At 33.7% G+C, this 57,671-nt stretch carries 53 protein-coding genes and 1 pseudogene (2 of these 54 running past the window's edge); 31 read left to right on the forward strand and 23 right to left on the reverse strand.

Translation table 11 applies throughout. From position 1 onward, the window contains the following. The 10 genes from RM519_RS09410 to RM519_RS09455 form a co-directional block, all read right to left on the reverse strand. A protein-coding gene (locus RM519_RS09410) for a DUF3604 domain-containing protein (RefSeq protein WP_311593479.1) crosses the window boundary here: on the reverse strand, positions 1-1,667 show its 5' portion. 271 nt of this gene lie to the left of the window's left edge; the window shows 1,667 of its 1,938 coding nt (coding positions 1-1,667); its start codon is at positions 1,665-1,667; the stop codon falls past the left edge of the window. 59 nt (positions 1,668-1,726) lie between these two features. After that, positions 1,727-3,637 carry a DUF3604 domain-containing protein gene (locus RM519_RS09415; protein WP_311593480.1) on the reverse strand — a complete coding sequence of 637 codons (1,911 nt, stop codon included), beginning with the start codon at positions 3,635-3,637 and terminating at the stop codon, positions 1,727-1,729. Between the two features lie 50 nt (positions 3,638-3,687). Next, complete coding sequence (locus RM519_RS09420; protein WP_311593481.1) at positions 3,688-4,590, reverse strand: metallophosphoesterase; 903 nt, start codon at positions 4,588-4,590, stop codon at positions 3,688-3,690. 496 nt (positions 4,591-5,086) lie between these two features. Continuing rightward, complete coding sequence (locus tag RM519_RS09425) at positions 5,087-5,656, reverse strand: DinB family protein (protein WP_311593482.1); 570 nt, start codon at positions 5,654-5,656, stop codon at positions 5,087-5,089. A gap of 180 nt (positions 5,657-5,836) precedes the next feature. Further along, positions 5,837-8,233 (reverse strand): glycoside hydrolase family 31 protein, encoded by a 2,397-nt coding sequence (locus RM519_RS09430; RefSeq protein ID WP_311593483.1) that lies wholly within the window; start codon positions 8,231-8,233, stop codon positions 5,837-5,839. A gap of 133 nt (positions 8,234-8,366) precedes the next feature. After that, entirely contained in the window at positions 8,367-10,271 is a 1,905-nt protein-coding gene (gene glgB / locus RM519_RS09435; RefSeq protein ID WP_311593485.1) for a 1,4-alpha-glucan branching protein GlgB, read from the reverse strand. Between the two features lie 3 nt (positions 10,272-10,274). Continuing rightward, entirely contained in the window at positions 10,275-11,537 is a 1,263-nt protein-coding gene (locus tag RM519_RS09440; RefSeq protein ID WP_311593486.1) for a glucose-1-phosphate adenylyltransferase, read from the reverse strand. Between the two features lie 3 nt (positions 11,538-11,540). Next, positions 11,541-12,947, reverse strand: coding sequence for a glycogen synthase (locus tag RM519_RS09445; RefSeq protein WP_311593487.1), 1,407 nt, complete (start codon positions 12,945-12,947; stop codon positions 11,541-11,543). A gap of 143 nt (positions 12,948-13,090) precedes the next feature. After that, positions 13,091-14,887: a translation elongation factor 4 gene (gene lepA / locus RM519_RS09450; protein WP_311593488.1), complete on the reverse strand. Its 1,797-nt coding sequence runs from the start codon at positions 14,885-14,887 to the stop codon at positions 13,091-13,093. A 90-nt stretch (positions 14,888-14,977) separates the two neighbouring features. Further along, positions 14,978-16,069: a TolB family protein gene (locus RM519_RS09455; protein WP_311593489.1), complete on the reverse strand. Its 1,092-nt coding sequence runs from the start codon at positions 16,067-16,069 to the stop codon at positions 14,978-14,980. A gap of 80 nt (positions 16,070-16,149) precedes the next feature. On the opposite strand from RM519_RS09455, the gene RM519_RS09460 reads away from it, so the two are divergent. From RM519_RS09460 to RM519_RS09470, 3 genes are all read left to right on the forward strand, one after another. Then, positions 16,150-17,376, forward strand: a complete 1,227-nt coding sequence (locus RM519_RS09460) for a M28 family peptidase (RefSeq protein ID WP_311593490.1) — start codon at positions 16,150-16,152, stop codon at positions 17,374-17,376. Positions 17,377-17,378: 2 nt separating this feature from the next. Next, entirely contained in the window at positions 17,379-18,359 is a 981-nt protein-coding gene (gene dusB, locus RM519_RS09465) for a tRNA dihydrouridine synthase DusB (RefSeq protein ID WP_311593491.1), read from the forward strand. A 111-nt stretch (positions 18,360-18,470) separates the two neighbouring features. Next, complete coding sequence (locus RM519_RS09470; protein WP_311593492.1) at positions 18,471-19,094, forward strand: SdiA-regulated domain-containing protein; 624 nt, start codon at positions 18,471-18,473, stop codon at positions 19,092-19,094. Between the two features lie 2 nt (positions 19,095-19,096). Here RM519_RS09470 and RM519_RS09475 read toward each other — a convergent pair whose 3' ends face one another. Continuing rightward, complete coding sequence (locus tag RM519_RS09475) at positions 19,097-20,299, reverse strand: ABC transporter permease (RefSeq protein WP_311593493.1); 1,203 nt, start codon at positions 20,297-20,299, stop codon at positions 19,097-19,099. A 2-nt stretch (positions 20,300-20,301) separates the two neighbouring features. Then, entirely contained in the window at positions 20,302-20,694 is a 393-nt protein-coding gene (rbfA, locus tag RM519_RS09480; RefSeq protein ID WP_311593495.1) for a 30S ribosome-binding factor RbfA, read from the reverse strand. A 44-nt stretch (positions 20,695-20,738) separates the two neighbouring features. On the opposite strand from rbfA, the gene mce reads away from it, so the two are divergent. From mce to truB, 5 genes are all read left to right on the forward strand, one after another. After that, the gene (gene mce, locus RM519_RS09485; protein WP_311593496.1) at positions 20,739-21,143 is read left to right on the forward strand and encodes a methylmalonyl-CoA epimerase; all 405 of its coding nucleotides are present in this window, start codon (positions 20,739-20,741) and stop codon (positions 21,141-21,143) included. A 101-nt stretch (positions 21,144-21,244) separates the two neighbouring features. Then, positions 21,245-22,123, forward strand: coding sequence for a cell division protein FtsX (locus tag RM519_RS09490; RefSeq protein ID WP_311593497.1), 879 nt, complete (start codon positions 21,245-21,247; stop codon positions 22,121-22,123). Between the two features lie 18 nt (positions 22,124-22,141). Further along, a complete protein-coding gene (locus tag RM519_RS09495) occupies positions 22,142-22,393 on the forward strand; it encodes a DUF3098 domain-containing protein (RefSeq protein ID WP_311593498.1) in 252 nt (83 codons plus the stop codon). After that, entirely contained in the window at positions 22,393-23,187 is a 795-nt protein-coding gene (locus RM519_RS09500) for an undecaprenyl-diphosphate phosphatase (RefSeq protein ID WP_311593499.1), read from the forward strand. The genes RM519_RS09495 and RM519_RS09500 overlap by 1 nt, the downstream gene beginning before the upstream one ends. A gap of 1 nt (position 23,188) precedes the next feature. After that, positions 23,189-23,878 (forward strand): tRNA pseudouridine(55) synthase TruB, encoded by a 690-nt coding sequence (gene truB, locus RM519_RS09505; protein ID WP_311593500.1) that lies wholly within the window; start codon positions 23,189-23,191, stop codon positions 23,876-23,878. On the opposite strand, the gene RM519_RS09510 is transcribed toward truB, so the two are convergent. Beyond that, positions 23,875-24,357 (reverse strand): ABC transporter ATPase, encoded by a 483-nt coding sequence (locus RM519_RS09510; protein WP_311593501.1) that lies wholly within the window; start codon positions 24,355-24,357, stop codon positions 23,875-23,877. The genes truB and RM519_RS09510 overlap by 4 nt on opposite strands. Before the next feature lie 97 nt (positions 24,358-24,454). On the opposite strand from RM519_RS09510, the gene RM519_RS09515 reads away from it, so the two are divergent. From RM519_RS09515 to RM519_RS09555, 9 genes are all read left to right on the forward strand, one after another. Further along, a complete protein-coding gene (locus RM519_RS09515; protein WP_311593502.1) occupies positions 24,455-24,958 on the forward strand; it encodes a hypothetical protein in 504 nt (167 codons plus the stop codon). A 147-nt stretch (positions 24,959-25,105) separates the two neighbouring features. Beyond that, positions 25,106-27,193, forward strand: a complete 2,088-nt coding sequence (locus tag RM519_RS09520) for a M13 family metallopeptidase (RefSeq protein WP_311593503.1) — start codon at positions 25,106-25,108, stop codon at positions 27,191-27,193. A gap of 95 nt (positions 27,194-27,288) precedes the next feature. After that, a complete protein-coding gene (locus RM519_RS09525) occupies positions 27,289-28,155 on the forward strand; it encodes a cupin-like domain-containing protein (protein WP_311593504.1) in 867 nt (288 codons plus the stop codon). A gap of 86 nt (positions 28,156-28,241) precedes the next feature. After that, positions 28,242-29,390 carry a lactonase family protein gene (locus tag RM519_RS09530; protein WP_311593505.1) on the forward strand — a complete coding sequence of 383 codons (1,149 nt, stop codon included), beginning with the start codon at positions 28,242-28,244 and terminating at the stop codon, positions 29,388-29,390. Between the two features lie 2 nt (positions 29,391-29,392). Continuing rightward, a complete protein-coding gene (locus RM519_RS09535; RefSeq protein ID WP_311593506.1) occupies positions 29,393-30,436 on the forward strand; it encodes an aldose epimerase family protein in 1,044 nt (347 codons plus the stop codon). Positions 30,437-30,720: 284 nt separating this feature from the next. Further along, the gene (locus tag RM519_RS09540) at positions 30,721-31,539 is read left to right on the forward strand and encodes a prephenate dehydratase (RefSeq protein WP_311593507.1); all 819 of its coding nucleotides are present in this window, start codon (positions 30,721-30,723) and stop codon (positions 31,537-31,539) included. Further along, entirely contained in the window at positions 31,539-32,681 is a 1,143-nt protein-coding gene (locus RM519_RS09545) for a pyridoxal phosphate-dependent aminotransferase (RefSeq protein ID WP_311593508.1), read from the forward strand. Before RM519_RS09540 ends, RM519_RS09545 begins: the two co-directional genes overlap by 1 nt. Position 32,682: 1 nt before the next feature. After that, positions 32,683-33,531 (forward strand): prephenate dehydrogenase, encoded by an 849-nt coding sequence (locus RM519_RS09550; protein ID WP_311593510.1) that lies wholly within the window; start codon positions 32,683-32,685, stop codon positions 33,529-33,531. 58 nt (positions 33,532-33,589) lie between these two features. Then, a complete protein-coding gene (locus RM519_RS09555) occupies positions 33,590-34,672 on the forward strand; it encodes a chorismate mutase (protein WP_311593511.1) in 1,083 nt (360 codons plus the stop codon). A 155-nt stretch (positions 34,673-34,827) separates the two neighbouring features. Here the strand turns inward: RM519_RS09555 and RM519_RS09560 are convergent, their stop codons facing one another. Further along, positions 34,828-35,283, reverse strand: a complete 456-nt coding sequence (locus RM519_RS09560; protein ID WP_311593512.1) for a hypothetical protein — start codon at positions 35,281-35,283, stop codon at positions 34,828-34,830. A gap of 91 nt (positions 35,284-35,374) precedes the next feature. On the opposite strand from RM519_RS09560, the gene rsgA reads away from it, so the two are divergent. From rsgA to RM519_RS09615, 11 genes are all read left to right on the forward strand, one after another. Next, complete coding sequence (gene rsgA, locus RM519_RS09565; RefSeq protein ID WP_311593513.1) at positions 35,375-36,319, forward strand: ribosome small subunit-dependent GTPase A; 945 nt, start codon at positions 35,375-35,377, stop codon at positions 36,317-36,319. After that, a complete protein-coding gene (dtd, locus tag RM519_RS09570; protein ID WP_311593514.1) occupies positions 36,316-36,768 on the forward strand; it encodes a D-aminoacyl-tRNA deacylase in 453 nt (150 codons plus the stop codon). The genes rsgA and dtd overlap by 4 nt, the downstream gene beginning before the upstream one ends. Positions 36,769-36,801: 33 nt before the next feature. Further along, complete coding sequence (locus RM519_RS09575; protein WP_311593515.1) at positions 36,802-37,380, forward strand: YceI family protein; 579 nt, start codon at positions 36,802-36,804, stop codon at positions 37,378-37,380. Positions 37,381-37,473: 93 nt separating this feature from the next. Then, a complete protein-coding gene (locus RM519_RS09580; protein WP_311593516.1) occupies positions 37,474-38,112 on the forward strand; it encodes a YceI family protein in 639 nt (212 codons plus the stop codon). Positions 38,113-38,242: 130 nt separating this feature from the next. Further along, on the forward strand, positions 38,243-38,887 hold the full coding sequence (locus RM519_RS09585; RefSeq protein WP_311593517.1) for a YceI family protein: 645 nt from the start codon (positions 38,243-38,245) through the stop codon (positions 38,885-38,887). Between the two features lie 102 nt (positions 38,888-38,989). Further along, positions 38,990-40,468: a Na+/H+ antiporter NhaC gene (nhaC, locus tag RM519_RS09590; RefSeq protein ID WP_311593518.1), complete on the forward strand. Its 1,479-nt coding sequence runs from the start codon at positions 38,990-38,992 to the stop codon at positions 40,466-40,468. A gap of 130 nt (positions 40,469-40,598) precedes the next feature. Then, the gene (locus RM519_RS09595; protein ID WP_311593519.1) at positions 40,599-40,889 is read left to right on the forward strand and encodes a hypothetical protein; all 291 of its coding nucleotides are present in this window, start codon (positions 40,599-40,601) and stop codon (positions 40,887-40,889) included. Between the two features lie 141 nt (positions 40,890-41,030). Next, positions 41,031-41,729 carry a hypothetical protein gene (locus tag RM519_RS09600; protein WP_311593520.1) on the forward strand — a complete coding sequence of 233 codons (699 nt, stop codon included), beginning with the start codon at positions 41,031-41,033 and terminating at the stop codon, positions 41,727-41,729. Positions 41,730-41,763: 34 nt separating this feature from the next. Beyond that, complete coding sequence (locus RM519_RS09605; protein WP_311593521.1) at positions 41,764-42,189, forward strand: hypothetical protein; 426 nt, start codon at positions 41,764-41,766, stop codon at positions 42,187-42,189. A gap of 118 nt (positions 42,190-42,307) precedes the next feature. After that, positions 42,308-42,727, forward strand: coding sequence for a VOC family protein (locus RM519_RS09610; protein ID WP_311593522.1), 420 nt, complete (start codon positions 42,308-42,310; stop codon positions 42,725-42,727). Positions 42,728-42,794: 67 nt separating this feature from the next. Then, positions 42,795-44,519: a M28 family peptidase gene (locus tag RM519_RS09615; protein WP_311593523.1), complete on the forward strand. Its 1,725-nt coding sequence runs from the start codon at positions 42,795-42,797 to the stop codon at positions 44,517-44,519. 7 nt (positions 44,520-44,526) lie between these two features. Here the strand turns inward: RM519_RS09615 and RM519_RS09620 are convergent, their stop codons facing one another. Next, positions 44,527-46,083: an NAD(P)/FAD-dependent oxidoreductase gene (locus tag RM519_RS09620; RefSeq protein WP_311593524.1), complete on the reverse strand. Its 1,557-nt coding sequence runs from the start codon at positions 46,081-46,083 to the stop codon at positions 44,527-44,529. A gap of 39 nt (positions 46,084-46,122) precedes the next feature. Further along, positions 46,123-48,087 (reverse strand): putative porin, encoded by a 1,965-nt coding sequence (locus RM519_RS09625; protein ID WP_311593525.1) that lies wholly within the window; start codon positions 48,085-48,087, stop codon positions 46,123-46,125. A gap of 100 nt (positions 48,088-48,187) precedes the next feature. Between RM519_RS09625 and rnhB the strand changes: the two genes are divergently transcribed. Next, on the forward strand, positions 48,188-48,784 hold the full coding sequence (gene rnhB, locus RM519_RS09630; protein WP_311593526.1) for a ribonuclease HII: 597 nt from the start codon (positions 48,188-48,190) through the stop codon (positions 48,782-48,784). A gap of 74 nt (positions 48,785-48,858) precedes the next feature. After that, on the forward strand, positions 48,859-49,911 hold the full coding sequence (locus RM519_RS09635; RefSeq protein ID WP_311593527.1) for a nucleoid-associated protein: 1,053 nt from the start codon (positions 48,859-48,861) through the stop codon (positions 49,909-49,911). 5 nt (positions 49,912-49,916) lie between these two features. Here the strand turns inward: RM519_RS09635 and RM519_RS09640 are convergent, their stop codons facing one another. The 3 genes from RM519_RS09640 to RM519_RS09650 form a co-directional block, all read right to left on the reverse strand. Further along, on the reverse strand, positions 49,917-50,387 hold the full coding sequence (locus tag RM519_RS09640; RefSeq protein ID WP_311593528.1) for a cupin domain-containing protein: 471 nt from the start codon (positions 50,385-50,387) through the stop codon (positions 49,917-49,919). A 64-nt stretch (positions 50,388-50,451) separates the two neighbouring features. Next, entirely contained in the window at positions 50,452-51,144 is a 693-nt protein-coding gene (gene lipB, locus RM519_RS09645) for a lipoyl(octanoyl) transferase LipB (protein ID WP_311593529.1), read from the reverse strand. Next, the gene (locus RM519_RS09650) at positions 51,144-51,302 is read right to left on the reverse strand and encodes a YqaE/Pmp3 family membrane protein (protein WP_311593530.1); all 159 of its coding nucleotides are present in this window, start codon (positions 51,300-51,302) and stop codon (positions 51,144-51,146) included. Before RM519_RS09650 ends, lipB begins: the two co-directional genes overlap by 1 nt. A 179-nt stretch (positions 51,303-51,481) precedes the next feature. Between RM519_RS09650 and RM519_RS09655 the strand changes: the two are divergent. Further along, positions 51,482-52,135: pseudogene (locus RM519_RS09655) on the forward strand (ATP-binding cassette domain-containing protein); the annotation flags it as partial. A gap of 116 nt (positions 52,136-52,251) precedes the next feature. Here RM519_RS09655 and RM519_RS09660 read toward each other — a convergent pair. The 4 genes in view from RM519_RS09660 to dnaE are tightly spaced (at most 22 nt apart) and all read right to left on the reverse strand, a layout consistent with a single transcriptional unit that may run on beyond the window. Further along, positions 52,252-52,998 carry a head GIN domain-containing protein gene (locus RM519_RS09660; RefSeq protein WP_311593531.1) on the reverse strand — a complete coding sequence of 249 codons (747 nt, stop codon included), beginning with the start codon at positions 52,996-52,998 and terminating at the stop codon, positions 52,252-52,254. Between the two features lie 22 nt (positions 52,999-53,020). Continuing rightward, the gene (locus RM519_RS09665) at positions 53,021-54,115 is read right to left on the reverse strand and encodes an acyloxyacyl hydrolase (protein ID WP_311593532.1); all 1,095 of its coding nucleotides are present in this window, start codon (positions 54,113-54,115) and stop codon (positions 53,021-53,023) included. 6 nt (positions 54,116-54,121) lie between these two features. Beyond that, positions 54,122-55,240, reverse strand: a complete 1,119-nt coding sequence (locus RM519_RS09670; RefSeq protein WP_311593534.1) for an acyloxyacyl hydrolase — start codon at positions 55,238-55,240, stop codon at positions 54,122-54,124. Positions 55,241-55,256: 16 nt separating this feature from the next. Continuing rightward, positions 55,257-57,671, reverse strand: the 3' portion of a protein-coding gene (gene dnaE / locus RM519_RS09675; RefSeq protein WP_311593536.1) for a DNA polymerase III subunit alpha. 1,947 nt of this gene lie beyond the right edge of the window; only the last 2,415 of its 4,362 coding nucleotides appear in the window; its start codon lies off the right edge, out of view; the stop codon is at positions 55,257-55,259.

The raw sequence follows: 57,671 nt of genomic DNA on the forward strand, positions 1-57,671 counted from the left end.
CCGTCTTCACCAATTTTTCTGCCATCCGATACAGCCAAATCATAAATTCGCTCTTGTCGTTTACCTTCGGAATCAATCCATCCTTTTATCATCTGTAGACGATCTAAGTTTGCCCCATCGACATCTTTAGATGTTTTGACTAAAAATATCGGTGCTTTTCCGTCAGGTGCATTTGAAATATCACCACCCATAGGAACTCCTTTACTGTAACCTTTTTCTATATAGTCTTTACTTGATAAGTCGTCATTTGTAAAATCCCATCCACCGAACATTCTAACAATGATTCTTGTTCCGGTGGTTGCGTAGGTTTCTTTGTTTTGCATGGCGTCATAAATACCTTCACGTGTGTTTTCTCGAGCCCAAACGGCCGCTAATCCTGCTCCAATAGTCTCATACGAATAACTTGATAAACTATCGTCACCACTTAAAGATCCAATCAAAACATGTTCCCATCTATCCGCTTCTGGTTCTAAATGTGAAGCTTTTCCGAAAAAATTTTCTTCTCTGGTGGTTGCAAGTGACGTATGTGCATCGGTACTTCCAATCATACCAAATTTATAAGGATTCGTTCCTAATTTTTCTTCAAGTTGTAATCCTATTTGTAATGCAGATCTGGCGTATTCCATTGGTAGCATCCAATCTTCTTTTGGATTCAGGCCAGCAATATCCGACTTATCCCAATTGCCGTAATTTGAAAACTCGTCGTTTGGAGACATAAAAGGATGTGCTTCACCATCTCCTTTTATTTGTGTTACTTCGTATAGTGGTTCAAGTCTTGCTCTTGTTTCGACGTAATTTTTGTCAATTGGCATGCCATTCAATCGTTTTTCTTCAGGAAACATGACACCATTAGATAAATTACCATTGTGTGCAATAGCTAGGATAGATCCCCCTGTATTTTTTTCGTATTCATCCATATAATTCCAAAGATCTTCTGGGTCAACTGAATCAAACGCACTAAATGGAAGAACTTTACTTGCTTTATCTGCATCATCTTTAAAAACCACAACTCTATGTAAATTGCCAGGCGTTTCTCTAGTTGCAATTGAAGTCCACTCAAATCCTATCATTGCCGTAAATACGCCTGGTTCATTGTATTGATCGGCAAAATTTAATTCTCTTTTCCAAGCAGTCTCCATCATTTCGGGGCTATCAATACTATCTGTATTCATAGCAACAGTTGCCACCCACTTTTGAAACGCATCATGGCCTTTTCCTTCTTTTACTAAATCGTGTAATGCCTTTCCAAATGGGTATTTCATTAATATTGGGTCTGATTCGGAAATCATTGGCGCCAAACCTAAGTTTTCTGCGTGATCTGAAATAACAAGAAAATCTAAAGGTCGAATTAGTTTAATAGGAAATCCGTGAGATGCTACTACTTCTTCTCCTTTAGCCACTCTGTAGGCTTCCTCTGGACCCAATCTATTACCAATCATTCCAGCATCTGTGGAATACGAAGTATGTAAATGCGTATCTCCCCAAAGCGGTTTGTCATAATTTTTTGGTAAAGGTTCTGCTTTGAATTCGCCCACATAAGGTGAATAATTTTCACCATTTATAGTTCGTGGTTCCTCAGAATGATGACCATCATCGCTATGTTTAGGTTCTGTTTTACATCCTAAAACTAGCAGAGAGCAGCAAATTAGTATAAGTAAATTTTTCATAAGATTAAAGGTTAAAGATTAAAAAAAGGGTAGCAATTAATATTGCTACCCTTCAAATTTTATTTAGGTGTGTACCATATTGGCGAACTGTAGGCTCGCTCAGTAGAGGTTAACTTAGCCTTATCGCTAAATTCTGCTCCATATTTTACTTTATCATATAAAGTCCAACGCGGTGTTGGAATTTCAATAACTCTAACATAATAGAAAGATTCTTGAGCAGCATTAAAATCGGGGTCAGTCCATACCGTGCTTAATTCAGCAGACCCAATACTGTTATCCCAAGTGGCGTTTTCAAGATTTACAGAATTTCCAACCGATGGTACTTTTCCATTGGCATCAACTTTTCTATCACCACTCCATGTAACATCGTATACTTTTTCGCCCATAGAACCATCAGCATTTACCCAACCTTTTACAACTTGAATTCTATCTAAACTTCCAGATTCTGGATCCATCATAGAATGAACCATAAACGAAGGGGCTTTGCTTGATGCATTTCCTAAATCACCTCCCATGGCAACTCCTTTATCGTATCCTGCTTGTACATAATTATCATTCATATCAGCATCAGAAAAATCCCATCCGCCGAAGAAACGTAGTTTAATTCTAGAACCCGTTGTTGCATACGTTTCTTTCTTCACCATGGCATCGTAAATATCTTCACGTGTATTTGACTTTGCCCAAACAGCAGCGTATCCAGAGGCTACTGTTTCGTAGGCTTTAATGATTGAATTATCTTTACTTGCAAATTTTTCTGGAACAACAGACGTGACAAAATCATGCTCTGCTCTTTCAGCATTAGGCTCTACATTCGAGGCTTTTCCAAAGAAATTATTTTCATCTGCAGTTGCTAAAGACGTATGGGAATCAGTGCTTCCAATAAAACCAAATTTAAACGGGTTTACGCCTAAATTACGTTGGTGCTTCAACCCTAACTTTAAGGCAGAACGTCCATATTCATATTGTAACATTTCATTTGTTTTAGGCTCACTCAAATCTAAGTTTCCTTTGTCCCAATTTTCATAGTCTGCAAATTCATCATTTGGTGATAAGAATGGATGTGCTTCCCCATCTCCTTTAATTTGCGTAATCTCATATAATGGCTCTCTAAGAATACGTTCTTTAGCATAAGAAGCACTCAACGGTTCACCACTAATAGTTGTTTCGGCGAACATCATTCCATTACTTAAGTTTCCGTTATGCGCGATAGCCAATACGTTACCTCCTTTTTCCGCTTCATATTTTGCCATATACTTCCATAAATCTTCTGGGTCAGTACTATCTCCAGCAGTATAAGGTAAAAAATCTCGTACTTTATCTCCATTATCTCTATAAACTACAACTCTGTGTAAATTATTACCTTTCATCAAAGAAGTCCATTCATATCCTAATAAAGCTGTAAATTTTCCTGGTTCATTGTATTTTTCACCAGCATCAACAACTTTAGACCAAAGAGGGGTCATTATTTCAGGATCATTGGTTGAGAAGGAAAAATTATCTTGGCTAAAATTTTGAATTATATCGAGAGCTAATTCTCCTGTTTTTCCTGCATCATACAACTTTTTCCACCTTGGTCCCTCTGGGGTTTTCATAAGCCATTCTACATTATCTTGTATAGCAGAAAAAAGACCCATACCATCTGTATGATCAGCAACTACCAAAAAGTCAAGTGGTCTAGATAATTTTGCTTTTTGCCCACTACTTGCCATCACTTCTTCACCACGAGCAAAACGGTAGGCTTCATCCATTCCAATGCGGTTACCAAATGCTCCGGCATCCATAGAAAGGTTTGTGTGTAGGTGGGTATCTCCCCAATAGACATCATTTAATGGATTTTGTTTTACTGCAACACCATTACTGGTAATAGAATTAGAAGTGTCAGATTTTTCAGGTTTGTTAGTAGTGTCTTTACATCCCACAAAGGATAGTAGTATTGCACAAAGTACACTAAAGGAAAATAGATTTTTCATGATAGTTTTATTAGGTTCAATTTTTTTAGTGTATCAAATATACGAAAAGATTAGTTGATTTTTAAAGACCGATTAATTTCTCTACCAAATCCTTTAATTAAGATGCTGTCTTTTGTAAATGTAGCAGTTGCAAAAGCAGATTCATTTTCTGTATCTACCATGCCTTTAAAAGTGATGTAATGAATACCATCTTTTTCTAAGTAACTGCCTGCATGATTGTGACCGTTCATAAACACCTTTACATTAGGATAATTTTTAGTGAGTTGGTTGAATTCATTTACATTCCAAAAATTATGATTATCGATTGGGTTCGCAGGAAAGTGGCAATAGAAACCAACATTTTGATTGTTATTTTTAGAAAGTTCTAATTCCGATTTCACCCATTTTATTTGTTCTGAACTTAAACCACCATTATAAAACATAGCATAAGGCAAAGAGTCTTTTTCTTTTACTAGAAGCATATTATCAGCTTCTTTTTGCTTAGAGACTTCCGATCCGTACGTACTTAAATCTGTACCATCTAAAACAATGAATTTCCAATTTCCAACTTCAAAACTATAGTATCGTTTTTTTAGACCCATTTTTTCAGCAATAAATGGCTTTAAACTATCGGCTACATCAAAATCGTGGTTTCCTAAAACGTGATATGATTTTGATTTTAATAGATTCCAAGTAGGTAGTATGCTATCAAAACTTTTGAACTCTTTATCGATAAAATCACCCAGATGAATAGTGTATTCTAAATCATGTTTATTTAATTCCTCAACAGCCTGTCTTAATCTTTCTGGAGATTTTTTAAAATAGCGATCCCATTTTATTTCACAATCGCAATATTGGCAGTCAGAAACGATTCCGATTGAAAATTCTTTAGAGGATGAAGGATTTTGAATATTGCAATTCGTTAACAATAAAACTAGTAGGAAAAAGATTGTTATGTGTTTTACAGTTTTCATTTGGTTTTTTGGTAAAAATGGACTCACAAAGTTAAAAAATATGTTAAAAAGTAGGTAGTACTTATCGAAAACGTTTTCGTATGGTGTAATTTATACACAATAAGTTTGGTGGTTTAAAATGTCATTGTATATTTGCAGCTGTAGGAGTTAAATCCTACTTTCTTTTTCATAGCAATTTTCCCATCTAATTTATTAGGTGGTTTTTTTTTTACGATTAATTGTGTTTATTATATAGGTTTTATAGGGTATTAAAAATGACACAAATTTGATACTATTATTTTTCATTTGACAGAATAGTATTAATCTGAGTTAAAATAGTATTATAATTTTAATAGTCAGTTTGTATCTTTGTTACGTAGGATTTATCCTACATTCTTTTTCATAGCAATTTTCCCACTTAAGTAATTGAGTGGGTTTTTTTATCCAATTTTCAACAGCTTTAAAAACAGAATAGAACTGTGATAAGGCCAGATTCTTTTTTTATTTTAAGTAAAAATTAAAACGCTCTGTAATCAGGAGCCTTATGTCCTTTTGCTCTTAAATATACAATTGCTTGCCCTCTATGATGCGTGACATGATCTCTTATAAATAGGAATCCTTCTATTTTAGTAAATTCAGGTTTTTCAGGTAAAAAGAATACTGAAAACTTCTCATGTAGTTGTTCATGACTCATTCCTTCCAAAGATGAAATCATTGAGTTGAACGACATGTTTAGCATTTTAATAGTTTGTTCTTTTGAGGCTCCAATAGAGGCTTCAGTCATTTCACTTTGTGGTAATTCTTCACCTAAAATTAATTTTTTGTGGATAAACATACTAGACATTGCAATATGTGCCATTTGCTCTCCAAATGTCTTTACTGAATCTGCTGTTTTAAAGGTGTAGTCTTTAGCAGGCATTGCTTCTGCTACTTCAATAGTGTACGTCTTGGCATTTTTTAGGATAGATACAACAGAAGCTTTAAAGTCAAAGGGCCCCTTTGTTGGCGTATCATTTTCTGAAGCACGTAAATTGGTTACACCGAAACCAATTGCCATAAAGGCAAATAATAGTATAGTTTTTTTCATGGTTAGTAAGTTTAGTTTTACCAGAAAATATTTTCTGATAATATCAATGGTCGTAATAAAATCAAGAACTAACAGAATATGGAATGATTAAATAAAACATACTTACTATAAGATTGAAAAAAAAACACCTTAAAGCAATGCTGCTTTAAGGTGTTTTTATAATTAGTAAATTTTAAAAATCTATCCTTTAATTTGTAGGTTAGTGAACTCTTTTGAAACCACTAAAGAGTTGTTTTTAAACTGTACATCTTTTAATTCAACATACTCATTGTCTACTTTTATAGTTTTAACTTTAAACGGAAGACCAATTAAGTTAATCTTAAACGTATCATAAGAAGTAATAAATTTTCCTCTTTTATGAATTCTAACGATCAATTTGTTTTTTGTTCCGGCTAGATTAAATTTCTTTAAACTATAACGACGTTTCTTATAATCATAGCCGTCGTTTGCATCTTCATATAATTCGGAATCTTCTTTGCCATCTTTATGATAAACATCTAAAGTAAGTTGATCAATGTTCTTTTCACCAACATATTGTTGAATCGGGTACTTAGGAATGATCGCTCCAGCCTTAATAAAGATTGGCATGCTATCTAAATCAGCATCAACCCATGTTTCAATACCACCTGTCATGATTTCTTTTGTCCAGAAATTGTACCAAATACCTTTAGGAATATACATTCTTCTTCCTTTTGCGTTTGGCTCATTAATTGGGCAAATTAAAATTTGCTCACCGCAAATAAATTCATCGGTTCTATAATGTGTTTGATGATCTTCTTGATCGAATAGAACCAACGATTTTAACATTGGAACTTTATTTTGTGAATATTGATAGAACGATGTATATAAATAAGGTAATAATTGATATCTAATTTCAATAAACTTACGTACTACATTTGTGATTTCGTCATCAAATGCCCATGGTTCTTGATCTCCATGATCACCAGATGAATGTGTTCTACAGAATGGGTGAAACGCACCTAATTGGATCCAACGTGCATACAATTCGCCATTAGGTTGTTCTGCAAATCCACCGATATCCGATCCGGCAAATGAGAATCCAGATAAAGCCAAGCGCTGTGCTTGTATATTTGCTATTTGTAAATGCTCCCATGTGGCAACATTATCTCCCATCCAGGTAGAAGTGTAACGCTGAGTACCCGCATAGGCAGATCTTGTAATCACAAACGGACGTTTAGGGTAATTATACCTCTTTAAACCATGATAGGTTGCACGTGCCATTTGCATTCCGTAAATATTGTGCGCTTTTTGATGGCTACATGGATTGCCGTCATAATCATGTCGTACATCATTTGGAAAAGTTTTTCCAGGAACGTCCATTACGGCAGGTTCATTCATGTCATTCCAAACACCTTTTACGCCAATATCTTCTATTAATTCTTTAAACAAACCAGCCCACCATTCTCTTACTTCTGGACGGGTAAAATCTGGAAAATAACATTCTCCAGGCCAAACTTTTCCTTTCATATAAGGTCCATCTGCACGCTTACAGAAGTAATCCTTATCCAATCCTTCTTTAAAGACACTGTATTCGTTATCAATTTTAATACCCGGATCAATAATAACGACAGTTTTAAATCCGTCATCTGCTAATTCCTTAACCATTCTTTTTGGATCTGGAAAGTGATCTTTGCTCCATGTAAAGCATCTAAAACCTTCCATATAATCAATGTCTAGATAAATGGCGTCACACGGTATTTTTAAATCTCTAAATTTTTGAGTGATTTCTTTTACATTGGATTCTGGATAATAACTCCATTTACATTGATGATATCCTAAAGCCCATAAAGGTGGTAACTCTGGTGTTCCAGTTAAATCTGTGTAGGCCGTTACAACATCTTGCATTTTTGGGCCATAGAAGAAATAGTAGTTCATTTCTCCACCTTGTGCCCAAAAACTTGTAACATTTCTACGTTCATGACAGAAATCGAAATAGGTTCTAAACGTGTTGTCGAAAAATATGCCGTATGCTTTGTTATGGTGAATTCCTGTGTAAAAAGGAATGGCTTTGTAAATAGGATCAGTGTCTTTACCGAAAGCATACGAATCCGTTGCCCAGTTTTCAAAACGTCTACCTTTAAGGTTGAGGTGTTGAGGTTTGTCTCCAAGCCCATAATAGCTTTCACCATTTTGAGCGGTTTTACTCATTTTAACAATATCACCTCCCAATTCGTAACTTTCTTCCCAATGAAACCCTAATTCATCTTCGCAAATTACGGAACCATCCTTGACATCATAAATAGACTTTCTTAAGTCAGATTTAAATATATTACAGATGAGTTTAGCAGTAGTAATAATGTATTTTTCTTCATCTTCTTCAATTTCTAAATGATTATAGCCCCTGGTAGATTCATCATCAATTGCATAAGAAAAATCATTGTCAAATTTACCTACTGTTGTATATCTAAATCTAAGTATACTATCTCGTAAAACGGTTAATTCCAGAATTACATTATTAGCAGTGCTGAAATGAAGTACATCAACTTCTTTAGAGTAGGATTTTATGTTAGTTGGGAATAGGTTTCCCTTGTATTCTAATTGTGTATTTAAAATCATAAATTGTCATTTTATGCAAGTTGTAAACTTACTGAAATTTAATAGTTTGAGATGTGAAAATTCGTCAAAAAGGACCTCTTTTTTTTGACGAAATCGCAACGAAAACGTTCTAGAATTTGAAATTAAGTTAAAGTTATTTTGCGTATTGAAATACAACAACGGCTAGGGGAGGGATTGTAATTTCTGCGCTAAATTTTTGATTGTTCCAAGGTGTTTTAATAGTTGTGATTAATTTTGAATTTCCCTGTCCGCTTCCACCGAATGCCTTTTCATCCGAATTAAATAGTTCTTTCAACTTTCCTTTTAATGGAACTCCAATTTTGTATTTTTCATGTAGGTTCGGAGTAAAGTTACAAACTACAATCACGTCACTTTTTATACCTTTTCTGATATACGAAATAACAGAATTCTCGGCATCGTCATAAGCAACCCATTCAAAGCCATCTTGCTCGAATGCTTTTTCAAATAAAGCAGGCGTACTTCTGTAAAATGAATTGAGCGATTTAAAATAATGTAAGGTGTTTTTATGAGAATCGTGTTCTAATAAATCCCAGTCTAAACTCTGCTGAAAATTCCATTCAGAATATTGCCCAAATTCACTACCCATGAATAATAGGTTTGCTCCAGGATGGGTAAACATATACCCATAGAGCAATCTAAGATTTGCAAAGCGTTGCCATTCATCACCCGGCATTCTATCTAAAATTGATCCTTTTCCATAAACTACCTCATCATGAGAAAGTGGCAACATGAAATTTTCAGTAAATGCATACGTTAAACTGAAAGAAATATCATTTTGATGGTATTTTCTATGAATTGGATCTTTCTTAAAATAATTCAAGGTATCATGCATCCAACCCATCATCCATTTCATTCCAAAACCTAACCCACTTTGATAAGTTGGTCTTGATACATTTGGAAAGGCTGTTGATTCTTCAGCAATAGTTTGTACATCGGGAAAAGATTGGTATACTTCAGAATTTAATTCTTGAAGTAGGGAAATCACGTCTAAGTTTTCTCTTCCTCCAAATTCGTTTGGTTCCCATTCACCATCTTCTCTAGAATAATCCAAGAAAAGCATTGATGCAACGGCATCTACTCTTAGACCATCTGCGTGGTATTGTTCTAGCCAAAATATGGCATTGGAAATTAGAAATGAACGAACTTCATTACGTTCATAATTAAAGATTAAACTTTTCCAATCTTGATGGTAGCCTTTTCTTTTATCCGGGTGCTCGTACAAATGAGTTCCGTCGAAATTTCCTAATCCATGTGCATCTTCTGGAAAGTGTGATGGCACCCAATCTAAAATAATTCCGATGTCATTTTGATGTAATTTATCTACGAGGTATTTAAATTCCTCTGGATAACCAAAACGGGATGTTGGTGCGAAATATCCTGTTATTTGATAACCCCAAGAAGGATCATACGGAAATTCCATTATAGGCATTAACTCTACATGTGTAAAGTTCATTTCTTTAACATAGTTCACCAATTCATCTGCCAATTCGAAATAAGACATAAATCTGTCTTCCTCAACTTTTCGTTTCCAAGAACCTAAATGAACTTCATAAACAGAATATGGAGCATCCAAAGCATTGTGCTTTTTTCGCTTTTTCATCCATTTAGAGTCCTTCCATTTATATGTATCGTCCCAAACAATGGATGCCGTTTTAGGTGGATGCTCACATCTACGAGCATAAGGGTCCGCTTTTTCAGTAACAATACTATTGTTGGTAGATTCAATCTTGTATTTGTATACGTTCCCTTTGCCAACATGTGGAATAAAGCCTTCCCAAATACCAGATGAATCCCAGCGGACATTCAATTGGTGCTCCTCATCGTTCCAGAAATTAAAATCTCCAATAACGGAAACGGATTTTGCACTTGGAGCCCAAATAGCAAAATAAGTACCTTGAATTCCGTTTAACTTAATAGGGTGCGAGCCAAATTTTTTGTAGAGCCTAAAGTGTTTTCCAGCTTTAAAAAGGTTGATGTCAAAATCGGTAAAAAAACTATGTGAAATTACTTCTGCCATCTTTTAAATTACAGTACCGTTAGGAATGGTAACAGCTTTTTTAAGCACTACAATTCCGTCTTTAACTACGTGCGTATCTGTTTCTACATCTTCTAGGTGATCACCTCCATTTATTCTAACATCGTCTCCAATACAGCAGTTCATATCAATGATGGCATTTTTGATAAAGCAACGTTTTCCGATTCCAATTGGAATGGAATTTGGATCATTTATTTCATCTAGGTTTTGATAAAAATCACTACCCATCATATACGTATTAATAATGGTTGATTCATCTCCAATACGTGAACGAATCCCAATTACTGAATGGTCTATTTTTGCTGCACTAACAATACAACCCTCCGCAATTACTGTTTTATTTAAACTTGTTCCAGAAATTTTTGTTGTTGGAAGCATTCGGGCTCTAGTGTAAATTCGTTTTGATTTGTCATATAAATCAAATTTTGGAATATCATCGGTTAAGCCAAGATTTGCCTCAAAAAAGGAATCTATATTTCCGATATCTGTCCAATATCCTTCATATTGATAACTCAATGTTTTGTGGTTGTTTATTGCTTGTGGAATAATTTCTTTTCCAAAATCAATCGTGTCTGGATTGCTCATTAATTCAATTAGCAATTCACGATTGAAAATATAAATTCCCATCGACGCCAAATAATTTCTTCCTTCACCTTTCATTTCATCACTTACTTCAGATGTCCAATCTGGTAATAATGAAGCATCAGGTTTTTCAATAAATGAAGTAATTTGATTCTTGTCATCTGATTTTAATATTCCAAATGAAGTAGCATCCTTAGCGTTTACTGGAATGGTTGCAATAGATATTTTTGCCTTTGCTTTTTTATGAGCTTTCACCATTTCGTTAAAATCCATTTGGTATAATTGATCGCCAGATAGAATAAGTGCATAATCAAAATCGTGTCGTAAAAAATGATGCATACTTTGTCTTACGGCATCAGCAGTTCCTTGGAACCACCCTTTATTATCAGGAGTTTGTTCGGCTGCCAACACGTCAACAAAGGCAGAACTAAAAAAACTAAACGAATAGGTGTTTTTAATGTGTCTGTTCAAAGATGCAGAATTAAACTGCGTTAAAACATACATCCGTTTGATGTCAGAATTGATACAGTTTGAAATAGGAATATCTACCAATCGATATTTTCCAGCAATTGGTACAGCTGGTTTAGAACGAGCATGGGTTAATGGATAGAGTCTTGAACCTTGTCCGCCTCCTAAAATAATCGATAATACTTTGTCTCCTGCCATGTTTTATTTTTTTAAAGATTGATATAGTTTTAAATATGCTTCTGCTGAGGCATCCCAAGAATGATCTATCCCCATAATATATTTTCTGTTTTTTGTAAACTCTTTAGAATCTTCGAAGAGTTTAGTTGCTCTATTCATTGTTGATACAATTTGATCTATGTCAACATCGTCATGTGTAAATCCAAAACCATCATTTTCAACATCAATTATTGTGTCTTTTAGACCTCCAATTTTCCGAACTATTGGTATTAAGCCATAACGTAAAGAGTATAACTGATTCAAACCGCAGGGTTCTACTCTCGACGGCATTAATAAAAAATCGGCTCCAGCATAAATAATATGTGATAACTTTTCATCATACCCAATATAGGCATTATAAGACCCTTTATGTTTTACTTTTAAGAGGTTTAATTCTTCTTCAATTTCATCATGCCCTGAACCCAATAAAAGTACTGAAATATTTTTATTTTCCAAGGCTTTATCAAAGACACTTGGTAATAATTCGGCGCCCTTTTCGCCAACCAATCTTCCTATAAATGCAAACAATGGTTTTTTTGGGTCTAGATTAAACTCGTTACATAACCAAGTTTTGTTCCCTTTTCTTCCAGATACTACGGTTGTCTTTTTAAAGTTCTTTACAATATAAGAATCTGTTTCTGGATTCCAAACGTCCGTGTCAATACCATTTAAAATACCACTGCATTTTGCGCTTTCACTTGCTAGTAAACTCTCCAAACCATTTGCATTCTCTTTCAATTCTTCCATATAACTCGGTGAGACCGTAGTGACAGCCCAAGCACATTTTATGGCCGCTGCAAGAGGGTTTATGGATTCACCCCAATCTAGCAACCCGACGTTATCAAAATTAAAATCTGGAATCGTCCCTACTTTATCATGAGAGAACCAACCTTGGTATTGCGCATTGTGAATAGTTAAAATCACTGGTATAGCATTTAAAGATTCATACTTGTATGATTCTTGTAACATAAAAGGTGTTAATCCTGTATGATGATCGTGGCAATGAAAAATGGTTGGTTTTTCATTCCAAGTTAAAATCCAATCTAAAATGGCTATTTGAAAAGCCAAGAATCGATTTGCATCATCGAAAGAATACACATAATCAACTGTTAATAAATTTGGAATTTTAACGAAGTATATGTTAAATCCTAAAGAGTTGTTGTCTAGAGTTAGTATTTCAAAATTGCATTGTTCTTCTCCTAATTTTAAGGTAGAGTTAAATACTGATGAAAAAGCGTGTTCCTGTGTGAATTTGTTGTCATAAAATGGCATGATAACTTCAGATGTTACATTTTCAGAACTTTGATATTTAGGCAAAGCCCCAACAACATCTGCTAAACCTCCAACTTTTGCAACAGGGTAACATTCCGCACTTAAATGAATAATTTTCATCGTTTAATTTTAGTTTTAAAAATACGACTATTAGTAAAAAGAAAAGGGTGTTTTTTATTAAAAAACACCCTTTAGTATTAAGATATTGTAAATTTATTCTTTTCTGAACCGTATAAAATTCAATAAAACTTACGAAAACGTTATTAATCGTTCAATTTTAAAACGGCCATAAACGCTTGTTGTGGAATTTCTACGTTCCCAACTTGACGCATACGTTTCTTTCCTTTCTTCTGTTTTTCTAATAATTTACGTTTACGAGAAATATCACCTCCATAACATTTTGCCGTTACATCTTTACGCAAGGCTTTTACCGTTTCTCTAGAAATAATTTTTGAGCCAATGGCAGATTGAATGGGAATATCGAACTGCTGACGTGGAATTAATTCTTTTAATTTTTCACACATTTTACGCCCAATATGCTGTGCGTTGTCTGTATGAATTAAAGCAGAAAGTGCATCTACCGGTTGCCCGTTTAATAAGATATCTAGTCGAACTAATTTAGAAACACGCATTCCGATTGGTGAATAATCAAAAGATGCATATCCTTTAGAAACAGTTTTTAATCTGTCGTAAAAATCAAATACAATTTCTGCTAAAGGCATGTCAAAAGTCAATTCAACTCTTTCAGGTGTTAAATAGGTTTGATTGGTAATCATACCTCTTTTTTCAATACACAACGACATTACATTACCAACAAAATCGGCTTTTGTAATAATTGAAGCTTTTATATAGGGTTCTTCAATTCTATTAATTGTTGAAGGGTCAGGTAAATCTGATGGATTGTTTAAGACAAATGCATCATCAGGTTTTCTGTTTGTAAAAGCGTGATAAGAAACGTTAGGCACCGTAGTAATCACAGTCATATTAAATTCACGTTCTAAACGCTCTTGGATAATCTCCATATGTAACATTCCTAAGAATCCACAACGGAAACCGAAACCTAAGGCTGCAGAACTCTCTGGTTGGAATACTAACGAAGCATCATTCAATTGCAATTTTTCCATTGAGTTTCTTAACTCTTCGTAATCTTCAGTATCTACTGGGTAAATACCAGCAAATACCATCGGTTTTACATCTTCGAAACCTTCAACAATATTTGTTGTAGGTTTTACAGCGTCGGTAATAGTATCACCTACTTTTACTTCCTTGGCAGTTTTAATACCAGTAATTAAGTACCCAACATCACCAGTCTTTACAGATTTTTTTACAACCTGTTCCAATTTTAAGGTTCCTACTTCATCAGCAAAATATTCTTGATCTGTAGCGACAAATTTTATCTTTTGCCCTTTTTTAATTTCTCCATTAAAAACTCTAAAATACGTTTCAATTCCTCTAAATGTATTGTAAACAGAGTCAAAAATCAAGGCTTGCAATGGTGCTTCTGGATCTCCTTTTGGAGCAGGAACACGTTCAATAATAGCCTGTAAAATATTATCTACACCAAATCCAGTTTTACCACTGGCATGAATTACTTCTTCAGGGTCGCAACCTAACAATTCAACGATGTCATCGGTAACTTCTTCTGGATTGGCACTTGGTAAATCTACTTTATTAAGAACGGGAATAATCTCTAAATCATTCTCTAATGCTAAATATAAATTAGAGATAGTCTGGGCTTGAATACTCTGTGCAGCATCTACAATTAGTAAGGCACCTTCACAAGCAGCAATAGATCTCGAAACTTCATAGGAGAAATCTACGTGACCAGGAGTGTCAATTAGATTCAACACATACTCTTGTCCTTCAAACGTGTATTCCATTTGAATAGCGTGCGACTTAATGGTAATTCCACGTTCACGCTCCAAGTCCATACTATCTAACAGTTGGTCTTGTTTTTCACGTTCAGTTACGGCTCCAGTATGGTCTAAAAGTCTATCCGCAAGAGTACTTTTTCCGTGGTCAATATGTGCAATTATGCAAAAATTTCTAATGTGCTTCATTTTCGTAATCCTTCTTTCAGGGTGCAAATATACGCTATTCAATGGTTTTATATAGGCTAAAACCAACAACTATAAACTGTCAACTAGCAATTAATCAACCCACTCTGCCATAAACAAGTTTGTATCGTGCCCACCTCCATTATTTCTATTCGATGAAAATAAAATTCTTGTTCCATCATTAGAGAAAACAGGGAAAGCATTGAACGATCCTCCATGGGTTACCTTCTCTAAGTTTTTACCATCGATATCGATCATGTATAGGTCGAATGGAAATCCACCAGCATTTTCAAAGTTTGATGAAAAGATAATCTTGTCGCCTTTAGGTAAGAAAAAAGGACTCCAGTTTGCGTTTCCTAAATGCGTTAACTGCTTTAAATCAGATCCATCTGCATTACAGATGTACAATTCCATTTCTGTTGGTTGTACCAATCCATCAGCTAATAAACCTTTATATTCTGCAATTTCTTCTTCTGTTTTTGGTCTCGACGAGCGGAAGATAATTTTAGTTCCATCAGGTGAGAAAAATGCCCCGCCATCATATCCATATTCAAAAGTGATTTGTTTTACATCACTTCCGTCAATATTCATAGTATATAAATCGATGTCTCCATTACGAGTTGAAGTGAATACGATTTTGTCACCTTTTGGCGATACTGTAGGTTCAGCGTCATAGCCTTTTTCATTGGTTAACTGCTTTAATACATTTCCTTGCTGATCTGCTAAATAGATATCATACGTATCATAAATAGGCCAAATGTATTTTCCGTTTTTACGCAATACGGCTTCAGGACATTCGTGGTGTCCTTCATGCGTAGATGAATATATGATATTGCCATCAGGTAAGAAATAAGAGCAGGTAGTTCTACCTTTTCCAGTACTTACCATTGGCGGAATTTTATCTTCAAAGGTCTCTCCAACATTCATTAAAAACATTTGATCACATTCTACACCCCATTCTTTATTGTTCGATTGAAAAATAATTTGTTTATCATCAAAACTCCAATAAGCCTCAGCATTGTCACCGCCAAATGTTATTTGTTGAATGTCTTTAAAATGCTTTTCTCCTTTAAAATATAAGGAGTCCGTTGTAGTGGCACCGCTCATTGCATCTTTGGTCCCTTTTTTTGAATTGTTGCAAGAAATGGCAACTATAGAGATTAATACCAATAAAATTCGTTTCATTTGAATGTGTATTTTTGTGTTAATAAATATCCAATTTAGAATAGATATAATTAGTTTTGCAAAAATAATCCGATAATACTATGAAACAATATTTTATACTGATAATTTTAATTGCATTGGGAGCATGTACTACTGAAAAATTTGACAATCGCATGCAAGAAGATGTCCTTTTTCTTGCAGATGACAAATTAGAAGGTAGGCAAACAGGAAGTGAAGGAGAGCAATTAGCAGCTGATTATATTATAGAAAGATTCAAGAAGATTGGGTTAGATCCAAAAGGGACTGAGGGTTATTTTCAGGCGTTTACATTTAAGCCAAAAAAGGATCCGCATTCGCAAGCATCGTTTTCAGAAAAAAAATCTGATAGCACAATTACAGGAAAAAACGTAATCGGATATATCGATAATGGCGCAGAAAACACCATTATTATTGGTGCACATTATGATCATTTAGGTTTTGGAGAAGATGGTGGTTCATTGCATGCAGGTGAAAAAGCAATTCACAATGGTGCGGATGACAATGCAAGTGGTGTTTCTGTAATGATGAATTTGGCAGCAAAGTTGAAAAAATCTGAAATCAAGGGTAACAACTATTTATTCATGGCATTTTCTGGAGAAGAAATGGGCTTATTAGGATCAAATTATTTTGTGAAGAACGGTACTATAGATATTTCTAAAACTAACTACATGATTAACATGGATATGGTTGGAAGAATGAAGCAAGATAGTACGTTGGCTATTTATGGAACAGGTACTTCTCCTTTATGGGGTCAAATAATTCATTCATTAAATTCGAACTTTAAAATAGTTGAAGAAAAATCTGGAGTAGGACCATCAGATCACACTTCATTTTATTTAAATGATATTCCTGTATTGCACTTTTTTACAGGGCAGCACGAGAATTATCACAAGCCTTCTGATGACGCCGAATTGCTAAACTATGAAGGGATGTATGCTATTTCTGATTATATTTTTAGCATTATTGAAGAGTTGGATGACAATGGGAAATTAAAGTTTGCAAAAACAAAAGACGCTAAAAAAGACAGTCCAAGATTTAAGGTAACATTAGGAGTGATGCCTGATTATTTATATGATGGAAAAGGAATGCGAATTGATGGTGTTACTGAAGACAGGCCAGCACATAAAGCCGGAATTTTAAAAGGAGATGTTGTCGTAAAAATGGGCGATATTGAAATTGCTGATATGATGGGGTATATGACCGGATTATCTAAATTTAAAAAAGGAGACTCAACAACTGTTATTATGTTGAGAGACGGAAAAGAAATTACAACAGAAGTTACGTTTTAAGGATGGTTAAAATAGGAGATATAGAATTGCCAGATTTCCCACTATTGCTGGCACCCATGGAAGATGTAAGTGACCCTCCGTTCAGAGCTTTATGCAAAGAACAAGGGGCAGATGTGGTATACACCGAATTTATTTCGTCTGAAGGATTAATTCGTGATGCAGCAAAGAGTGTTAAGAAATTGGATATATACGAAAAAGAACGTCCAGTTGGAATTCAAATTTTTGGCGCCAATTTAGATTCGATGCTGCGTACCGTGGAAATTGTAGAAAAATCGAAACCAGATATTATAGATATCAATTTTGGATGTCCGGTTAAAAAAGTGGTTTCTAAAGGAGCCGGTGCGGGAATTTTAAAAGATATTGATTTAATGGTAAAATTAACGGATGCTATGGTTAAGCATACCGATTTACCAATAACCGTTAAAACACGTTTAGGTTGGGATCATGACTCTATTAAAATTGTAGAGGTTGCGGAACGATTACAAGATGTTGGTTGTAAATCTATAGCAATTCATGGTAGAACGCGTGCTCAAATGTATAAGGGCGATGCAAATTGGAAACCGATTGCAGAGGTAAAAAATAATCAACGTATGCATATTCCTGTATTTGGAAATGGTGATATTTCTTCTCCAGAGCGCGCTATGGAAATGCGTGATGATTATGGTTTAGATGGAGCTATGATTGGTAGAGCAACTATTGGGAATCCTTGGTTTTTTAAGCAAGTAAAGCATTATTTTGAAACTGGAGAGCATTTACCTGAAATTACAATTTCAGAACGAGTTGCCATGGCAAAGCGTCATTTAGAAATGGAGATTGCTTGGAAAGAAGTTGAGATAGTAGGTGTAATGGAAACAAGAAGGCACTATACAAATTACTTTAAAGGAATTCCAAATTTTAAACCTTATAGATTACGAATGGTTACTTCAGATTCTGCACAAGAAGTTTATGATGTGCTAGATGAGGTTGAGCAGAAATTTGGTTAAATTTAAAAGGTGAAAAGTTTATTTATTTTTTGGTTAATTATAGTGAGTGTTATGTTTTGTTCACCCTCTTTCTACTCACAAACATCTCTAAAGAAAATAAACTCTTTTAAGTTGGATATTAAAGAGCCTTCAGGAATAGCGGTGTACAACGATCATTTGTATATTGTTTGCGATCACAGCGGAACTATTTATAAAACAACTTTATCGGGAGAAATTAAAAAAAAAATAAAAACTGATTATCTAGATTTAGAAGGGATTACAATTCATCCTAAAACCGGAAATATTTTTATAGTTAGTGAATCTAAACGACTTTTAATTGAGCTAAATTCTAAAGGTGATTTGATTTGTAAAACAAAGGTGAAAGGAAAACAGAAACATAAGAACGGTGGTTTGGAAGGTCTTTGTTTTGACGTATCAACTGGATTTTTATATGCTGTTAATGAAAAGTCTCCAAAAAAATTATTGAAATTAACACAGCAAGGAGAACTTGAAGAAACGTTTAAGTTAGATGTTTCAAAAGATGTGTCAGGAATTGGTGTCGATGAAAAGGCGAAAAGTTTATGGCTAATTAGTGATGAATCTAAAGCCATCATAAATATTTCAAAAAGAGGTGTATTTCTCAAGAAATATTTAATTCCTGTTGAAAAAGGGGAAGGGATTGCTATGTATGATGGAAAATTTTATGTGGTGAGCGATAACACGCAAGAATTATTTGTTTTAGAACTCACTAATTAGAATTATTCAATCACTTTCTTAGTAATTCTACTACTTGCAATTTTCGCAGCTACATAACCTAGGATAGTTATTGTAATAAAAACTACAATTACATTGGTGAATTTGAATTCAACTGGAAATGCTAAAGAAGGTGTAATCATAAACCAACCATACGTTTGTTGCCCTAAAATTAGAAGAATTGCTATTGTTAAGCCAATCAGTAATCCAAAAAAGGACAATAGAAATCCTTGAAGTACAAATATTTTGCGAATCTCTTTAACTGATGCTCCGAGATTATATAATGTCTTAAGGTTTGATTTTTTATCAAAAATCATCATAATTAATGCGCCAATTACATTGAATAAAGCAATGACCAAAATTAAGGTGAATATTAAATAAGACGCTAAATTTTCTGTGTTTAGCATTTTATAAAAAGTAGCATTTAATTGTTCTCTATTCTTAATTTCAAAATCCGAACCTAATTTAGATGCTACCGAAGCAATTATAGAGGCTCTATCTTTTAAGTTTGAAACTTTTACCTCGATGGCAGAGACTTGATTTGGAGTATAGCCCAATAATCTTTTTGCTAATTGAATTGGAATATAAACGAATTTTCTATCCAGTTCTTCAGTCAATGCAAATATGCCTATGGGTTGCACTTTTATACTGCTAATATCGGATTGCGCACTGCTTATATACCCTAGTCCAGGTTTTGGCACATAAATAGTTAATGGTTGTAAATAGTCATTAATTCCCATTGAAAGTTTATTGGAAATTCCATTTCCAACAATGGCTTGATTAGAACCATCAAAATCTAGCCATCGACCTACTACAATGGCTGTGTCAATATTGTTAATTTGTATGAAATTTTCTTCGATCCCTTTTATATAGGCAACTTCTGTCTTTCCTTTAAACTCAAAAAATGCACGCTCTTCTACAACCTGAGTTAAATGCTCAATTCCTTCAGTTGCAGCTAAAATGTTAAGAATGTTAGAATCAAATTCAAATGACTTTCCTTTTGTCGCAGTTATCTTAAAATCGGGATCAGATGTTTGTAAAAAACCTACGCTAAAAGCCTTTAATCCGGAAAAGCCAGAAAGGACTACAAAAAGCGCTATGGTACCAATTATAACACCAAGGGCAGCTATAATTGTAATGATATTGATGGTGTTGTTACTGCTCTTTGAAAACAGATAGCGTTTTGCAATGTACAGCGGAAAATTCAATATTATGATTTTTTGCGTTTGTCTAAAATTTCGGGATTTTCAATTGGATTGTCTTCCTTTCCTTTTAGTGCATTGTCAATTCCGTCTATATAATCTAAAGAGTCATCGCCGTAAAAAGCAAGTTGTGGCATTCTTCTTAATTGATTTCTTGTTCTACGTGCCATTTCATGTCGAATTGCAGCAGTGTTAGAAACAATTCCTTTTAATAATTCATCTCTTTTATCAGAAGGGAAAACGCTTAAAAAAATCTTTGCTTCACCTAAATCGCTCGTTACTCTTACTTTCGTAACCGATATTAATACCCCCTTCATTCCATCGCGTGCAGCACTTTGTAAAACATCTACCATGTCTTTTTGCAATACACCTGCAATTTTTTTCTGTCTGTTTGTTTCCATACGGCAAAAGTACGGTATATTTGAAAAAGGATAAGAAAATTACCATGAAAAAAATAGAGCATATAGGTATTGCTGTCAAGGACTTGGAAGTTTCTAATAACTTGTTTGGAAAACTTTTTGGAAAACCACATTACAAAATTGAAGAGGTGGAGAGCGAAGGAGTTCGAACTTCTTTTTTTGATATTGGGCCTAATAAAATAGAATTGCTCGAAGCAACAAATCCAGAAAGTCCTATTGCAAAGTTTTTGGAGCGTAAAGGAGAAGGGGTTCATCATATTGCGTATGCTGTAGATGATATTATAGCTGAAATTAAGCGATTAAAAGAAGAAGGATTTACAGTTTTAAATGAAACTCCAAAAAAAGGAGCAGATAACAAGTTGGTGGCATTTTTACATCCAAAAACAACCAATGGAGTTTTGGTTGAATTATGTCAAGAAATAGAAAGTTAAATTGTTCAAAACAATGATTTTGAGAAAATATCGTTATTACATCTGAAAACTTTTATCTTCACAAGATAGATTAGTATCTTGCACCGAATTCAAAATTAACTATGTCCAAATCATTTGAAAAATACCAAAACCGACGCTTAAGATCTTCCTATTTATCTGTTATTGTAAGTGTTGGACTTGTGCTTTTTTTGATGGGTCTTTTAGGGTTGATGATTGTGAAGACTAAAACAATTTCCGATCATTTTAAAGAGCAAGTGGCAATGACTGTTTTTTTAAATGATGATGTAAAGCAAAAGGATATTGAAAAAATGCGCACCTCTTATGAAAAAGAGGAATATGTAAAATCGGTAGTTTATATTTCTAAAGAATTTGCCGCCGAGCAATACAGTAAGGATATTGGAGAAGATTTTATAGAATATTTAGGAGCAAATCCACTTAAAAATGCAATTGATATTTATATTAAATCGGATTTTGTTACTCCTGAAAAAATGAATGAAATTGAAGTTGGATTGATTAAAAATAAAAATGTTTTTGAGGTTTCTTATGATAAACCTTTGATAGATTTACTAACTAAAAATATACAACGCATTAGTTTTTGGGTACTCATTTTTAGTGGTGTATTTACATTAATTGCGGTAGTGTTAATTAACAGTGCAATTCGTTTATCCGTTTATTCAAAACGATTTACAATTAAGACAATGCAAATGGTTGGAGCAACCAAAGGGTTTATTAGAAGGCCCTTTATTTGGAAAGGAGTTCAATTAGGAATAATAGGTTCATTTGTAGCAATTTTAGGAATAATTACAGTCATTTATTATTTGAACAAAAATATTCCAGAAATTCAATTGTTAGCAGATAAGCAATTACTAGTTATGCTTTTTGGAGTTGTTATGTTAATTGGAATTGTAATTACATTTTTAAGTACTTATTTTGCAACACAGCGATTTCTTAATTTAAGAACTGAAGAGTTGTATTATTAAATTATAAAAGAAGGACACATGGGGTCAAAAAAGAATAAAGATAAAGCCAAGTCAACATTTCTCTTCGGGAAAAAGAATTACAAAATTATGCTCCTAGGTTTAGGCGTAATTGCGTTAGGGTTTGCCTTAATGGCTGGTGGAGGGTCTGACGATCCAAATGTTTTTAATGAAGAGATTTATAATTTTCAGCGAATTCGATTGGCACCGACTTTAATCTTAATTGGTTTCGCCATAGAAGTATATGCCATTCTAGCCAAGTCTGATAGTTAATGAATTTTATTGAAGCAATTATCCTTGGAATTATTCAAGGACTTACAGAGTTTTTACCGGTATCGTCAAGTGGACATATTGAAATATTTGAAGCCATTTTGGGTGATAATTCTCTGCCAGAAGAAAGTTTAACATTTACAGTTATTTTACATTTTGCAACTGCGTTAAGTACTGTTGTAGTATTTAGAAAAGAAGTTGTTGAAATATTTAAAGGATTATTTCAATTTAAATGGAATGAAGAAACGCAATTTTCTTTTAAAATAATTGCCTCTATGATTCCAGCGGCATTTATTGGTTTTTATTTTGAAGATGAACTTGAGACATTGTTTGGAGAGCAAATTTTACTAGTTGGATTTATGTTATTGATTACAGCAATGTTATTGTTGTTTGCTGATAAAGCCAAGAATACAGATAAGAAAGTTAGTTTTGGTAGTGCAATTGTAATCGGTTTTGCGCAAGCTATTGCAATGTTGCCCGGTATTTCAAGATCTGGAGCAACCATATCGGCGGCAGTGCTGTTGGGAATAGATAGGACAAAAGCGGCGCGTTTTTCGTTTTTAATGGTGGTACCATTAATTATAGGTAAAGTGTGTAAAGATATTTTAGGAGGTGAAATCAGTATTGAAAGTTCACAGTTTGGAATTTATGTTGCCGGATTTTTAGCAGCCTTTATTTCTGGACTATTTGCTTGTACTTGGATGATTTCATTAGTGAAAAGAAGTAAACTTTCTTATTTTGCGTTGTATTGTGCAATTGTTGGAATGATTGCTATTGCGGTTACTTTGATGAATTAGTATGACTCTTGAAGATTACAAAAACGGACAAGTTTTATTAATTGACAAACCTCTGAATTGGACTTCATTTCAAGTGGTGAATAAATTACGTTGGGAAATCCGTCAAAAATATAAGATCAAAAAAATAAAAGTTGGCCATGCCGGAACATTAGATCCACTGGCCACGGGATTACTTATTCTTTGTACGGGTAAGTTTACGAAGAGAATTGAAACTTTTCAAGCCCAAGAAAAAGAGTATACCGGTACAATTACTGTTGGAGGTAGCACACCTAGTTATGATCTAGAAACAGAAATTGATAAACAGTTTCCAACAGACCATATTTCGGAAAAATTGATTCACAATACAACGAAACAATTTTTGGGTCAGATAGATCAAAAGCCACCAATATTTTCAGCATTGAAAAAAGATGGTAAAAAACTTTATGAAATTGCGAGGGCAGGTGAAACCACAGAAATTAAATCTAGAAAAATCACCATTTCAGAATTTGAAATCACCAATATTAACCTTCCAAATATTGAGTTTAGAGTAGTTTGTAGTAAAGGAACTTATATTCGTTCTTTAGCCTATGATTTTGGTTTGGCATTAAATTCAGGGGCGCATTTATCGGCATTGCGAAGAACAAAAATTGGCACGTATGCTGTTGATGATTCTGAAACTGTTGATGAGTTTATTGAGAAAATAAGGGCTTAAAGAAACCTATTGTGCCAACTCTCAGTTATTCGAATTTCCCAATTATCTTCAAATTCTTCTTTAGTATTTATAAGGTTGTTAAAAACAATGGTCTTTGCAGAAATAGATTTGTTTTTGATCAATTTTTGAAAAGATTTTAAATCTTTGTACTGCACAAATTCTCCTTGTTTAAAACAAACATTTAGTTTATCTAAAAGTTCAATTTTGTAAGTTCCTTGTAGGTCTATAATCAAGCCAACAGAGGAATCTATCGCTTCAATTGATAATGGATTTTCCTTGTCATTCGCTCCAATAATTATAAAGCGGTCATAACGCATAAGAAACGAAGCCTCAATAGGTTTGCCTTTGTTGGTCCAACCTTTTAAAAAGAGGGTTATCTTTTCTACAATCTCAGGCAACTCTTCGGGGTAAAATTTTCGATCCGATTGGTAGATCCAAATTTTAGAAGAGTCAGGCAGTTTATCAAATTCGACTAGCATAGAATTTATTGAGATTTAATCCGTTACAAAAATAGAGAATAGCAAATGATTTTGTTGTTTTAATAATTGGTATTTTTACCGACCTATTTTAATATGAATGAAAAATAAAATATTCCTTTGTGTTTGTATTTCAATGCTTCTATTTTCTTGTAAAAAGAAAGAAGAAGCCGGTGTTACAAATGATGAGGTAGAGGTGATAGAACAAGATTTAATTGTAAGTAATATTGGGGTGCAACTATCTAAAGATGCCGCCAAAGAGTTGGAATCTTGGGGCGAATATCAAATGGCAAAATCTATATTGGACAGCTATACATCTACTACCAAGGGTAGAGCATTAGAAAATGCTAAAAATCTATCTGACCTTGTAAGAGGAATGAAAGATTCTGAATATCCAGAAATAATAAATAGAGACGATGTAATTATACGAATAAGCGTTCTTTTAAATCACGCACTTCGTTTACATGATATGAGAACAATTTCGTCTATATCAGATGAAGAAGTTGAGACTGAAATAGGTAAATTATTGGCCGCATATTCTTCTTTAAACGATAAGATTAACGCAGTGTTCCAAATTGAGCAGTACGAGCAAAAATATCAATAGAAATAGTCTCTATAAATTCTGTTTTTAATACTAAATCGTTGTTTTAAATCACGTATTTTATCCTTTTCTTAAGGAAATGTTAATTTTACTATTAACTTTTTAATTTCTACTATATTAGCGGGCATAAATAACAAAACCATAAATTTTATGAAAATTAATAGAGCAAAGTCAATGTTGTTCGTCGCAACTATTGGCTTAGGAGTTTCATTAAACTCATGCAAAAAAGAAGCTACTGAACCTGTAATTCCGGGTATTGATGTTGCCGCCATGGATAAAACGGCAAGTCCAAATGACAATTTTTACAATTATGTTAACGGAGGCTGGGATGCCAACAATGAAATTCCTGCGGACAGATCTAGTTGGGGAAGTTTTCATGAATTATTAAAAAAGACTGATGGAGACGCACTTGCAATTTTAAAAGAAGCCATTGAAAATCAAGAGTCGAATTTAAAAGATGTGCAAACATCAACGGTTACTTCAGATCAGCAAAAAGCAATTAATTATTATGAAACCATTATGGATACGGTTTCTAGGGATGCACAAGGGGTTGACCCTTTAAAGCCATATTTAGCAAAAATTGATGCTATAAAAAATGTAAATGATTTACAGAAGTTATTAATTGAGTTAGAGCCTTATGGAGGAATTGGCTTCATAGGAGTTGGAGTAGGTTCTCATCCTGAAAACAGCGATTTAAATACCGCATTTTTGGGTGCTGCGGGTCTTGGTTTATCAAGAGACTATTACATAGATGAAGACGATGATACCAAAGCAAAAATGGTAAAGTATGAAGCACATGTTGCTCGTATGTTACAATTTATTGGTGAGTCGGAAGAGGAGGCTAAAAAAAATGCAAAAAGAGTTGTTGAATTTGAAAGAAGTTTAGCCGTTCCAAGAATGAATAAAGTTGATCGAAGAGATGCTCGTAAGAGAAATAATCCTAGGTCTGTTCAAGATTTAAATAAAATGGCGTCGTCTATTGATTGGGCATCTTATTTTGAAGGAGTTGGAATGAGTAATATTGATACTATTATTGTTTCTGACCCTAACTATATCATCGCGATGGATAAAATTTTAAAACAGAAGAATGTCTCTGATTGGAAAAATTACTTGCGTTGGTCTACTATTGATAAGTCTGCAGGAAATTTATCTACTGAGATTGATAAAGCAAATTGGGAGTTTTATTCAAAGGAGTTAAGAGGTGCTAAAGTAATGCGAAATAGAGAAGAGAGAGCTTTAAATGCGTTAAATGGATCTATAGGTGAGGCATTAGGTAAGTTATATGTGGAGAAAAAATTTCCACCTGAGGCTAAAGAAAAAGCAAAGAAAATGATCGACAATATCATGTTGGCATTTGAAAATAGAATTGAGAATTTAGAGTGGATGACACCTGACACTAAGAAAAAAGCAATTGAAAAATTGCGAAAAATGAATGTGAAAATTGCTTATCCTGACGAATGGAAAGATTATTCTGCATTAGTTATGGAAGGGAAAAATGAAGGTGGTTCATACTTTAGTAATAGTAAAAACTTGGCTAAATGGAGTCATTTAGAGGCAATGGCAAAACTTGGAAAACCTGTTGATAAAAGTGAGTGGATGATGCCTCCTCAAATGGTGAACGCTTATTTTATGCCACCTTATAATGAAATTGTTTTTCCAGCCGCAATATTGCAACCTCCATTCTACAATTATCAGGCCGATGAGGCAGTAAATTATGGTGGAATAGGAGCTGTAATTGGTCATGAAATTTCGCACTCATTTGATGATTCAGGTTCTAGATATGACGGAGATGGTAATTTGAAGAATTGGTGGACAGATGAAGATTTAGAGAATTTTACAAAATTAGGAAAAGAATTATCTGCTCAATATGATGCTGCAGAAGTATTGCCTGGAGTTAATATTAATGGAGCATTTACCTTAGGCGAGAATATTGGAGATTTAGGTGGAATAAACGCTGCTTATGATGGATTACAATTATACTTTGCGGAAAATGGAAGACCTGACGATATTGATGGGTTTACAGCAGAGCAACGTTTCTTCATGTCTTGGGGAACTATTTGGAGAACTAAAACAAGAGAAGATGCTTTAAGAAATCAGATAAAAAATGATACACACTCTCCAGGAAAGCAAAGAGCTGTAATGCCATTGCAAAATGTTGATGAGTTTTATGAAGCATTCAATATTAAAGATGGTGATGCTATGTATTTAAAGCCTGAAGATAGAGTTAAAATTTGGTAATATTTACCTATTATAATTATAGAAGCGTTCATCTTTGATGAACGCTTTTTTTATTCAAAAAAATAAGTATTTTTACTCTTGTAATTGCAACCAACATGAAACTGAACTTACAGGAAATTGATCGTGTAAAAATGATTTCTAAAGAGGATTTTATTCAGAATTATTTTAAGCCTCAAAAGCCATTGGTCATAGAAAATTTGGTTGGTGATTGGCCTGCAATGCAAAGATGGAGTTTGGAGTATATGAAAGAGATAGCGGGTGATAAAGTCGTACCCTTATATGATGATAGACCTGTAGATTATAAGGATGGATTTAATGAACCACATGCTATCATGAAAATGAGTGAGTATGTAGATTTGTTAAAAAAAGAACCAACAAAATTTAGAATATTTCTTTGGAATATTTTAAAAGAAATCCCTTCATTACAAAAAGATTTTTCATACCCGGATATTGGATTAAAATTGATGAAAAAATTACCAATGTTGTTTTTTGGAGGGAGAGATTCTTTTACATTTATGCATTATGATATTGATTTAGCAGACATTTTACATTTTCATTTTGAAGGTGAAAAGCAATGTATTCTATTTTCACAATCAGAGAATAAGTATTTGTATAAGATCCCACATTCTTTAATTACAAGAGAGGATATAGATTTTGCAAACCCCGATTTTGAAAAATGGCCTGCACTTAAAAAGGCTAAGGGGTATACCGCCAAATTGGAACATGGAAACATGCTTTATATGCCCGAAGGATATTGGCATTACATGCGTTATATGACGCCAGGTTTTTCAATGAGTTTAAGGGCCATTGCTAGAAAACCTAGAAATTTAGGAAAGGCAGTTTACAATGTATTTGTTATGCGCAACATAGATAATGTTATGCGTAGTATAAAGGGGCAAAAATGGATTGATTGGAAAAATGAACAAGCAATTATTAGAACTAATAAGGTAAATAACTTATAGTTCTTTTAGGTTATTAGTAAAAATGGTTTGGTGTTCAAAAAGCTATGAACTATTTTTAGCATCTTAACCTAACCAATCATTTCATAATGTATTTAAATCATTCAAAACTTATAGTAGGAATTGTTATTCTTTCAATTATAAGTTGTACCTCTAATAAAAAAGAAAAGAAGCAAGAAGAAACATTGGAAAAGAAGCAAGAAAGTTACACTATGTTAGTAGGTACTTATACTTCAGAGAGTAGTGAAGGAATTTATAAAGTTCAATTCAATCCGAACACTGCGGAATTAAGTGAGGCATCTTTAGTGGCCTCATCTGAAAACCCATCATTTTTAACACAGAGTAAGGATGGAAAGTTTGTATATGCAGTTAATGAAAATGACCCAGGAACACTTTCAACCTTTCAATGGAATAAAGAGAAAACACAACTAGAATTACAAAGTAAATTTTCTGATGGAGGAAAACATCCATGTTTTGTGGGAATAAATCCAAGTCAGGACCAAGTTGCTATTGCCAATTACTCTTCTGGAAATGTCTCTGTTTATTCTATAAAAGATGGTGTTGTGAGTGAGAAGCCACAAACTAAAAATCATTCGGGTAGTAGTATAATTAAACCAAATCAAGATGCTCCGCATGCACATAGTTCAAAATATAGTAAAGACGGAAAATTTTTATTTGTTGCAGATTTAGGGATTGATAAAGTCATGGGCTATGCAGTTTCGGAAAAAGGGGAGTTACAAGATCAATTTATAGCCTTAGAAATGGATGCTGGAGATGGTCCAAGGCATTTTATTTTCCATCCAACAGATGATATAGTCTATATCATAAGTGAGTTTTCGAATACAATTACGGTAGCAAATCTAAATGCAGAAACCGGTAAAATGACGAAAATAGATAAGGTTTCAACCTTGCCTGATGATTTTAAAGATGCTAGTTATTGTGCCGATATTCAAATATCATCAGATGGTAAATTTGTATATGGATCTAATCGTGGCCATAATTCTATAGCTGTTTTTGAGGTAAAGAATGACGGTAAATTGAACTTGATTCAAACCGAGTCTGTTCAGGGAGATTGGCCGAGAAATTTTACACTTGCCCCAAACGATACGCATGTGATTGTGGCAAATCAAAAATCGGATAATATTGCCGTATTTAAAAGAGATGCAAATAGCGGTTTTATAAATTATACAGGAAATGAGTTAAAAATGTCCATGCCTGTTTGCTTAAAATTCGACTAAATATGACAATTACAGTTGAAGATTTTGGAGAATTGAATGACCATAAAATTGAGTTGTTTACGCTAACCAACGCTAACAATATTGAAGTTAAAATCACTAATTATGGAGGAATAATAACTTCCATAAAAACACCTAATAAGGATGGTGAATTTGGAAATATTGTGTTAGGATTTGACTCATTTGAAGAGTATATTTCAGAACAATATTTAAATTCCTACCCCTATTTTGGCGCTATAATAGGAAGAGTAGGGAATAGAACAGCAAAGGGATCTTTTGAAATTGATGGTGTAAAACATCAAGTTTCATTAAATAAAGGAACTTTTCAATTACATGGTGGTCATGAAGGCTTTGATAAAAAAGTTTGGAATACTGAACTTATAGAAAACAAAAATGAAGTTGGTGTTCGTTTAAGTTATTTAAGTGTTGACGGAGAAGAAGGTTATCCAGGTAATTTGAATGTCATAGTAGAATACACCTTAAATGACCAAAATGAATTAAAGGTGCAATATTTTGCAGAGACTGATAAAACGACATCGGTAAATTTAACGCAACATACTTATTTTAATTTAGGTGATGAAACTACAATTGAAAATCATTATTTGCAATTAAACAGTTCGGAAGTAATGGAAGTAGATTCAGATATTTTGCCGACCGGGAACTTGCTTCCTATTGAAAATACATTGTTCGATTTTAGGAAAGGAAAACGAATTGGAGATGATATACATAAATTAGAACATGGTTATGATCATACGTACAACCTACATAATCATAAGGAAGAATTAATTAAAATTGCCGAATTGTCAGAGAAAAAGCAGGGCCGTACAATGGAGGTGTATTCTACCGAGGTGAGTACACAAATTTATACAGGATTTTGGAACCCTGAGTTACAAGTTAATGGAACTAAAAAACTTGGAAAGTTTTCAGGCGTAGCCATAGAAACGCAACATTTTCCGGATGCCATCAATCAGCCAAATTTTAAAACAACTGTTTTAAAACCAGATGAGAAATATGAGCAAACAACTATTTTTAAATTCTCTTCGATTTAATGATTTCGAAATTGTTAAAAGAGATAAGATTATTTCATCAACTCAATATTAAAAACGCATCAAATAGTATTAATTTGTATTTCTTTAGGTAAAGTGTTGGAAATTTGATTTTTATTTTTAGATTTGCTGCTCAATTAGAAACAATGAAAGTAACACGCACTTGGTTTTTTAACTTCTTCTATTTTTATTTTTACAATAAGAAGTAGAGGCGCTGTGTGTTTATAATATAAAATTTAAATATTAAAGTCTCGAAATAAACATCGGGACTTTTTTTTTGATACAACATGAAAGTAGCAATACAAGGTATAAAAGGGTCATTCCATCACATCGTAGCTAAGAGTTATTTCTCTGAAGAAATTGAATTGGTCGAGTGCATGACATTTTCTGAAATGCCTAAACTTTTGGTTAGTGGAAAAGTAGATGCTTTAATAATGGCTATCGAAAATTCTATTGCAGCATCAATTCTACCAAATTATGCTTTAATAGATCAATATCAATTAAATATTATTGGTGAATACCATTTAAATATTGCGCAAAATTTGATGTGCCTAAAAGGGCAAAATATTGAGGATATAAAAGAAGTATATTCTCACCCTATGGCTTTATTGCAGTGTGCTAAATTCTTTGAAAATTATCCTCATATCAAATTAATTGAAGATAAGGATACCGCTGAGGTAGCAAGGAGAATTCATGAGAATAAATTAAGTGGAGTAGGAGCAATTGCAAGTTCATTGGCTGCTAACATTTATGATTTGGAAATAATAGGAGAAGGGATACAGACTATTAAAAATAACGCGACTCGTTTTTTTGTGTTGGATAGAAATGAAGAGGTTCGTTTTGAGGAAGGCAATAAGGCCTCTATCAGATTTACAGCGTCTCACGAAGCTGGAAGTCTAGGAGGTATTTTAACGGCTTTTGGAAATAATAATGTCAGTTTGTCTAAAATACAATCGATGCCAGTAATAGAAACTCCATGGAGATATGCATTTTTTGCTGATTTGATTTTTGATAAATATGAAGACTATGAAAACAGTTTAAATGATATTGCTCCATTGGTGCAATCCATAAAAATAATTGGAGAATATAAAAAAAGTAAAAGGTAATGATCACCAAAGCAAATAGATTACAAAATGTAAAAGAATACTATTTCTCAACAAAGTTGAGAGAGGTTGCTGGTTTGGTGAACCAAGGGAAACCGATTATAAATATCGCTATCGGAAATCCAGATTTGTCCCCATCAGAAGAAGTGCTGGATGCAATCAAGAGTTCTTTAAGTCATGAGAAAGCACATGGGTATCAAAGTTACCAAGGATTACCATTGTTAAGAGGGGCTGTAAGTAAGTTTTATCAAAAAAACTATAATGTTGCTTTGGATTCTAGTTCCGAAGTCCTGCCTTTAATGGGGTCGAAAGAAGGAATTATGCATATTTCCATGGCTTTTTTAAATAAAGGAGATAAAGTATTAATTCCGAATCCAGGATACCCTACATATACTTCTGTCACTAATTTATTAGGAGCAGAACCAATCTTTTACGATTTAAAAGGAGTAACGAATTGGCAGCCAGATTTTGAAGCTTTAGAAAAAGAAGATTTAGAAGGTGTAAAAATTATGTGGTTAAATTATCCGCACATGCCTACGGGTGCTCCGGCAACTACAGAATTATATAAAAAGTTTGTTGACTTTGCTGTAAAACATAATATTTTATTAGTAAATGACAATCCATATAGTTTTATTTTAAATGACAATCCACTTAGTATTCTTGGAGTTGATGGGGCGAAAGAAGTGGCTCTAGAATTAAACTCTTTGAGTAAAACATTTAACATGGCTGGTTGGCGTGTTGGAATGTTATTGGGAAATCCGGAATTGATAAAAACTGTATTACAAGTAAAAAGCAATATGGATTCTGGAATGTTTTTCGGAATTCAACAAGGGGCTATAGTAGCGTTAAACTCATCAGATGATTGGTATGATAAAATTAATTCCATTTATTCAGAACGTAGAAAGATAGTTTGGGCAATTTTAGATAAATTGAATTGCAGTTATGATAAAAACAGTGGCGGGATGTTTGTTTGGGCAAAATTGCCAGAAGGAATTTCGACCAATGAATGTGTAGATGATTTATTGTACAATAAAAACATTTTTATAACACCGGGGAATATATTTGGATCAAATGGAGAAGGATATATCCGTTTGTCTTTGTGTGTAAATGAAAATCAATTAACCCAAGCCTTAGAAAGATTATAAGATGAAAAATGTAGCAGTTATAGGTTTAGGATTAATCGGAGGGTCTTTGGCAGTTGATATTAAAAAGGCATTCGATTGTACAATTGTTGGAATTGATGCAAGTGAAGTAAATGCGAAAAGAGCTTTAGAGATTGGGTTTATAGATGAAATAGGGACTTTGAAAAATGTAAAGCAGGTCGATGTAGTTGTGATAGCGACCCCCGTAAATACGATCGGATCTATTTCTAATGAAGTATTAGATTTAATTGGTGATGATACCTTGGTTTTTGATGCTGGATCTGTAAAAGGGAGTATCTGTTCTTCAATTGCAAAGCATAAAAACAGGAAAAACTATTTGGCAGCGCATCCGATTGCAGGGACCGAATATTCTGGCCCAAATGCGGCCATTTCTGATTTGTTCAGAGGGAAGGTAAATATCATTTGTGAATTGGAAAAAACAGATCGTAAAATTGCCAACAAGGCATTTGAAATATTTGATGCTTTGGGAATGGAATATAAGTATATGAGTGCCGTAGAACACGACAGACATATTGCATATGTTTCGCATTTATCACACGTAAGTTCGTTTATGTTGGGTAAAACTGTATTGGAGATTGAAAAAGACGAGCAGAATATTTTTGATATGGCAGGAAGTGGATTTGAATCTACGGTACGTTTAGCAAAAAGTGCTGCGAGCACTTGGACTCCGATATTTACAGAAAACAAAAAGAACTTGTTAAGTTCGTTAGAGCAATACATTAAAAACTTAAACGAGTTTAAAACATATATTGAAGAAGAGAATACGAATGAATTGAATCGAATTATGACAGAGACAAATCATTTAAGAGAAATATTAAACAATAAAATTTAGTCATAACATTAAATAAAAGGTCGAATGAATTTCGACGCAAACAAGTAAAATTAGAACAATGGAAAACAAAAAAGAAATGAGAACATGGTTGGATGCATTAAACTTGGATCATCCACTCGTCGTAGCAGGGCCATGTAGTGCGGAAACTGAAGAACAAGTATTAAGAATCGCTCACGAGCTAAAAGACACGGATGTGAATTATTTTCGTGCAGGGATTTGGAAACCAAGAACTAGACCTGGAAATTTTGAGGGTGTAGGAGCACTTGGATTAAAATGGTTGCAAAAGGTAAAGGCAGAGACAGGTATGAAAACTGCTACTGAGGTTGCCAATGCTGCCCATGTAAAATTGGCTTTAGAGCACGATATTGATTTATTGTGGATTGGAGCGCGTTCAACAGTAAGCCCTTTTATTGTTCAAGAAATTGCTGACGCTTTAGAAGGAACTGATAAAGTTGTTTTGGTAAAGAATCCAGTTAATCCGGATTTAGCTTTATGGTTAGGTGGAATTGAGCGTTTGTACACTGCAAACATTAAAAATTTAGGTGTTATTCATAGAGGATTCTCAACGTACGAGAAATCAAAATACCGTAACATTCCAGAATGGCAGTTGGCTATTGAATTGCAAAATAAATTTCCAGATTTACCATTAATCTGTGACCCATCACATATTACTGGTAAAAGAGATATGATTTTAGATGTTTCTCAAACTGCATTAGATCTAAATTTTGACGGTTTAATGATTGAAACACATTTCGACCCTGATAATGCATGGAGTGATGCTGCGCAACAGGTAACGCCAGAATCTTTAGTTCAGATTATGAAAGATTTGAGAATTAGAAAAGAAGATAGTTCAGAGGTTGGGTACAATAGCGAATTAACTAATTTACGTGCTCAGATTGATGTTATTGACAATGGATTAATAGAAACCTTAGGAAAGCGTATGAAGATTTCGGATCAAATTGGAGCGTTAAAGAAAACAGGGAATGTTTCTGTTTTACAAACGTCAAGATGGAATGAAATTTTAGGAAAAATGATCTTGGAAGGGGAATCAAAAGGATTGAGTGAAGAGTTTGTATTAAGAATGTTTAAAGCAATTCACCAAGAATCAATCAATCACCAAGAAAAGATTTTGAAATCTTAATTTTTGAATGAATTGATACTAAAAAAGGCTCGCATTGCGAGCCTTTTTTAATAATAACCAACCAGTCAAACTGAGCCTGTCGAAGTTTAGAGAATCAAATTCTAAAAAGTCTTCGACAGGCTCAGACTGACAATTAGAAGGTAGATAAATAAGATTTACTTATTCCTCTTAAAAGTATATCGCGTAATAAAAATAGCATTTCCATCACCTTTACCGGCATCACTTTCTACTCCTGTGTTTACAAAGGCTAATTCCCAACCTTCGGCAGTTAATTTGTTTATTTTAGAAGTTATTACAGCATCGTTTGCGGCAATATTTTGGAATCGAATCCCGGCAATATTATAAAAGTTCAAAAGTTTTGTTTCTTCGTAATTTTTAATTCTAATCTCTCCGCGGTCTGACTTATTCTTTTTGTCAGAGTTTTTATCATCGCTTCTTACTGTAGTATAGTCTTCATAATTTTTTGGCTCTGTGCCGTCAATGATTCTAGACCTACCAGCTCCACTGGTTACTAATGATTCAACTGCGGTAACAACTTTGTACTCTACTTGTGCATTGGCATCTAAAAATGATACAAAGGCAATGGCAACAATTAATAAGATTTTTTTCATGTTTTGGTTTTTTAAAATTATATGTAAAGTTAGGCTTTTAGCTTGATTTAAAATTTGTTAATTTGTAATACCTTAAAAAAGGAGAGCTTTAATGACAGGATTAGTTACAAAATCTACGGGAAGTTGGTATTATGTTAGAACTGAAAACGGGAATCGTTATCAATGTCGAATTCGTGGTAAGTTCCGGATGGAAGGAATTAAAAGTACCAATCCAATTTCTGTTGGTGATATTGTAGATTTTGAGTTAGAAGAGCAAAAGGATACCGGTGTAATTACCGCTATTCATGATCGTAAAAATTATATCGTTCGAAAATCGGTTAACCTTTCTAAACAAACCCATATAATTGCGGCAAATATAGATGTTGCCTTTTTGCTTATTACTATTGATAATCCACCAACGTTCCCTGGGTTTATAGATCGATTCTTAGCATCTGCAGAGGCCTATAATATTCCAACCGTGTTACTGTTTAATAAAATGGATGCTTATGAAGATAAGCAATTAGAATATGTAGAGGAGTTGACACAAATTTATTCAGATATTGGGTATTTATGTGTAGAGATTTCGGCAACAACTAATTTTAATATTGACGTAGTAAAAGAATTAATGCAAGATAAAGTAACGATGTTTTCAGGACATTCTGGGGTTGGTAAGAGTACATTAATTAATGCCATAGAACCCTCGTTAAATATTAAGACTTCTGAAATATCATTGCAGCATAAACAAGGGCAGCATACCACTACATTTGCAGAAATGTATGAACTTTCTTTTGGAGGATTTATAATAGATACACCAGGTATTAAAGGATTTGGAGTTGTGGATTTTGAACCCCAAGAAATTACAGATTATTTTCCTGAATTTTTTGCATTGAAACAAGATTGCAAGTTCAATAATTGTTTGCATCAAAAAGAGCCACATTGTGCCATCAAAAAAGCCTTAAAAGAAGACAAGATTGCACCATCTAGATATTATAGTTATTTGCAAATGTTGAATAAGGAAGAAGAACACTTCCGTCAAAATGTTCGTGGAGAATTATGAAGGTAGTCATTCAAAGGGTGTCGGAGGCCTCTGTGACTGTTGAAGGCAAGGTTGTGAATAGCATAGATAATGGGTTGCTGATTCTTGTTGGTATAGAAAATGCGGACGATATAGGAGATATTGAATGGTTGTGTAAAAAAATCTCAGGCCTCAGAATATTTAATGATAAGAACGGAGTAATGAATAACTCCATAATTCAAGAAGAAGGTGATATTATTGTGGTAAGTCAATTTACCCTCCAAGCAAGCACTAAAAAAGGAAACAGACCTTCATATATAAATGCAGCCAAACCGGAAATTTCAATTCCATTATACGAGCAATTTGTTGCACAGTTAGAATTAGAAACGGGTAAAAAAGTAGGGACTGGTGTGTTTGGTGCTGATATGAAAGTGGCATTGATTAATGATGGTCCAGTTACGATTCAAATGGATTCAAAGAATAGAAAATAATATTATATTTAACCAAATTCAAATTTTTAAAACATGAAAAAAGTATTACCATTTATAGCAGTAGCTCTATTATTAGTGGCGTTCACTCCAGCTAAGAAAACCTACAAAACAGTTACAGAAAAATCTACACTAGAATGGAAGGGACATAAACCAACCGGGGAACATTTCGGAACAGTTCAAATTTCTGAAGGTATGTTGCAGACCAATAATGGTCAGATAGTTACTGGAAATTTTACAATGGATTTAAAAACCATTAAAGTGTTGGATTCAGAAAGTCCTAGATTAGAAAAGCACCTTAAAAGTGCCGATTTCTTTGAAGTTGAGGCTTTTCCAACAGCTAATTTCGTAGTTTCTAAGAGTAATGTAGTTGACGGTAAAACTAAGATTACCGGCTTTTTAACGATTAAAGGAATTACAAAGGAAATTAATTTTATGGCGCAAGTTTCGCATAACGAGGCAGGACAATTGGTATTAGAAAGTGATTCATTTAAAGTGAATAGAGCAGACTATAATGTTAAGTACAAGTCTAAAACGTTTTATGCCAATCTTGCAGACAAGTTTATTTACGATGAATTCGAAATAAAAGTAAAGGTGGTTTCTAGTCCAGAATAAAAACTATATTCCATGGAAAATAAAATATATTTTCCTAGGTAAATAAAAATACTTGTAATATATTTGCAGCATTAATATTTAAACCATCATAAAATGAAAAAATTAATGTTAGCAGTTGCAGTTGTATTTGCAGCAGTATCATGTAAAACAGAAAGTAAAAATAAAGTAGAAGTATCGGAAGCGAAGGAAGTTAAAGCGACGAAAGTAACACCTACAAATTTAGATCTTACAGCCTCTACAATAGAATGGAAAGGTTTTAAGCCTACCGGAGAGCATTTCGGAACTATTGCTATGTCTGAAGGACAATTGGAATTAAATGAAGGAAAATTAGTTGGAGGTTCTGTTGTAATAGATATGAATTCAATTCTTGTAAAGGATATGCCAGCGGATAATGAGTACAATGCGAAACTTGTAGGGCATTTAAAATCGGCTGATTTCTTTGAAGTGGAAAAATTCCCAGCAGCAAAATTTGAATTTACTGAAGTCACAGAAGCGAATGGTAAATTGAGCATAAGCGGAAATTTAACGATCAAAGAAAACACAAAGAACATCACGATTCCGGCAACTTTAAATACTGAAAATGGCGTGTCTATTTTAAAAAGTGAGGTATTCACAATTGATAGAACTGATTTTGATGTACGTTATGGTTCTAAGAAGTTTTTCGACGATTTAAAGGATAAATTTATCAATGACGAATTCGAATTATCGTTTGAAGTGAAGTCTGCAGCCTAAAGAAATTGTCTTATACAATTAATAAAAAACCCGTGATTATGATCACGGGTTTTTTTTATGTGTCTATTAATCAAATTAGTATAAAAATTATTCGTGAAAATTTTGTATATTTAGAACAAAACACATGGTTATGAAAAAAGTAATTTTAGTATTTGCAGTGTTGTTCGGAGTAATGGCATGTAAAAAAGATACCGTAAATAAAGTTGAAGTAACCGAGGCAAGAGATGTGATTGAAGTGGAAGAATCAGAGGCGGTTTTAGTAGACGCCGAGCATTCTATGGTAGTTTGGAAAGGATTTAAGCCCGGTAAAGAACATTATGGATTAATAGGTATTTCAGAAGGAACTATAAGTTTAAAGAATGGGCATATTATTGGAGGTTCGTTTAAATTCGATATGAATTCAATTAGTAATACCGATATGCCTAAAGATGACCCTTATAATGAGAAGTTAGTGAGGCACTTAAAATCGTCTGATTTTTTCGATGCAAGAAAATATCCTGTGGCTACATTTGAAATTACAGATATTAATGAAGAAGGAGGAGATTTAAATATTGGTGGTAATTTAACCATAAAAGAAACGACTAAGAACATAAACATTCCTGTAGCCATGGTTGAAAATAATGGCGTTGTAACATTAAAAAGTGAAGTATTTACTGTAGATAGAACTGATTTTGATGTAAGATATGGCTCCGGTAAGTTCTTTGATAATCTAAAAGATAATTTAATCAATGATGAGTTTGAACTGTCTTTTGAAGTAAAAGCGACTAAACATTAGGGTTTTAACCCCAAAATTGGAGGTCTGTTACTGAAAAGTAACAGACCTTTTTTTGTACCCAAAAAAGCTGTAATTTGGAGCGTTTTTAAATCTAACAAACTTATGGGAAAGCAAACAAATGCACCAAAACTTGATAGCGAGCAACCTATTATAGAAAATGAATCTTTAACTATTTGGGAAGCCTTTTTTCCAGTCTTTGCGTTGGTGGCAATGTTGGCGTATAATGTGTTTGTTTATGGAGATGATGCTTTAAGTGGATCCAATCAGTTTGTATTATTACTTGGAGCCGCTGTTGCCGCTATTGTTGGTTTTAAAAACAAAGTATCTTACAAAGACATGATAGACGAGGTGGCCGAGAATATTAAATCTACTGGAGGTGCTATTCTTATCTTATTAATGGTGGGTGCATTGGCTGGTACTTGGCTTATCAGTGGTATTATCCCTTCAATGATTTATTATGGATTACAAATTTTAAATCCAACTATATTTTTAGCAGCTTGTTTGGTTATTTGTGCTATTATTTCAATAGCAACAGGTAGTTCATGGACTACTTCTGCAACGGTAGGTATCGCTTTAATTGGTATTGGAGATGCTCTGGGTATATCTCTTGGTATGACAGCAGGGGCTGTATTGTCTGGTGCTTATTTCGGAGATAAAATGTCGCCAATGTCCGATACAACAAATTTAGCACCTGCCATGGCTGGTGGCGAATTGTTTGCACATATAAAATACATGACTTATACCACGGTACCGACCATATTGGTAACCTTGGTGTTCTTTTTAATTTTGGGCTTTTCATTAGATACTTCTGGTACAGCAGATACAGCGCAGTTGTTAGTGGATATAGAGAAAGCATTTAATGTAAATATTTGGGTCTTTATTGTTCCGGCAGTAGTTATATTTTTAATTATAAAAAAGACGCCACCTTTGGTTGCATTATTAGTTGGTACACTATTAGGGGGTGTATTTGCTCTCGTTTTTCAACCGCATGTTGTAGCTCAAGTAGCAGGTGTAGATAGTCTTACCGTAAATTCTGCTTATAAAGGCGTTATGGATGCTATGACTGTAGATGTTGCTGTTGCAACCGAGAACGAAGCCTTGGCTGATTTGTTTACCGCTGGCGGAATGAGCAAAATGCTAGGAACAATTTGGTTGATCTTGTGTGCCATGACCTTTGGAGGTATTATGGATGCTATTGGAGCTTTAACAAAGATTAGTGCCTTTATGCTAAGTCTTTTCGATTCCATTTTTGGGTTATTTGCAAGTACAGTGTTAACATGTTTAGGTTTAAATATTGCCGCTTCAGACCAATATCTAGCCATTGTAGTGCCAGGTAAAATGTATGCACAGGCATATAGAGATAAAGGTTTAGCACCAGAAAATTTAAGTAGAACCTTAGAAGATTCAGGTACAGTTACTTCAGTTCTGATTCCGTGGAATACTTGTGGTGCATACCAAAGTGGAGTGCTAGGCGTACCTGTAGTAGATTATGCCTTCTTTGCAATGTTTAACTGGTTAAGTCCATTTATGACGCTGTTGTTCGCAGCCTTTAAAATTAAGATCAAGCAATTGGCAAAGTAATTGGATAAAACAGATAAAATGTTGTGTTATCCGGAATCAATTAAGGGATAAACATGTATTTTATTATATAACAAGTTGTGTTTAATTAAAGAAAATGTATAGTTTAAAAATAAAGAGAGGAATCTTAATAATGGTCGGAATAATTCTGATCAGTAATATTCTTCCAATCAGGGTATATACTGAAGGTGTAATTATCCCCTATCATTTTGAAACTAAGCATTCAGAATTTGAATTTATAGCTTATCCGAGTAAAGGAAGAGGAACAGAAGAGATGGATAAAAAATTTAAAAAATTCATTAAAGAAAATCCACAGACTAAAGACACAACAATTTATAGATCTTTCTCAAGAAACGCTCTGAAATTTTGGAATTGGAGATTCTACTTTACTAGTGATCTGTACAACTATGAATTAAAAAACTAACCACAACAACGTGTATAATTAATTGCGGCGGAATTTCCTTGGCGGAAATTCACTCGAATTAATTACCTTAGTGCTACGGCGGAAAAATCTTGCTGATTTTCCCGCAACTAATCATACACAAGACCGTTGGGTTTAATACGAATGAAATATATAAACTATATTTTAATAATTCTCATTTTAGTTGGTTTCTCATCTGCAAAAAGACTGACTGAAAGCAATTCTAAACCGACAAAGTTTGTTTTCAAAAAATCTATGGCTTCATCCCAAAGTGGAATATCTGAATTGAATTCAAAAACGGATTCTTTAATTAATGTTGCCTACAATCCGAAAGGGAAAGATTCTGCGATAAATAAAGAACTTAAGGAAATGCAGATGACTGAATTCCTTACTCGAACGCCAGAAACAGAAATTTATGTTGAAGTTGAAAACGACTCTATTTGGCGTTATACGAAGCAAAACGGAAAAATGATTGGAGATTATTTTATGATTCAAAAAAATAGCGGAATATTAAACTATTACGACAAATCAAAATCTGTGAACTATAGAAAATATGACCTTTTTGAGAAAAACTACAAATATGAAATAATTGAAAACAAAAAAGATAGAAAAGAAATTAAAGGTTTTGATTGTTTCAAATTGACTTTGATTAAACAAAATGCAGAGAGTGATTTGGGAAATACGGTTTACGAAATGTATGTGACTGACCAAATTGAATTACCCATTCATTCTGTTATAAATCTTAGCAAACTCGTTCCGAATACTTTTCCATTGGAAATAAGAATTTCAGAAGAAAATCTATCTGGATTAGAAGAACAATATGAAATAATAAAAATTGAATAAAAAAGTTTTAAACCGTTGAACAACATTGTCTTGCATGAGAATTTTAATTGTAATCCTTTTATTTTTTGGTTTTAGTTGTAAGCAAGCATCTAAAAGTAATTCGGAGAAAATCCAAGTTGAAGTTGATTCAACTGGACTAATGGTTAAAGTACTCAAAAATAAAAATTCAATTACTGAAGGACGATGGATAAATATGAAAGATTCACTGTCAACAGTGAAAATTGAAGGAAATCAATGGATTTTTCAGTACGGAAAAGATAAAACTGAACCCAAAGATTATCACAAATATGTAATAACGGAAAGTGTTTTTGATAAGGATAATGCAATTGTTGATGGTTGTTTATTTTTAATTCAGGAAAGTGACACTTTGAAATATGGAATTGCTTATCTATCTGAAAAAAGTATGACCCTAGTGTATTTGCCAAGAGGGAATTTCCACCATTATAAAAAAATGGAATAAAAAACGTTGCACAACAATGACTATAATTCATTGTTATAATTAAACAAAAATTAATAAATTTTTAACTATAACATCCTTTTAATAATTAGCCATTTAACATTAAAACAAAATAATTAATATGAACCCATTTCACCTTGCAATACCGGTAGAGAATTTAGAAAAATGTAGGACTTTTTATAGAGATGTGTTACAATGTACGGAAGGTAGAAGTGATACCCATTGGGTCGATTTTGATTTTTTCGGGCATCAATTGGTAATTCATCAAAAAGAAGGATTTAAGGCCAAAAAAAGACAAATTTCAAATTCTGTTGATGGGTATGATGTGCCTGTACCACATTTTGGAGTGGTATTAGAGTGGGAAGTTTGGGAGACTTTGGCGGAAAAGTTAAAGGCTATGAATACCGAATTTGTAATTGAGCCATATGTTCGATTTCAAGGAAAAGTTGGAGAGCAAGCAACGTTGTTTTTTTTAGACCCGGAGAACAACGCATTAGAATTTAAAGCCTTCAAAAATATAGACCGACTATTTGCCAAGTAAAACTATTGAAGCAAAAATAAAAGCCGTAACACGAATTATTAATATTTAGAGAATAACACTTATAAAAATGAGAATAAATGCAATCTTAATCTTTTTGGTTAGTATAACTATTGGAATTCATACTCAAACCCTTTCTAGCCAAACAACCCAAGACTATTTTGATACAATAAGACCTGAATATTCAGGAGGTTTAGCCTTTGAAACCACTGCTTTTGTAGAAAAATACTGGAGAGTTGCAGGGAATACAGGTTTTAATGAAACGGTTTATTTTATTGAAAAACATTTAAAATCAGCCGGATATGTATTGGAGGTAGATGCCAAAGATTCGGACCGATTTGTCTATCGTATTGAAGAGCGCCCGATGCAAAGACCTACCTGGGAACCGGTCTCGGCAGCGTTGGCATTTGCAGGATCAAATGAGCTAATTTTAAATCAAGAAACAAACCGAAATATGGTGTACTTAAATTCAACTTCTACGCCAGTCGGAGGGATTGAAGCAGAGGTGGTTCATATTGGAGACGTCAAAGATTTGGAGCAAATAGAAGTAAAAGGTAAAATTGTTTTTGCAGAAATGAGTGCCCGAGAATTGTATCAAACCGCAATAGTAGAGGATGGAGCAATTGGGTTAATTACCTACAATAACCCAAGTTATTTACAACCAGAAAAAAACAAAACCTCAATTCAATTTAGAAGTTTAAGATACAATAAGGAATTTCCTGTTTGGGGTATCGCGTTATCATTCGAAGCGAAAGAGAGATTGTTATCGGAGTTGGAAAAAGGGAAAGTTGATGTAAAGGTTGACATTCAAACAAAAATATACCCATCTACAGAATTAACGGTTGTTGCTAATATAAGAGGTGATAAATTGCCAAAAGAAAGTTTAGTGTTCTCTGCGCATATTCAAGAACCAGGAGCCAATGATAATGCAACAGGAGTTGGTGCACAATTAGAAATGGCCGTTTTGGCGGCGAAGCTGGTAAAATCAAAAAAAATAGTGGCGAATAGAACACTCACATTTTTATGGGGAGACGAAATTATCTCAACTAGACGCTATGTAGAGGAAAAAGAGAAGCGGACTTCTGATATTAATTGGGGAATTAGTTTAGATATGGTGGGTGAAAATACTGCCGTAACTGGAGGTTCTTTTTTAATTGAAAAAATGCCAGATCCTAGTGCAATTTGGACTAGAGGAAATGACAAACACAGTGAATGGGGTGGACGTGTTTTAAAAGAAAAAGACATGAAGCCACATTATTTAAATGATTTTATAATTAATGTTTTTATGCAGCAAGGGAAACACGCCAATTGGGAGGTAAACACCAACCCGTTTGAAGGCGGTAGTGACCACACACCATTTTTAAGAGCAGACATTCCTGGTTTATTATTGTGGCATTTTACAGATCAGTTTTATCACACCGATAACGACCGAATAGACAAGGTATCTCAAGAAACATTAAAAAATGTTGGTATTGGGGCTTTGGTTAGTGGCTTTACATTAATTAATGGCGATGTGCATTTTGCAGAGGAATTAAAAGGAACAATTTTAAAAGCGGCAGAAGAGAGGCTAAAGGCAGAGTTTGAATTGAGTACAGCGTCTATAAAAAAAGGAAATAGCAAAGCGGATGAAATTAAAATTTTAACCACTTGGGCCAATTGGTACCAAGATGCTATTGCCTCTTTATCTGATTTAATTTCTGAAAGTGATGTAGAGTTTCAATATGAAATAAGAAAAGGACAAAAGTTAGTAGGAGAAATAGCGTCAGATTATAGTGAGCAATTAAAATCTTTGTAAATAGAATCTATTTTAAACTCCAAGCAATTTGCTCGGCACATTTTTCGCCGTCAATTGCCGCTGAGATAATTCCACCGGCATATCCTGCACCTTCACCACATGGGTATAAGCCTTTTATTTGAGGATGTTCTAATGTTTTGTAATCTCTTGGTATTCTAATAGGAGAAGAGGTTCTAGATTCCGGTGCATGAACTACGGCTTCGTTGGTTAAATAACCACGCATCGACTTATTAAATTGTTTAAACCCTTCTTGTAAGGTTTTATAAATGAATGGAGGAAGCACTTCCCCTAATTCAGTCGAAGTGGTTCCTGGCATGTACGAGGTTTGTGGAATGTCATTTGAAAGTTTTCCTTTAGTAAAATCAACCAAACGCTGAGCAGGAACTTTTTGTGTTTCCCCTGCAATTTGCCATGCTTTTTGTTCAATCTGCTTTTGAAATTCTACGCCTGCCAAAGGGCCTTTATCTGCAAAAGGTTTAAAATCTTCTAACTTCAACTCCACCACAATTCCAGAATTTGAAGTAGGTTGATCTCTTTTAGAAGGCGACCATCCGTTGGTAACAACTTCTCCAGGAGCGGTTGCGCATGGTGCAATGACACCACCAGGGCACATGCAAAAGGAATATACACCTCTGTGATCTACTTGTTTTACTACACTATACGGAGCAGGAGGTAAATAGTCTCCTCTTGTTTCGCAATGGTACTGAATGGAATCTATCAGTTTTTGAGAATGCTCTACACGAACACCCAAGGCAAAAGGCTTGGCCTCGATTAAAATTCCCTTTCGATGCAATAATTCAAATATATCTCTAGCCGAATGTCCTGTGGCTAAAATTATTTTAGATGCATTGATATTGGTTCCATTTTGAGTTTCAACGCCAGTGATTTCACTGTTTTTAATTAAAATATCTGTTACTCTGGTATTGAATAAAACTTCACCGCCATACGCAATTATGGTTTCTCGTATGGCCTGTATTATTTTGGGTAGTTTATTTGTTCCAATATGAGGATGTGCATCAATTCCGATGTTTTTAGTTGCGCCATGAGCAATGAGTAATTCTAAAATTCGGTTTACGTCTCCTCTTTTCTTTGATCGCGTGTATAGTTTTCCATCAGAATAGGTTCCAGCACCTCCTTCACCAAAGCAGTAGTTAGAATCCTCATCAACAAGATGAAACTTGGTAATAGCAGCTAAATCTCGTCTGCGCTCTTTTACATCTTTTCCACGTTCTAACACAATTGGTTTCAGTCCTTTTTCAATCAATTTTAACGCTGCAAATAAGCCCGCTGGACCAGCACCAATTACAATAACTTCTTGGGCTTTTGAAACATCTGAATAATTTGGAAGTTCAATTGCTTGTTGAACAAACGCTTCATTTAAAAAGACATTAATTCGGAGATTTATTTTAACATTTTTTTGTCGCGCATCAATAGAACGTTTTAGAATCTCAACATGTGTAATGTTTTTTGCATTTAGACGTTTGGTTTTTGCAACGAACAATTTTAATTGCTCAGGATCTTGAGCAATTTTTGGACTTGTCTGAATTTGAAATTCTTGTTGCATAAACTCAAAAGTACTATTAATAGTAGCTATTAGCTGATTTTAAATAAAGAAGTTCCACACCAATCCAAATCGGATAACAAAATCTCTATACGGGTGTAATGGTGCACTGTAATAATCTCTTCCAGTAAAGGCGGCCGTTATGTTTTCGAACTTAAAGTAAATTCTCGTTCTTCTAACTCTGGCATTTGCAAAAAAGTCAAACATCGGAAATCCACCAAACTCTTCCGTATTCTGAATATGAAATTCAGATAATAACGGACTATAATCGTTCATGAAGTATTTTGTGAAATACTTAAAAGTGATTCCCGTTTGGAGGAAAAGAGGTTTGTTTTTAAATAAACTGTTCGTGTAAAAGAATGAGTTCCTAGTAACAAATTCTGGCGCTCTAAAGTAGTCTTCTCCACTAGAAATGTTTTGATACATTAAGGTGTTTTCTAAGGTGAAATGACCTAAGGTAAACGCCTTGTTCACTTTTAATTTTAAATAACTAATAGATTCAGCAGTTTGCTGCGGCAAGGCATTTTCATCAAAATAGGTGTAGTTATCTATATTGGCAATACTTGCGGAGGCATTGAACCATTTGTCCGAAATAAAATCGAACGATAATTGTTGCGTTTGTACATTTCTATAATCTTCACGTTGCCAATTATAAGCAATATAATCACTTTGAAAGTGTAAAAAGTTAAAATTGGGTGATTTCGAAACAGATGATATTCCCGCTTTTACAGCGAACAAACTATCTTTAGCATAAGTTGCAACTGCGGCCAATTTATTCCCATCTAAATCACCTGATATAATTGAAGAAACATCCGCCTTTAAATTGAATTCACCTATGGTTGCATCCCAATCGGCTCCAGCAGAAAACGTAGAACCCTGAAGGTTTTGATCGATTGTTTGACCCGGTAAAAAAGTTACACCTTTAAAATAATGATCGTATTTGTAGTAATTCCCTTTTGCTCTTAATTTCCCTAAAACTATCGGAGAATTAACTTCTAGATACAGTTGATTATCCATTGTTTTTAATCCGGTGTCATCGCTAACATCACTTTGAAAAGCATCACCGATCAAATCATTTTGAGTCATAGAAAACAAATAATGATTTGTTTGATAAGAGTATATATGACCCGCTGTTAGATTAGATAAAAATGTCTTAGTAGAGTCGTTTTCTTCCAATATTTTATATTGATGTTCAAGATGATAACGTTTGCTCTCTAAGGTATTTTCTGCATCGTCAAAGTTTACATCCATTCGTCCACGATCTTTGTAATTCGAATCATCTGTTCTAAAGGCTACATCTGATTCAGGTGTTAACCCTCCACTTTCTTCATTAAGAAAATTATGAATGACATAATGCCCTCTAGCATAATAACGGTCGTTTTTAGATCGATAGTTAAAAGTGGCTCTTAAGTTTTTATTACTTGCTAAACTTCTCCGATATTTACCTAGCGATCGAAGCCCCTTATAGGCTACAGAAAAATTGAAATTTGGCGAAGTATTCATGGTTAGCAAGGCATTTAATACTTGCCCTTGTTCTAATCCCGTTCTATACGTTAATACTGTTGTAGGTGTAGGCACGCGATAGTAAACAATGTCTTCGACTTGTTTAAAATTGAAATATTTTCCATCCATTCCCATTTCAGGTAAAAAAGATGTAGAATTAAAATCATAAGCCAATTTATTAAAGGTCTGTCCTTGGTTATGAAATGCCATTAATTCAAAATTATCTTTCCCGGTAAAATTGAATTTATAGTATTTTTTTATACTTAAGGTAGTATCTATAAAAGTGGTGTCATATTTTTGAGAAATGATTTTATAATCTTTCCAATGTGTTTCTCCGTCTAGTTGAACATTGATTCTTTTTTCATTTGCATTTTTTATAGAATCTCTAAATTCTTCTGGAGTTAAGTTTGAATTATTAAATGCATTAGATTCGAATTCGCTCTGAGTTTGAGAATAATTGCAAACACTAAAGAAAATAAAAAAGACTAAAAGATAAAACCTCATAATTTTATTTGAAGCGACAAAGATAAAGTATTTAAACGAAAATAAATGCAGCTAATTGTTGCTTAAAAAGATGTATTTTTAATGCTTTTAAAATGGATAAATGTTAGCCTTAAAATACCAAGAAAAATTAATTGAAGTAGGTACTGATGAAGCAGGAAGAGGTTGTTTATCAGGGCCTGTCGTTGCAGCGGCGGTAATTTTACCGGATGATTTTTCACATCCCCTGTTAAATGATTCAAAACAACTGACAGAAAAGCAACGATTGGAGTTGCGACCATTTATTGAAGAACATGCAATAGCAACATCAGTAGGTTATGTTTATCAGGAAAAAATTGATGAAATTAATATTCTGCAAGCATCAATTTTGGCCATGCATACATCAATTGATCAACTTTCTGCAACACCAGAATTTATAATTGTTGACGGTAATAAATTTAAACCATATAAAGACATTCCGTATAAAACCATTGTGAAAGGAGATGCGAAATTTATGAGTATTGCTGCAGCTTCTGTTTTGGCTAAAACCTATCGTGATGACTATATGGTAAAAATTCATAATGAGTTTCCGCAATATGCTTGGAACAAAAATAAAGGGTATCCAACCAAGCAACACCGCAATGCCATAAGAGAATTCGGAATAACAAAACACCATAGAATGTCTTTTAGATTATTACCTGACCAGTTGTCTTTGTTTTAGGTTAAAAAATCACTCCCATTGACTTGCTTTTTCCTGATTGAAAATAGTATTTTAGCAACCCTAAATTTTATAAAATGATTAAACGAAGTAGAGCTGTTATTAAGAAATTTATCATTCATAAAGTGGCCAATAAATTTAATAGCGGCGAGAATGTTTTCTCAGAAAATGCCGTAACATTTGACCAAGAAAGTTATGAGTTGATGTTGCCGTTTTTGTTAAAACCTTATGCCAACATTGCAGAAAGCTATCGTTTTAATCATCATGCAAATATTGATTTAAACGAGATAAATAACTATGCTACAGAAGTTTTTAAAGATGAAGAATCTTTTGTGGAATTGTCTAAACATATTGTAAACCATTTATACGAGCAATCCAATTCTGCACAGATAAAAACAGGAGACGTAATTATTGCGTTGTTTGAAGATGTAGAGTATAAAGATGCAGTTACGAATGCTCTTGGAATTTTTAAAATTGAAAATAAAATTGATTTCTTTCAAACCTATTTAGAAGAAGATAATTTTGACATTTTTGTACAAAAAGGAATAAGCACCAAGAAATTAGACAAAGGATGTTTGATTATCAATTACACCGATGATGAAGGTAAAACGGTATTAAGTGTTGATAATAATAATTATGATGCACAATATTGGATTAAGAATTTCTTGAATATCAAATTTGCTGATGACAGCAATCAACATACCCAGAATTACATAGAAATGTGTAAAGATTTTTCTGAAGAAATTATTAAGGAAGATTTAGGTTTGCAAGAAAAAAGCAAGTTTTTGGCACAAACAGTAGATTTCTTTAAGGAGAACGAGAACGTCAATATCCATGATTTTAAGGATGAGGTTTTTGTTGAGCACGAAGAGCATAAGGCCAAGTTTGACGATTATAAAAAACACTACGAAGATATAAATGATGTATTAATTCGTAATGATTTTGCAGTTTCTCCGGTGGTTTTAAAAAAGCAAAAAGCAAAGATTAAAACAGAAATAAAGTTAGACACCAATATTCAGATTAAATTAGATGTTGATGCTCCAGATGCTGCTTCAGAATACGTAGAAAGAGGATATGATGAGGAGAAAAAAATGAAATACTACAAGGTGTATTTTAACGAAGAAAGTTAGAATTGTTATTTGCTCAATTTTTTAGCAATTGAATCATAGTATTCTTGGCTAAGGACTTCGGTCCAAATGGTTGGTTGTTTTCCATACAATGCTAAATAAGTGACATCGCTATTTTTAGTTGAAGAGTGCCAGTGCTCTGTGTTTTTATTGCATTTAATTACATCACCAACTTGCATAATTATTGGGTTTTTCCCCCTTTCTTGATAGTATCCTTCTCCCTCTACAACGATGAGAATTTGTGTCGATTCATGTTTATGCCAGTCTAAAGTAGAATTGGCTTTAAATGTGGCTTTTGTAATGTTATAATTGGCATTTTCATCAGCACGAAATAATGAGTTTAACCATGCCTCTCCGATATAGTGAGTATTTGGAGCCTTTCTCCCATCTTCCAAATATGAATTTATTAAATAATTTGAATCTTGTCCGAAAAAACTTAATGGTAAAATAATTAGAATTAAAAGGCTAAGGTTTTTCATAAGATAAAATTTAATAAATAAATTTACTAAAACTTATTCTATTTGTCTTGCTTAGGCTCAATAATTAAACAAACTCAGCCTCAAACAAAGCGCAAAAATGCTTTTTAATTTTCGTTTTCACCTCTTCTAAAGGGACTTCACGTCCTAATTCTAGTTGTAAAGAAGTAACGGCTTTCCCTTTAATTCCACATGGAATAATATGATCGAAATACCCAAGATTTGTATTCACATTTAATGCAAATCCATGCATGGTTACCCAGCGAGAAGCACGAACGCCCAAGGCGCAAATTTTACGTGCAAAGGGAGTTCCGACATCGAGCCAAACACCTGTTTCCCCTTCGCTTCGAGTGGTTTTAAGGCCATATTCAGCCAAAGTTAAAATGATTGTTTCTTCTAGTAAACGAAGGTATTTATGAATATCAGTAAAGAAATTTTCCAAATCAAGAATAGGATAGCCAACTATTTGCTCTGGACCGTGATAGGTAATGTCTCCACCACGATTAATCTTATAAAACTCAATTCTCTTTTGTTTTAATTGTTCCTCATTGAGTAATAAATTATCTAAAGATCCACTTTTACCTAGTGTGTAAACATGCGGGTGTTCTACAAAAAGAAAATGATTTTTTGTTGGATTGTTTGTTCCATTTTGACGATTATCAAACTTTGTTTTTACGGTTTCCTGTAAAAGTTCGGTTTGATAATCCCAGGTTTCTTGGTAGGCTTTTTTGCCTAAATCTTGCAAGATTACTTTTTGCATTACCTCTCTGGATTGTTAAGGATAATCAGTGCAGCAATTACACCAGGTATCCAACCGCATAATGTAAGTAAAAAAACAATAATAATGGAGCCACATCCTTTGTCAAACACCGCTAACGGTGGAAATAATATGGCACATAATACTCGTAAACAACTCATAATTTATTTGTGTTTAAAGTATTTTAAAAGTCATGATTCTACTTACTAAACGATTCTGTTTATTTATTGTTACAAAGGTCTTGAAAAAAAGGTGAATACCAACTATATTTTTTTAATATGGTTTTATACGGTAAAAATTATTAATACGTTATCTCCTAAGAACTTCTATATTTGCATTTATGTCAATTTCACTTCAAAATATTTCTAAGAATTACGGTTCGCAAAAAGCATTAGACAACATTAACTTTTCTATAGACAAAGGTCAAATTGTGGGGTTTTTAGGTCCTAATGGAGCAGGGAAGTCTACAACGATGAAAATCATTAATGGATATTTAAATCCAGATGCGGGAGAAGTACAAGTTAATAATGTTTCTGTGGCAGAAAATCCATTGACAACTAAAGCCATGATTGGTTATTTACCAGAGCATAATCCGTTGTATTTAGATATGTACATAAAAGAGTATTTACTTTTTTGTGCTAAAGTGCATAAAGTATCGAAAACTTCGGTTGAAGTTATTATTGATAAAATTGGTTTGAAACCAGAAATATCTAAACGAATTAAGGAGTTATCAAAAGGATACCGACAAAGGGTTGGGTTGGCGGCAGCCATGTTGCATAACCCAGAAGTTTTAATATTAGATGAGCCTACTACAGGACTAGATCCAAATCAATTGGTAGAAATTAGAAATTTAATAAAGGAGGTAGGAAAAGATAAAACGGTATTGTTTTCTACACACATTATGCAAGAGGTAGAAGCTATTTGCGATAGAGTTATAATTCTAAACAAAGGAAAAATAGTTGCTGATATGTTAATGGATGAATTAAAGGGTAAGAATTTAGAAGAAATGTTCAGGTCTTTAACAAATTGATTCTCGTTGTTATTTTGAATGAGTAAAAGTGAAATGAAGAGCCTTATTATAAGATTCTTCGACAGGCTCAGAATGACAAGTTAATTAAAAATCAACTTCCCTTTATAGTGCTCGACAACATCAACAATTGGGGGCTCGTAATATGCAATTACATCGCCTAAGGAAAAAATAGCGCCTTCAATTTTATCCTGTGGATTCACCAACATATCATTGGAACTTTTATTCGTGAATTTCACATTAGTTGCAATTAAGGTTTGAGCTTCCAATCTAGAGTCTCCTGCAGCGAAAAAAGCATTTAAATTAGTGGTAATCCCAGATAAATAGAAATTTGAAATACCATTCGAAGTAATTGAAATTGAAGTTGTATTTACTTCTAAATTAAAATCACCAACATTTAAATAGTCGCTTTGATAATCTTCAGAGAGTAAACGAAGATTTGGGTAATTTAAAACACCATCTGAAGTAACAGTTTGTTCCGAAGAATTTCTAATTTCAGTAATGTTTGGTGAGGTTACAATAACTTTAGTCAAACCGTAATCTCTAACAAAATTACATTTGTTATTATCTGATGCAATTAACTGGCCATCTATTACTTCCAAAGTTACATCTGGCAATAAATTTTTGCCTGTTTCAATGAAAACCTTTTGTATTGGTCCTTCTTTAATTAACAATGAAACACGTTCATTTATTAATATTTTATCAAAATCATCTAAAGAAATTTCTTCTTGAATAATATTTCCCGCTGTTTGAAAGCAATCTCCGGCATCTTCTGAATTACATGAAGTAATCAAAAGAAATAATACTAAATATGAAACAATTTTTTTCATGTGATGTTGTAAAATTATCATTTTAAAATTTATAACCAATACCAAATTCCACCCCTTCGGCTCTAAACATGTTTATTTTTAACGTTAAGTCAGCAAACAAATGTTCACCAAATTTCTTCCTAAAGCCAAAACGCTCATATATTACACTTTCATATTCGTAAGGATAATATACATGTGCGCCAATTTCTGTTAGCAAAGAAAATTTATTTAAGTTCAGTTCATGACCTATAAAAATCCCGACTCTTTTCCAATCTGCAGAACTATCAGCGTTATATATCGAATTTTCATATTCGATATAATCTTTCATATAAGTTGGAAAGAATAGGTCAGTTCCAAAAGAGATTGTCGAAACATAATTCAACTTTTTTGTTCCGAATAAAGAAACGGTATAAAAAGGTTTTAAACCGCTATTGTTAATTTTGGATTCATTGAATCCAAATCTAAATGCACTATTAAACTTAATAGGATATTTTAAGGTGTCCTTTGCAACTTTCCTTTCTGGTATTTGCAATTCATCATCTAAATCATAATTGACACCTACAAAAATATTCAACGTATTAATTCCCAAATTTGGAGTATTAAAACTGCCGTTTGAATAATGAATTAATCCCAACCCAGCATTTAAACCTATTCGATCTAATATATATGCTCGAGCATAATTCAGTCTAACATATAGTGCGGCATTTATATGAGAGCCGAGCGCCCAGTTTTTACTATTGGACACCTTGTCAAAAGGACTCGTGCTATAGGCTAACCCAATAGCTGTTGTTAATTTCACCTGGTTTTTAGAAGTTCGATTTGTTAGGTGAAAATTGTAATGCGTATATACTCCGTAAACCTCACCAAGTGTTTCGGTCTTAAAATCTTGATAACTGGCAGAAAAACCAACATCGGGAAAATTATATGTTTGGTTGAACTGGGTGTTTTCAATATTTTTTTTATTCCAACTAAAAATAAAACCACTCGGGTGCGATTGAATAATAGGTTTTAATTGAGGGGCGTGCTCAATAATGTTTCCATAAAAATAATCAAGCTGAAAATATGAAGACTGCTCCTTTTCTTGTGCTTCGGCAAATAAGCCGCAACTAATTATTAGTATGAGAATAAATCTTTTCATAATTGACTACAAGCGAATTCCAACTCCAAATTCTACTGTTTCTGCGTTAGCTCCATGAGCCTTTAAACTAGCCGCAGCATACCATTTATCTCCAAAATAGCGCTTGATACCCAATCGTTCATAATACTGAGTTTCATATGGAAACGGATAATGCACGTAATAACCTAACTGAGCAATGATCGATATTTTGTTTACAAATAATTCGTGTCCAAGAAAAAGACCAATTCTAGTAATGTCAGAAGTTTCAACCGCTCTGTCAGGAAAGTTTATATTCCAATATTCTATATAATCTTTCATAAACGGAGAAATAAATACGTCAGTTCCGAATTGGAAGGCAGACTTTCGTCCAATACGTTTATCAACATAGCCAGAAAAAATAAAGAACGGAAATAAACCACTTCCAATAATTTCAGATTCGTTTACACCACCTCTAAAAACTATATTAAATTTTATAGGTTCTTTATAATCTTCAGTTATTTCTCTTTCAATAATTTCATAATCTTCACCTTCTAAATTATAATTTAATCCTACGGTTGCTCCCCATGTGTTCAGTCCCGTATTTGGTGATTTAAAATTAGAATTAGATGCATGGATAAAAGTTAATCCTGCCTCAACACCTAGGTTTTTAAAAATCCGTTCGCGTTGGTAAAAAAGTTTAAAATAGGTACTAGAGTTTAAATGCGTTCCAAAGGAGATGTTCTTATTGTTGGTCTCTTTATCATATGGATTTGTATTCCAGGCCAAACCAATCCCTGCTCGAAGCATTAATTGGTTTTTATTTTTTCGGTTCAATAGGTAAAAATTGTAATGACCATATAATGAATATAATTCACCAACAATATCACTGTTGTAATCTTGATAAGCAAAAGAAAATCCAACATCGGGATAATTGTAATGTTGTTCCCATTCCTCAGCACCGAAATTTTTGCGATTCCAACTTAGGATAATTCCTTGTGGATGACCTTGAATAATAGGGGCAATATTAGGCTGATGTTTTAAAGTATTACCGTAAAAATATTCAGCCTGAATAGAGTTCTGCGTATATTTTTCTTTTTTAGCATCAGAGTCTTGAGCCCAAATTATTCCACAACTAATTAGAAGAAAGAATAGCAAGATTTTTTTCATGAAGACAAAAATAGTATTAATTCAATTTAAAATTGAAATCTTCTTTCTTTAATGAGTTTAAAGACTCATTGCTAATGTCTATTTTATATGACCTACTCGCCATACTTAGTTTTACTTTTTCTGAAACATCTATAACATTAAAGTAAACAGGTTTGCCACCTTTATATGTGTTTAATATGCTCGTAATTTTACTTAGTTTTTCAGAAGTTATTTCAGAAATGTCAAGACTAATTGTAATCTTCTTAGAAAGTTTCTCCATTACGCCATGCAGTAACTCTATTTCTGTAAACTTCAGCCGAACATCATCATTGTAAAAGTTTTTTCTTGCTGAAATTCTCAAGAATAAAAAAGAATTTGGAACTAGAAAGTGTTTAAACTTTAAATAGTCTTCTTTAAATAATCTGAATTCATACGAAGAATAATAGTCCTCTATTACAAAACTAGCCCAACCTTGTCCTTGTTTAGAAACGCGATGTTCTACACTAGATACTATACCCGCAATAGAAACATCCTTGTTCATGAGTTGTTTTAAGTCTTGAAATGCTGTTAAATCTGCATTGCAAAAAGAATCCAATTCAGATTTAAAGTCATCTAACGGATGACCCGAAATATAAATGCCAACAACTTCTCTTTCTTTGGATAGTTTTTCCATCATTCCCCACTCTTCACAAGTTGGAATAATGGGTTCATCTAGTTGAATTTCAGAAGCCTCTCCAAATAGTGATACCTGAGATGAATTTTTGTTTTCTTGGTATCGGTTTCCGTATTTAATTGCTTTTTCTAAAAAGGTTTGTCCTTTTTCGTCTAAAGAAAAATACTGCGCACGGTGTTGATTAAAACTATCAAATCCACCCGCAAACACCATTCCTTCGAATGTTCGTTTATTGGCGGCGCGTAAATCTACCCGTTTGGCAACATCAAAAATGGATTTGAAATGACCATTCTCTTTTCGCTCATTTATAAAGGTTTCTACAGCACCTTCTCCAACTCCTTTAATGGCACCCATTCCAAAACGAATAGCGCCTTCATTATTTACTGCAAACTTGTAGTATGATTCATTAATATCGGGCCCTAAAACAGGTAGTCCTGCACGTTTACATTCCTCCATAAAGAAGGTGATTTGCTTAATGTCTCTCATGTTATTTGAGAGTACTGCAGCCATATATTCTGCAGGATAATGTGCTTTTAAATAGGCTGTTTGGTACGCAATATAGGCGTAACAAGTAGAGTGTGATTTGTTAAAGGCGTAGGCAGCAAATGCTTCCCAATCTTTCCAAATCTTTTCCAAGGTCTCTTCAGGGTGGCCATTCTTTTTACCGCCATTCATAAAGAGTGGCTTTAATTTTTCTAGAAGGGCAAAAATCTTTTTACCCATAGCCTTACGGAGCATATCAGCTTCACCCTTTGTAAAATCTGCAAGTTTTTGTGATAGCAACATTACTTGCTCTTGGTAAACTGTAATTCCGTAAGTTTCCTTTAAATACTCTTCCATTTCTGGAAGGTCGTAAGTGATTTCTTCTCTTCCGTGCTTTCGATCAATAAACGAAGGAATGTATTCCATTGGTCCTGGTCTATACAAAGCATTCATTGCAATTAAATCCGCAAAAGTTGTCGGCTTTAAATTTTTCATGTGCTTCTGCATTCCAGGTGATTCATATTGGAAAATACCAATGGTTTCTCCTCGTTGGAAAAGTTCATATGTAGGGACATCATCCAAAGGGAAATCATCCGGAATCAGTTCAATTCCGTGTTTAGCCTTTACAATTCTAACCGTATCCTTAATCAAGGTTAGGGTTTTCAATCCCAAGAAATCCATTTTTAATAAGCCGGCACTCTCCACAACATTGTTGTCGAATTGCGTAACGAACATATCCGAATCTTTCGCCGTAGAAACTGGAATTAAATTGGTGATATCTTCTGGAGTAATAATAACTCCACAGGCATGAATCCCTGTATTTCTAACAGAACCTTCTAAAGAAACCGCTTGATTTATAGTCTTTGCTGTTAAATCATGTCCTTCGGCCATTGTAACCAACTCGGCGACTTGCTCTTTTTCTTCACTTCGTAAACCGGCAATTTTTCCTTTACTTTTATCGTCCGTTCCAAAAATATGATTCAGTTTTGTATTTGGAATTAATTTGGCAATTCTATCCGCTTCATGCAACGGTAAATCAAGTACTCTGGCTGTATCTCGAATTGAAGATTTTGCAGCCATAGTTCCGTAGGTAATGATTTGAGCAACATTGCTGGCACCGTACTTATCAATAACAAAATCAATAACGCTTTGCCTTCCTTCATCATCAAAATCAATATCGATATCAGGTAAGGATACACGATCAGGGTTTAAGAAACGCTCAAAAAGTAAGTCGTATGCTATAGGGTCTATATTGGTAATCCATAAACAATAGGCCACGGCTGAACCTGCTGCCGA

Source organism: Urechidicola vernalis (assembly GCF_031846385.1).
Taxonomy (GTDB): Bacteria; Bacteroidota; Bacteroidia; order Flavobacteriales; family Flavobacteriaceae; genus Urechidicola; species Urechidicola vernalis.

Coding starts and splice junctions, on each gene's coding strand:
- RM519_RS09670 (WP_311593534.1), bottom strand. CDS start 55,240: ATGAAAAAAATCTTGCTATTCTTTCTTCTAATTAGTTGTGGAATAATT.
- RM519_RS09540 (WP_311593507.1), top strand. CDS start 30,721: ATGAAAGTAGCAATACAAGGTATAAAAGGGTCATTCCATCACATCGTA.
- rnhB (WP_311593526.1), top strand. CDS start 48,188: ATGTTAGCCTTAAAATACCAAGAAAAATTAATTGAAGTAGGTACTGAT.
- RM519_RS09460 (WP_311593490.1), top strand. CDS start 16,150: ATGAAACAATATTTTATACTGATAATTTTAATTGCATTGGGAGCATGT.
- RM519_RS09520 (WP_311593503.1), top strand. CDS start 25,106: ATGAAAATTAATAGAGCAAAGTCAATGTTGTTCGTCGCAACTATTGGC.
- dusB (WP_311593491.1), top strand. CDS start 17,379: ATGGTTAAAATAGGAGATATAGAATTGCCAGATTTCCCACTATTGCTG.
- RM519_RS09525 (WP_311593504.1), top strand. CDS start 27,289: ATGAAACTGAACTTACAGGAAATTGATCGTGTAAAAATGATTTCTAAA.
- glgB (WP_311593485.1), bottom strand. CDS start 10,271: ATGGCAGAAGTAATTTCACATAGTTTTTTTACCGATTTTGACATCAAC.
- rbfA (WP_311593495.1), bottom strand. CDS start 20,694: ATGGAAACAAACAGACAGAAAAAAATTGCAGGTGTATTGCAAAAAGAC.
- RM519_RS09425 (WP_311593482.1), bottom strand. CDS start 5,656: ATGAAAAAAACTATACTATTATTTGCCTTTATGGCAATTGGTTTCGGT.
- rsgA (WP_311593513.1), top strand. CDS start 35,375: ATGACAGGATTAGTTACAAAATCTACGGGAAGTTGGTATTATGTTAGA.
- RM519_RS09610 (WP_311593522.1), top strand. CDS start 42,308: ATGAACCCATTTCACCTTGCAATACCGGTAGAGAATTTAGAAAAATGT.
- RM519_RS09490 (WP_311593497.1), top strand. CDS start 21,245: ATGTCCAAATCATTTGAAAAATACCAAAACCGACGCTTAAGATCTTCC.
- dtd (WP_311593514.1), top strand. CDS start 36,316: ATGAAGGTAGTCATTCAAAGGGTGTCGGAGGCCTCTGTGACTGTTGAA.
- RM519_RS09515 (WP_311593502.1), top strand. CDS start 24,455: ATGAAAAATAAAATATTCCTTTGTGTTTGTATTTCAATGCTTCTATTT.
- RM519_RS09580 (WP_311593516.1), top strand. CDS start 37,474: ATGAAAAAATTAATGTTAGCAGTTGCAGTTGTATTTGCAGCAGTATCA.
- truB (WP_311593500.1), top strand. CDS start 23,189: ATGACTCTTGAAGATTACAAAAACGGACAAGTTTTATTAATTGACAAA.
- RM519_RS09620 (WP_311593524.1), bottom strand. CDS start 46,083: ATGCAACAAGAATTTCAAATTCAGACAAGTCCAAAAATTGCTCAAGAT.
- RM519_RS09640 (WP_311593528.1), bottom strand. CDS start 50,387: ATGAAAAACCTTAGCCTTTTAATTCTAATTATTTTACCATTAAGTTTT.
- RM519_RS09600 (WP_311593520.1), top strand. CDS start 41,031: ATGAAATATATAAACTATATTTTAATAATTCTCATTTTAGTTGGTTTC.
- RM519_RS09625 (WP_311593525.1), bottom strand. CDS start 48,087: ATGAGGTTTTATCTTTTAGTCTTTTTTATTTTCTTTAGTGTTTGCAAT.
- RM519_RS09535 (WP_311593506.1), top strand. CDS start 29,393: ATGACAATTACAGTTGAAGATTTTGGAGAATTGAATGACCATAAAATT.
- RM519_RS09545 (WP_311593508.1), top strand. CDS start 31,539: ATGATCACCAAAGCAAATAGATTACAAAATGTAAAAGAATACTATTTC.
- RM519_RS09430 (WP_311593483.1), bottom strand. CDS start 8,233: ATGATTTTAAATACACAATTAGAATACAAGGGAAACCTATTCCCAACT.
- RM519_RS09560 (WP_311593512.1), bottom strand. CDS start 35,283: ATGAAAAAAATCTTATTAATTGTTGCCATTGCCTTTGTATCATTTTTA.
- lipB (WP_311593529.1), bottom strand. CDS start 51,144: ATGCAAAAAGTAATCTTGCAAGATTTAGGCAAAAAAGCCTACCAAGAA.
- RM519_RS09550 (WP_311593510.1), top strand. CDS start 32,683: ATGAAAAATGTAGCAGTTATAGGTTTAGGATTAATCGGAGGGTCTTTG.
- RM519_RS09635 (WP_311593527.1), top strand. CDS start 48,859: ATGATTAAACGAAGTAGAGCTGTTATTAAGAAATTTATCATTCATAAA.
- RM519_RS09440 (WP_311593486.1), bottom strand. CDS start 11,537: ATGGCAGGAGACAAAGTATTATCGATTATTTTAGGAGGCGGACAAGGT.
- RM519_RS09660 (WP_311593531.1), bottom strand. CDS start 52,998: ATGAAAAAAATTGTTTCATATTTAGTATTATTTCTTTTGATTACTTCA.
- RM519_RS09500 (WP_311593499.1), top strand. CDS start 22,393: ATGAATTTTATTGAAGCAATTATCCTTGGAATTATTCAAGGACTTACA.
- RM519_RS09605 (WP_311593521.1), top strand. CDS start 41,764: ATGAGAATTTTAATTGTAATCCTTTTATTTTTTGGTTTTAGTTGTAAG.
- RM519_RS09575 (WP_311593515.1), top strand. CDS start 36,802: ATGAAAAAAGTATTACCATTTATAGCAGTAGCTCTATTATTAGTGGCG.
- RM519_RS09495 (WP_311593498.1), top strand. CDS start 22,142: ATGGGGTCAAAAAAGAATAAAGATAAAGCCAAGTCAACATTTCTCTTC.
- nhaC (WP_311593518.1), top strand. CDS start 38,990: ATGGGAAAGCAAACAAATGCACCAAAACTTGATAGCGAGCAACCTATT.
- RM519_RS09510 (WP_311593501.1), bottom strand. CDS start 24,357: ATGCTAGTCGAATTTGATAAACTGCCTGACTCTTCTAAAATTTGGATC.
- lepA (WP_311593488.1), bottom strand. CDS start 14,887: ATGAAGCACATTAGAAATTTTTGCATAATTGCACATATTGACCACGGA.
- mce (WP_311593496.1), top strand. CDS start 20,739: ATGAAAAAAATAGAGCATATAGGTATTGCTGTCAAGGACTTGGAAGTT.
- RM519_RS09595 (WP_311593519.1), top strand. CDS start 40,599: ATGGTCGGAATAATTCTGATCAGTAATATTCTTCCAATCAGGGTATAT.
- RM519_RS09445 (WP_311593487.1), bottom strand. CDS start 12,947: ATGAAAATTATTCATTTAAGTGCGGAATGTTACCCTGTTGCAAAAGTT.
- RM519_RS09650 (WP_311593530.1), bottom strand. CDS start 51,302: ATGAGTTGTTTACGAGTATTATGTGCCATATTATTTCCACCGTTAGCG.
- RM519_RS09665 (WP_311593532.1), bottom strand. CDS start 54,115: ATGAAAAGATTTATTCTCATACTAATAATTAGTTGCGGCTTATTTGCC.
- RM519_RS09455 (WP_311593489.1), bottom strand. CDS start 16,069: ATGAAACGAATTTTATTGGTATTAATCTCTATAGTTGCCATTTCTTGC.
- RM519_RS09415 (WP_311593480.1), bottom strand. CDS start 3,637: ATGAAAAATCTATTTTCCTTTAGTGTACTTTGTGCAATACTACTATCC.
- RM519_RS09530 (WP_311593505.1), top strand. CDS start 28,242: ATGTATTTAAATCATTCAAAACTTATAGTAGGAATTGTTATTCTTTCA.
- RM519_RS09615 (WP_311593523.1), top strand. CDS start 42,795: ATGAGAATAAATGCAATCTTAATCTTTTTGGTTAGTATAACTATTGGA.
- RM519_RS09555 (WP_311593511.1), top strand. CDS start 33,590: ATGGAAAACAAAAAAGAAATGAGAACATGGTTGGATGCATTAAACTTG.
- RM519_RS09585 (WP_311593517.1), top strand. CDS start 38,243: ATGAAAAAAGTAATTTTAGTATTTGCAGTGTTGTTCGGAGTAATGGCA.
- RM519_RS09420 (WP_311593481.1), bottom strand. CDS start 4,590: ATGAAAACTGTAAAACACATAACAATCTTTTTCCTACTAGTTTTATTG.